The sequence below is a fragment of the Actinokineospora xionganensis genome (assembly GCF_014323725.1).
Classification (GTDB): domain Bacteria; phylum Actinomycetota; class Actinomycetes; order Mycobacteriales; family Pseudonocardiaceae; genus Actinokineospora; species Actinokineospora xionganensis.
Map to the genome: position 1 here is coordinate 56,894 of NZ_JABVED010000007.1, position 56,701 is coordinate 113,594.

Below are 56,701 nucleotides of genomic sequence, written 5' to 3' on the forward strand. Positions count from 1 at the left end.
ACCGCCTTGGGCGTGAACCCGCGGGAGACGATGCCGCGCAGCTTGGTGTGGTGCGGCGGGTCGATGTTGATCAGGATGTTGCGCTGCAGGTCGATCTTCTCGCGCTCCATGTCCGGCCCGAACCGGATGATCGCGGTGTTCTCCCACGTCGAGTAGAGCTCGCTGTTGCGCGAGACCTCCTTGACGTCGGCGTGCCTGCTGACCACCCAGTAGCCGTCATCGCCGAACCCCGCGGCGTTGTGCGGCTGGGCGTTCCACCACACCCCCGAAGTGCGCCTCAGCTCTGCGAACTCCTCGACCGGCACGCGCTGGGCGTACAGGTCCGGGTCGGTGAAGTCGAAGCCCTCGGGGATCTCAGCCACGGCTACCTCCATGCTGGAACAGGTTCTATATTCGATTTGAGCATACGGTGTTAACTTTTGGAACCCCGGCAGCAAGATCGATCTCCGGTCAATCTTGCACCGTTCGAGAACCTGTTCTAGTTTTATGGACGGAAGCCGAGTGGATGGAGCGCGGTCGTGGGCAATCCCGTCATCGTCGAGGCTGTGCGAACCCCCATCGGCAAGCGCAACGGAGCCTTGGCCCACCTCCACGCCGCGGAGATACTGGGCGCGGCCCAGCGCGGCCTGCTCGACCGCGCGGGCCTCGACCCGGCGCTCGTGGAGCAGGTGATCGGCGGCTGCGTGACCCAGGCGGGCGAGCAGTCGAACAACGTCACCCGAACGGCCTGGCTGCACGCCGGACTGCCGCACACCACCGGATGCATGACGGTCGACTGCCAGTGCGGCTCGGCCCAGCAGTCCACCCACCTCGTGGCGGGTCTCATCGCCATCGGCGCGATCGACACGGGCATCGCCTGCGGCATCGAGGCCATGAGCCGAGTTCCCCTGCGCGCCAACGTCGGCGACGCCTCCCCCCGGCCCGACTCGTGGTCGATCGATCTGCCGAACCAGTACGTCGCCGCCGACCGGATCGCCGCCAACCGGGGAATCAGCCGGTCCGATGTGGACGGTTTCGGCGTCCGCTCACAGATCCTGGCGAAACGCGCCTGGGAAGAGGGCCGCTACGACCGCGAAGTCGTCCCCATCGGCGACGTCAATCGCGATGGAGGACTGCGCGACACCACAATCGAGGGCCTGACAGCGCTGAAGCCGGTACTGGAGGGCGGACTGCACACCGCCGGAACGTCATCACAGATCTCGGACGGCGCCTCAGCGATCCTGGTCATGGATCTCGAACGCACCCGGGCGCTGGGTTTGCGACCACGAGCCCGAATCGTCGCCCAGTGCCTCGTGGGAGCGGACCCGTACTACCACCTCGACGGCCCGGTCCAGGCCACTGAGCGAGTGCTGGAGCGCAGCGGGATGAAGATGGGCGACCTGGACCTGTTCGAGGTCAACGAAGCCTTCGCGTCGGTGGTGCTCTCATGGGCGCGGGTACACAACCCGGACATGGACAAGGTCAACGTCAACGGCGGCGCCATAGCTCTGGGCCACCCAGTGGGCAGCACCGGAACCCGCCTGATCACCACAGCCCTACACGAACTGGAACGCCGGGATGGTTCTACGGCCCTGATCTCAATGTGCGCGGGCGGCGCCCTGGCGACCGGCACCATCATCGAACGCCTCTAGCGCTGACACCCAGGCACAGAAACCGGGCACAGCAACCATCACCCACCGGCCACGGACCGAGCCCGACGGCCCGTTCAGAGTGCTTCGCCACCACCTCCGGCCCAGGCCAGGCAGGCAGGCAGGCAACCTAGGCCCCATAAACAGGAGCAGCAGGCACAGCCTTGTCAAGCAGGTCCGCAACCACCGGCCCTAGTTCGGCCGGAGCCCAGCGAGCCCCTTTGTCCACCGAAGGCCCATGCCGCCACCCATCGGCGACAGAGACCTTGCCCCCCTCAACCTCAAACACCCGCCCGGTCACCCCAGTGGATTCCACACTCCCCAACCACACCACCAACGGCGAGACGTTCTCCGGCGCCATGGCGTCAAACCCGGCGGAAGGCGCGGCCATGGCGTCAGCGAAGGCGGTCTCGGTCATCCGAGTGCGAGCAGCAGGAGCGATCGCGTTCACCGTCACCCCGTAGCGGCCGAACTCCGCCGCCGCCACCAAAGTCAACCCGGCGATCCCAGCCTTGGCCGCCGAGTAGTTCCCCTGCCCGACACTGCCCGACAAACCGGCGCCAGAGCTCGTGTTGATGATCCGCGCGTCCACCGCCACACCGGCTTTGCTCTGCCCACGCCAGTGCTCAGCCGCGTGCCGCATCGGAGCGAAGTGCCCCTTGAGGTGCACCCGAATCACCGCGTCCCATTCGGCTTCGCTCAGGTTCACCAGCATGCGGTCCCGCAGGAACCCGGCGTTGTTCACCAACACGTCCAGCCTGCCGAAAGCGTTCACCGCAGTGTTGATCAACGCACCAGCACCTGCCCAATCGGCAACATCGGACGTGTCGGCAACCGCCTCCCCACCCAGCGCCTCGATCTCGGCGACCACCTCAGCCGCCGGACCCGCCGAAGCGGATGAGCCGTCAAGCGCCGCCCCGAGGTCGTTGACGACCACCTTCGCACCCTCGGCGGCGAAGGCCAGGGCGTGGGCACGGCCGATGCCCCGCCCGGCGCCGGTGACGACGACGACCCGGTCTTGGCACAGCCCCATCAGTTCTCCCTGATATCGCTCGCGGACAGGAACGCGGGGACCTCGCCCCCGCCGTGCACCAGCAGCGTCGCCCCGGTGACGTAGGACGCCATCGGCGAGGCCAGGAACACCGCGCACGCGCCGATCTCGTCCGGCTCGGCGAGCCGTCCTATCGGGACGGTCGCCGCGACCGCGGCGACCCCTGCGTCGTCGCCGTAGTGCAGTTCGGCCAGCTCGGTGCGGACCATGCCGACCGCCAGCGCGTTGACCCGCACGTCCGGCGCCCACTCGATCGCCAGGCTCGCGGTGAGGTTGTTCAGACCCGCCTTGGCCGCGCCGTAGGCGGCGGTGCCGGGCGAGGGGCGGGTGCCGCTGACGCTGCTCACCATGACGACCGACCCCGACCGCTCGGCCAGCAGCGGATACGCGCGCTGGGCGACGATCAGCGGGGCCAGCAGGTTCAGCTCGACGACTTTCGAATGGAACCGCGGGGACGCCTCGGCGGCTTTGGCGAACGGCGCGCCGCCCGCGTTGTTGACCACCGTGTCGAGCCTGCCGTAGCGCGCGCGGACGGTCTCGATCAGGGCGTCGACCTGTTCGGCGTCGCGCACATCGCACTGGACGAACTCGCCGAGCGGGACGTCCGGGCGGTTCCTTCCGCAGGTCACGACGGTCGCGCCGGCTTTGCGGAACGACCGGGTGATACCCGCGCCGACCCCCCGCTCGCCCCCGGTCACCAGTGCCACCGAGTCCGGCAGGGACAAGCTCACGGTCGCCTCCTAGCCGTGGTCGGGATCCACTGCTAACGTACCAAGCAATCGCTAGGTTTGGAAGGAGGCGGGGCCACCATGGGCATCACGACCAGCCGCGGCGAAACAGGTGTCACAGGCATCACAGTCGTCACCGTCGACTTCCCGCCGGTCAACGCGATCCCCGTGCGGGGGTGGTTCGACCTGGCCGACGCGGTGACCGACGCGGGCCGGGACGAGTCGACGCACGTCGTGGTGCTGCGGGCAGAGGGGCGCGGGTTCAACGCGGGCGTGGACATCAAGGAGATCCAGCGCTCCGACGGACACGACGCTCTTGTCGGCGCGAATCGGGGCTGTTATGCCGCGTTCGCCGCGGTGTACGACTGCGCGGTGCCGGTGATCGCCGCGGTGCAGGGGTTCTGCCTCGGGGGCGGAATCGGTCTCGTCGGCAACGCCGATGTCGTCATCGCCAGCGCGGACGCGACCTTCGGGCTGCCCGAAGTGGACCGCGGGGCGTTGGGTGCGGCCACCCACCTGGCGCGGCTCGTCCCACAGCACTTGATGCGCACGCTGTACTTCACCGGCCGATCGGTCGACGCGGCGACGCTGCTCCACTATGGATCGGTGTACGAGGTGGTTCCGCGCGCGTCGCTGGATTCCGCCGCTTTGGCTCTGGCAAAGGAGATCGCGGCCAAGGACACCCGGGTCATCCGGCGGGCCAAGGAAGCGATCAACGGCATCGACCCGCAGCCGGTGCACCGCAGCTACCGCTTCGAGCAGGGCTTCACCTATGAGCTCAACCTGATCGGCGCGTCCGACCACGCCCGCCAGTCCTTTCTGGACGGCACGAGCTAGAGGGGAACATGGTGCGCGACAAGCGGATGACGGCCGACGAGGTGGTGGCCTGCCTGTCCGACGGGATGACGGTCGGAATCGGCGGCTGGGGCTCGCGGCGCAAGCCGATGGCGCTGGTGCGGGCCATCCTGCGGTCGAAGTTGAAGGACCTGACGGTCGTGTCCTACGGCGGGCCCGATGTCGGCCTGCTCTGCGCTTCCGGGCAGGTGCGCAAGGTCGTGTTCGGGTTCGTCTCGCTCGACACGATCGCCTACGACCCGTGGTTCAGGCACGCCAGGGAGAACGCGCGGGTCGAGGTGCGCGAACTGGACGAGGGGATGCTCCAGTGTGGACTTCGGGCCGCCGCGCACCGGTTGCCGTTTCTGCCGATCCGCGCGGGCCTCGGCTCGGACGTCCTGCGGCTCGATCCGACGCTGCGCACGGTCCGGTCGCCCTATGACGATGGCGAGGAACTGGTCGCGATGCCCGCGCTGCGGCTCGACGCGGCACTGGTGCACCTCAACCGCGCCGATCGCCACGGGAATGCGCAGTACCTCGGCCCCGACCCGTATTTCGACGATCTGTTCTGCCTGGCCGCGGAACGCCGCTACGTCTCGTGCGAGCAGATCGTGGAGACCGCGGAACTGTCGGCCACGGCCCCAGTGCAGACGTTGCTGCTGAACCGAATGATGGTCGACGGCGTCGTGGAAACCCCACGCGGCGCGCATTTCACCAGCTGCGCGCCCGACTACGGCCGGGACGAGGCCTTCCAGCGCACGTACGCCCGAGCGGCGGCCGATCCGGCGCTGTGGGCCGAGTTCACCGACCGCTACCTGTCCGGCGATGAGGCCACCTACCAGGCCGAGGTTGGGGTGCCCGCATGAGAGCCGACAGCTGCGCCGTCGCCTGCGCCGACCTGTTCCGCGGGGACGGCGAGATCCTGGCCAGCCCCATGGGCACCATGCCCACCCTGGGCGCTCGCCTTGCCCGGTTGACCTTCGCCCCCGACCTGCTCATCTCCGACGGTGAGGCGATGCTGTTCGCCGACACACCGGCGCTGGGCACGGCAGGCCAGGTCGAGGGCTGGCTGCCGTACCGGGCGGTGTTCGACGTGCTGGCCTGGGGCCGCAGACACGTCGTCATGGGCGCCAACCAGCTCGACCGGTTCGGCAACCAGAACATCTCCTGCGTCGGCGACCACGCCCAACCCCAGCGCCAACTACTCGGAGTCCGCGGCGCTCCCGGCAACACGGTCAACCACCGAACGAGCTACTGGGTACCGAAACACAGCCCCCGCGTGTTCGTCGACCACGTCGACATGGTCTCCGGAGTCGGATACGACAAGGCAACCGGACCTTTCCACGACATCCACCGGGTCGTGACCGACCTGGCCGTCCTCGACTTCAACACCCCAACTCACACCATGCGACTCGTGTCGGTGCATCCGGGCGTGACGGTCGCCGAGGTGCAAGCGGCGACGGGGTTCGCTTTGTCCATTGAGGACGTGGTGGAAACCCGGCGGCCGACACCCGAGGAACTGACCCTGCTGCGCACCCTGGACCCCGACAACTTGCGCGAACGCGAAGCCCCCACTCGCGAGCCCGCGGTTCAGCAGGCGACACTGCGATGAACTCGACGGCGCCGAGGCCAACCCAACAACCGAAGAGTTCTTGTTTTGCGACCGAAACCCGAAAATCGCAGCCCCCACCCGTCCCGGGGGGGACGTCCCTTGTCCAGCGCATCGGGGGTAGGGGTGCGGTGGGGGGTTGTGGATCTTCCTGTGGATAGCCGGAGGTAGGTGTGGATAAGTCGATGGAGACGGCGTTCACGCGGTTGGTTGGGGTTCGGTATCCGGTGGTGCAGACCGGGATGGGGTGGGTGGCCGGGCCTCGGCTGGTCGGTGCGGTGGCGCGGGCAGGCGGCTTGGGGATTCTCGCGTCGGCGACGATGACGTTCGACGAGCTGGCCAAGGCGATCGCGGAAACCAAAGCGCGCACGGACGAGCCGTTCGGGGTCAATCTGCGGGCCGACGCGGTGGACGCCCCAGCGCGGGTGGAGCTGTTGATCCGTGAACGGGTCAAGGTCGCGTCGTTCGCGTTGGCGCCCACGAGAGAGCTCATCGCGAAGCTCAAGGACCACGAGGTCGTCGTCATCCCCTCCGTCGGGGCCGCACGGCACGCTGAGAAGGTGGCGGCCTGGGGCGCGGACGCGGTCATCGTGCAGGGCGGCGAAGGTGGCGGGCACACCGGGTCGGTGGCCACCACCCTGCTACTTCCGTCCGTTGTGGACAGTGTGGACATTCCGGTGGTCGCCGCCGGTGGGTTCTTCGACGGCCGTGGACTCGTGGCCGCCCTGTCCTACGGCGCGGCCGGGATCGCCATGGGGACGAGGTTTCTCCTCACCCAGGAGAGCACCGTGCCCGACGAGGTGAAGCGCGCCTATCTCGAGCGGGGGCTCGACGGCACGGTCGTCAGCACCCGCGTCGACGGCATGCCTCATCGGGTGCTGCGCACCGAACTGGTGGACAGGCTTGAGAAGTCCGGCCGAATCCGGGGCCTGGCCGCCGCCGCCCGCAACGCCATCCGGTTCCGCGCGCTGACGAAGCTGAGCTGGTCGGCGATGGCCCGCGAAGGCCTGGCCATGCGCCACGGCAGGGAACTGAGCTGGTCGCAGGTGATCATGGCCGCGAACACGCCGATGCTGCTCCGCGCGGGTCTGGTCGAGGGCAACACCGACGCGGGGGTGCTGGCGGGCGGGCAGGTCGTCGGCCTGCTCGACGATCTCCCGACCTGCGCGGACCTGATCGACACGATCATGACCCGGGCCCACGAGACCCTCGAGCGGCTGGCGAAACTCAACGCCTAGGCAGCCCGTCAGACGAGTTCCTTCTCCATCGCCGCCAAGCCCGTCTCCAGGTGCGTCAGCAGCCGCTGCAGGTGCGGGACCGTTCGACGGCAGCCGGTCAGGCCGAACTCCAGGCTGCCGTCGTAGCTGGTCACCGTGATGTTGAGCGCCTGCCCCTCGTACGGGATCGACACCGGGTACACGCCCTCCATCCGCGCGCCATTCCAGTACAGCGGCCGCTTCGGGCCAGGCACGTTCGAGATCAGCAGGTTGAACGCCGGTGGGGTGAGCTTCTGCGCGCCGGGCACCAGGGCCACCGCGAGCGGGGCGAACGGGATGGCGCTGAGCGCGGTGATCTGCAGCTGGCTCATGCCGCTGTAGAACTGCTTGCCGCGGCGCATCGACTCCGAGATGGCGGCGAGGCGGTCGACCGGGTCCTCGACGTCGGTGGCCAGGGTGCACAGGATCAGGCCGACAGCGTTGCCGCCCGCTTCCCCGTCGCTGTCCGAGCGCAGGGAGATCGGGACGGCGGCGACCAGCGGCTTGTCCGGCAGCGCGCCGAGTTCGATCATGTACTCGCGCAGCGCGCCCGCGCACATGGCCAGCATGACGTCGTTGACGGTGGCGCCCGCGGCGACCCCGACGGCCCGGATGCGGTCCATCGGCCAGCCCTGGGCGGCGAAGCGGCGCGCGCCGGTGATCGGGACGTTGAACATCGACTTCGGGGCCTCGAAAGGCAGCGTCGCGGACTGCTCCTGAAACACCTGATTGGCGTAGCGGACGACCGCCGGGGCCAGGCTGATCACGTCGCGGAACGCGCCGAAGGCGTTGGCGATCCCACTGAGCGGCGGCCCTTCGCGGCCGCGTGGCGCCGAAGCCGCGTCCGTGCGCATCCGCGGGGACCACGGGGGACGCATGTTGCGCTCGTCCGGATCCTCCGACAGCGACTTCTGCAGCAGGCGCAGCGCGGACACGCCGTCTACCAGCGCGTGGTGGACCTTCGTGTAGACGGCGAAGCGGTTCTCCGACAGCCCGTCGATCAGGTGCGCCTCCCACAGGGGGCGGTGCCGGTCGAGCAGCGAGCCGTGCAGCCGCGACACCAGCTCCAGCAGCTGACGGACCTGGCCTGGCGCGGGCAGCGCGGACAACCGGACGTGGTATTCAAGATCGATGTCGTCGTCGTTGGCCCAGGCGAGTGGCCCGACGGTGCCGATCCCGCGCGGCCTGCGCCGAAACAGCGACCGGATGTCGACTTCGGACAGCAGCTCGCGGTGCAGGTTGCCCACGAAGTCCGGCCCGGCGCCTTCCGGACGCTGGAACAGCTGCAGCCCGCCGACGTGCAGGGGATGCTCCCGCGACTCGCCGAGCAGGAACATCGAATCCGTCACGGGCATCATCGCCATCGCGTTCCTCCTGGTTCGGGTGGTCCCGAAGGGTCAACGCTGCCACTGCGAAGTGGTTACCGCAATCAACCGAGACGTTCGACAATGGTGACGTTGGCCTGGCCGCCACCTTCGCACATCGTCTGCAGGCCGAACCGGCCGCCGGTGCGTTCGAGTTCGTGCAGCAGAGTGGTGAAGAGCTTGGTTCCGGTTGCGCCGATCGGGTGTCCCAACGCGATCCCGCCGCCGTTGACGTTGACCTTCGCCGGGTCCGCGCCGGTCTCCCTGATCCACGCGAGCGGCACGCTGGCGAACGCCTCGTTCACCTCGAACAGGTCGATATCCGAAATGGACATTCCGGCCCGGTCCAGGGCGAACCGGGTCGCGCGGATCGGCGCGGTGAGCATGTAGACCGGGTCGTCGCCGCGCGCGGACAAATGGTGGATACGCGCGCGCGGGGTGAGGCCGTGCTCTTTGACCGCGCGTTCGGATGCGACCAGGACCGCGCTTGCGGCGTCGGAGATCTGGCTGGCCATGGCGGCGGTGGAGATCCCGCCCTCGCGCAGCGGCTTGAGGCCTGCCATCTTCTCCAGGGACGTGTCCCGACGCGGACCCTCATCGACCCGGGCATCGCCCAACGGGACGATCTCGCGGTCGAACCGGCCCGCGTCGATCGCGGCCACCGCGCGCTGGTGGCTGGTGAGCGCGAACCCTTCCAACTCCTCGCGCCCGATCTCCCAGCGCTCGGCGATCAGGTCGGCCGAGCGGAACTGGTCGACCTCCTCGGCTCCGTATCGGGCGGCCCAGCCGGTCGAGCCCGACATCGGGGTCGGGAAGCCGAACTGGTGCCCTACGGTCATCGCCGAGCCGATCGGGATCTGGCTCATGCTCTGCACCCCACCTGCGACGACCATGTCGGCGGTGCCGCTGAGCACGGCCTGCGCGGCGAAGTGCAGCGCCTGCTGGCTCGACCCGCACTGCCGGTCGACGGTCACCCCCGGCACCTCGTCGCTGAACCCGGCGGCCAGCCAGGACAGCCGGGCCACGTCGCCTGCCTGCGGGCCGATGGTGTCGACACAGCCGAAGACCACGTCGTCGACCGCCGCCGGGTCCACCTCCGTCCGACCCATGAGCGCGCGCAACACGTGTGCGCCGAGGTCGAGCGGGTGCACGCCGCTGAGGGCTCCCCCGCGCCTGCCGGTGGGCGTGCGCAGGGCGTCGACGATGTAGGCCTCGGCCACGATCACTCCTTCGTCTTGGTGGCGATCCCGTCCAGGAGGATGCCCAGGTACTGCCTGGCGACGTCGTCGTGGCCGAGTGGGCCGCCGGGGCTGTACCAGCGGACGGCGACCCAGACGGTGTCGCGCAGAAAGCGGTAGGCGACCTCGATGTCGAGGTCGGGGCGGAACGCGCCGCGGGCGATGCCGTCGCTGAGGATGGTCGACCACATCTTGCGGAACTGGACGTTGCGTTCCTCGATGTAGCCGAACCGCTCGAACTCGGCGAGGTACCCGGCTTCGTTCTGGTAGATCGCGACCTCGGCGTGCCGCTCGTCGATCGCGGCGAAGGAGGCGACGACGATCGCCTCAAGGGTCTCGCGGGGGCCGAGGCCGCGGGCGAGGATCTCGTCGTAGCGGCCGAAGAGGGCGTCGAGGAAGCCGGTCAGGATCTCGTCCACCATCGACTCTTTGGAGTCGAAGTGGTGGTAGAGACTGCCGGAGAGGATGCCCGCCCGGTCGGCGATGTCGCGGACCGTGGTGGCCCGGAACCCGCGCTCGGCGAACATGTCGGCGGCGAGCGCGAGCAGCTCGGCGCGTCTGCCGGTGCCCTCGGACGGCTTCCGTTCTCGCATGTCAGGGGTGTTCCTTCGCTCAGGGGTGCTGGCTGCTGACCGAGATGACCTCGCCGGTGAGGTAGGACGCGTAGTCCCCGGCCAGGAACACCATGACATTGGCGACTTCCCACGGCTCGGCGGCCCTGCCGAACGCCTCCCGGCCCGCCAGTTCGGTGAGCAGCTCATCGCTGGTCACCTTGGCCAGGAAGGGATGCATGGCCAGGCTGGGCGCGACTGCGTTCACCCGGATGCCGTGTTCGGCGACGTCGACCGCGGTGCACCTGGTCAGCGCCATCACCCCCGCCTTGGCCGCCGCATAGTGGGCTTGGCCCTGCTGGGCGCGCCAGCCGATGACGGAGGCGTTGTTGACGATCGACCCGCCGCCGCCCTGGGCGATGAACCGCCGGACCGCGGCCCGGGTGCAGCGGAAGGTGCCGTTGAGGGTGACGTCGAGGACCCGGGACCACTCGTCGTCCGCCATGTCCACAATGGACTTGGTGCCGCCGAGGCCCGCGTTGTTGACCAGGACGTCGATGCGGCCGAAGTGCCCGGCTGCCCCGTCGATCAAGGCCTGCACGTGGGTCTCGTCGGTGACGTCGCAGACCAGCGAGTGCACCTTGCCGGGGTGGTCGGCGGCGAGCTTCGCGGCGGTCTCGGCCAGCCGGCGCTCGTGCCAGTCGCTGACGACGACCTTCGCGCCCTCCTCCAGCGCGCGGCGGGCGACCGCGGAGCCGATGCCGGTGCCCGCGGCGGCGGTGACGACGACGACCTTGCTGTCGAGCAGGGCGTGCCCGGCCGGGTAGGACGGAACGTTCATGCGCGGGCCTCTCGCGGCAGGCCGAGCACGCGCTCGGCGATGATGTTGCGCTGGATCTCGTCGGAGCCGCCGTAGATCGTGTCGGCCCGGCTGAACAGGAACAGCCGCTGCCACTCGTCGAGACCGTCCGGAGTGAGCATCGACGCCGCGCCGACCACATCCATGGCGAGTTCGCCAAGGCCGCGGTGCCACCGGGACCAGACGAGCTTCGCGACGGAGGCATCGGTGCCGCGCACGGCGTAGGCGCACATGACCTCCAGGCCGACGCGCGCGCGTGCGAGTCGTTCGGAGATGGCCGGGTCCTCCGCCGCGCCATTGCGAAGAGCCAGATCGGCGAGGGCGTCGAGTTCACGGCGGAAGCCGACCTGCTGGCCGAGGGTGGCCACGCCACGCTCGAAGGACAGCGTGCCCATGGCGACCTTCCAGCCGCCTCCGGGCTCGCCGACCACAAGGTCGGCGGCGGTGCGGGCACCGTCGAAGAAGACCTCGTTGAACTCCGACGTGCCGGTGAGCTGGACGATCGGGCGGACCTCGATGCCGGGCTGGTCCATGGGGACGAGCAGGTAGGACAGGCCGTGGTGGCGCTGCGAACCCGGTTCGGTGCGGGCGATCACGAAACACCAGTCGGCCAGGTGCGCGAGTGAGGTCCACACCTTCTGCCCGGTGATCACCCAGTCGTCGCCGTCGCGGCGGGCTGAGGTGTGCACCGCCGCGAGGTCGGAGCCGGCGTTCGGCTCGGAGTAGCCCTGGCACCACAGCTCGCGGACCTGCCGAATGCCCGGAAGAAAACGTTTGCGCTGCTCGTCGGTGCCGAACGCGAGCAGGGTCGGGCCGAGTAGTTCCTCGCCGATGTGGCTGACCCGGGCGGGCGCGTCGGCGCGGGCGTACTCCTCGTGGAAGGCGATCTGGTCGGCCAGGCTCGCGGCCCGGCCACCGTGTTCGACCGGCCAGCCCAGGCAGGTCCAGCCCGCGGCGGCGAGGTGGCGGTCCCAGGCGATGCGCTCGTCGAAGGCCTCGTGCTCGCGGCCCGGTCCGCCGAGTCCGCGCAGGTGGCGGTACTCGCCTGCGAGGTTGTCGGCCAGCCACTCCCGCGCCGATGCCCGAAAATCGTCCACGCGCACCTCCGCTCTTGCTCCCGTCGGTACAGTAGCCTACCAAGCACTTGCTTTGGAGGAGGTTGGGTGACGACCACCACCCCGGCGGCGTTACGCGCGGCGGCCGAGCGGTTCGGCGACGGCGAGGCGGTCGCGGACGGCTCGGTCCGACTGAGCTGGCGCGAGCTGCTCACGGCCGCCGAGACGGTGGCCCGGGCCTTGATCGCCGAGGGCCTCGAACCCGGCGACCGAGTCGCCCTCTGCGCGCCGAACACGCACCACTGGGTGGCCGCGGTGCTGGGCGCGCAGTACGCCGGATGCGTGGCGGTGCCGATCAACACGCGGTTCACCGGGCCGGAGATGACCGAGATCCTGACCCGCAGCCGGGCACGGGCACTGTTCGTCGTGGGGACGTTCCTTGGGGTGAACCGGCTCTCGCGGGTGCGGGCCGCCCTTGACGGGATGACCGTCATCCGGATTCCCGGCGAGGGCGACCGGCCTTCACCCGATGTGATCGAGTGGGATGCGCTGGACGCGGTCGCCGAGCGGGTCCCGGTCGAGGTGGCGCGGGCGCGGGCAGGCACGGTGACGCCCGACCAGATCTCCGACATCCTGTTCACCTCCGGCACGACCGGGCACAGCAAAGGCGCGATCACCGCGCACCGGCAGGCGCTGGGCGTGGCCGCGGCGTGGGTCGAGTGCGGCGAGGTGACGTCGGCCGACCGGTACCTGATCGTCAACCCGTTCTTCCACAGCTTCGGCTACAAGGCGGGCATCCTGGCCGCGCTGCTCAGCGGGGCCACGATCGTGCCGCAGGCAGTGTTCGACCTCGACCGGACGCTGGAACTGGTGGAGCGCGAGCGGATCACCGTGCTCCCCGGGCCGCCGACGATCTATCAGACGATGCTCGACCGTCCGGGCACGCGCCCGTCGACGCTGCGCCTGGCGGTGACCGGGGCCGCGCCGGTGCCGGTCGTGTTGGTGCAGCGGATGCGCTCGGAGCTGAGCTTCCAGACGGTGTTGACCGCGTACGGACTGACCGAGGCGGTCGTGGTGACGATGTGCCGACCCGGTGACGCGCCGGAGATCGTCTCCCGCACGTCCGGCCGGGCGGTCGCCGGGTTCGAGGTGCGCGTCGCCGAGGACACCAGGGAGATCCTGGTGCGCGGGCCCAACGTCATGCTCGGCTACCTCGACGATCCCGAGGCGACCGCACAGGCCGTCGACGCCGAAGGATGGCTGCACACCGGCGATATCGGCGTGCTCGACGCCGACGGATACCTCACGATCACCGACCGGCTCAAGGACATGTACGTGTGCGGCGGGTTCAACGTGTACCCGGTGGAGGTCGAGCAGGTGCTCGCCCGACTGCCGGGAGTGTCGGAGTGCGCGGTGGTCGGGGTGCCGCACGAGCGGCTCGGCGAGGTCGGCCGGGCGCACATCATCCTGAGCCCGGGGGCCGCATTGTCCACTGAGGACGTCCTGGCGCACTGCGCCGAACGGCTGGCCAACTACAAGATCCCGCGCTCGGTCGAGTTCCGGACCGACTTGCCGCGCAACGCCACCGGAAAGATTCTGAAGAGAATGCTGAGGGACACATGAGCGAGGTCCTCTACGAGCGGCGTGGCGCCACGGCCGTGGTCACGATGAACCGGCCTGAGTTCCGCAACGCGCAGAACTCGGCGATGACCTACGCGCTCGACGCGGCGTTCGCCCGGGCGGTGGACGACCCCGAGGTCAAGGTGATCGTGCTGGCCGGTGCGGGCAAGCACTTCTCGGCCGGGCACGACATCGGCACGCCGGGTCGGGACGTGGACGTCTCGTTCGACCGCAAGGCCGTGCTGTGGTGGGACCACGTCGACCGCGCGGGCGGTGACCAGCGGTTCGCCCGGGAGAGCGAGGTCTACCTCGGGATGTGCAGGCGGTGGCGGGAAATCCCGAAGCCGGTGATCGCGATGGTGCAGGGCGCGTGCATCGCCGGTGGGCTGATGCTGGCCTGGGTGTGCGACCTGATCGTCTGCTCCGACGACGCGTTCTTCTCCGACCCGGTGGTGCGTATGGGGATTCCCGGCGTCGAGTACTTCGCGCACCCGTGGGTGCTGGGTCCGCGCGCGGCGAAGGAGTTCCTGTTCACCGGCGACCGGTTCGACGCGGCCTGGGCGCTGCGGAACGGGATGGTGAACCGGGTGGTGCCTCGGGATTCGCTTGAGGCCGAGGTGGAGGCGCTGGCGGGGCGGATCGCGGAGATGCCGCAGTTCGGGCTGGCGCTGACGAAGAAGGCGGTCAACCAGGCCGAGGACCAGATGGGAATGCGGGCGGGCATGGACTCCGTGTTCGGCCTGCACCACTTCGCCCACGCGCACAACGCGGAGGTGTCGAAGGATTCCCTCGGCGGCCTCGATGCCCGCTCGATGAAGCGGGCCGCTGATGGATCTTGACCTGTCCCCCGCCGTGACGGCCTTCCGCGACGAGGTGCGCGCGTGGCTGGCGGTTCACGTGCCCGGCGGGTTGCCATCGATGGACACCGCCGAGGGCTTCGCCGCGCACCGGGAGTGGGAGCGGACCCTGGCCGACGCGCGGTTGGCGGTGGTGTCGTGGCCCGTCGAGTACACCGGGCGGGACGCGTCGCTGCTGGAGTGGGTGCTGTTCGAGGAGGAGTACTACGCCGCGGGGGCGCCCGGGCGGGTCAGCCAGAACGGGATCTTCCTGCTGGCCCCCACCCTGTTCGCCCACGGCACCCAGGAGCAGCGCGACCGGCTGCTCCCCCGGATGGCGCGGGCTCTCGACGTCTGGGCACAGGCGTGGTCCGAGCCGGAGGCGGGCAGCGATCTCGCGGCCCTGCGCAGCCGGGCGGTCCGCACCGACGGCGGCTGGCTGCTGTCGGGTCAGAAGACCTGGAGCTCGCGGGCCGCGTTCGCCGACCGGGGTTTCGGGCTGTTCCGCACGAACCCGGACGCCCACCGGCACAAGGGTTTGACGTACTTCCTGTTCGACCTGCGGGCCGAGGGCGTGACCGTCCGCCCGATCGACCAACTCGACGGCGAGCCCGGCTTCGCCGAGATCTTCCTCGATGAGGTCTTCGTCCCCGACCGCGACGTTCTGGGTGCGGTCGACGACGGCTGGCGGGTCGCGATGAGCACGGCCAGCAACGAACGCGGCTTGTCGCTGCGCAGTCCCGGCCGATTCCTCGCCGCCGCCGACCGGCTCGTCGACCTGTGGGCTTCGCACGGTGACCTCTCGTCGCGTGACCGGGTCGTCGACGCGTGGATCGGCGCGCAGGCCTACCGGCTGCACACCTTCGGCACCGTCACCCGGCTGGCCGAGGGCGGCGAACTGGGGGCGGAATCGAGTGTCACCAAGCTGTTCTGGTCGGAACTGGACGTGGCCATGCACGAGACGGCACTCGACCTGCTCGGCCCGGACGGCGAGCTGGACGGGCCGTGGCAGGACGGCTACCTGTTCTCGCTGGCGGGCCCGATCTACGCGGGCACCAACGAGATCCAGCGCAACGTCGTGGCCGAACGCCTGCTGGGACTGCCGAGGGAGCCGCGATGAGGTTCGCCCTGACCGCCGAACAACGCCAGTTCGCCGCATCTCTCGACGACCTCCTGTCCGCCGCCTCAGTCCCGTCCGCGGCCAGGGCGTGGGCGGCAGGCGACCCCGCTCCCGGCCTCGCGATTTGGCGGGAACTCGCCGACTTGGGCGTCATGGCTCTGGCCGTTCCCGAACGCTTCGGCGGCCTCGACGCGACCTCGGTCGACCTGGTGGTCGCCTTCGAGCAACTCGGCAGGCATGCCGTCCCCGGCCCCTTGGTGGAATCCGTCGCGGTCGCACCAACCCTGGCCGACGAGTCACTGCTCCCCGACTTGGCCCGCGGCAAGGTGATCGCCACCGTGGCCCTCCCACCGCACGTCCCCCACGCCTTGGACGCCGACATCGCCGACCTCATCCTCACCCCACCTTTGTCCACACCCACCCGGCCTTGTCCACAGCCCAGCGCGCCCCCCTCCCCCACACCCCCCACCCCCGATAGACTGGCCAAGGGCCGTCCCCCCGGGGAAGGGCGGGGGCTGCTCGGAGGTCGGCTGCGCGATGTCGGGGCACCCATGTCCTCTGTGGATGGTGTGCGGCGGTTGTTTCGGGTCGACGCGCCTGTGGTGGAGCATCCCGGGTTCGAGGTGGGGGTGCTGGCTGTGTCCGCGCAGCTGGTGGGGTTGGGGCAGGCCATGGTGGAGCGGGCCGTCGAGTACGCCAAGACCCGCACCCAGTTCGGCGGTCCCATCGGCCGGTTCCAAGCCGTCAAGCACCTGCTCGCCGACGCGCTCGTCGGAGTCGAACTGGCGCGGCCCTTGGTATACGGCGCCGCGGTGACGATGAGCCGACGGGACATCTCGGCGGCCAAGGTGGCCGCCGGGGGAGCCGCCGACCGGGCCGCCCGGGCCGCGCTTCAAGTGCATGGGGCGGTCGGCTACACCCAGGAGTACGACCTCGGCCTCTGGCTCACCAAGGCCCGCGCGCTGCGGTCGGCGTGGGGCACGCCATCCACCCACCGCGAGCGCGTGCTTGACTCGCTTACCGCGAGTCGGAGTCGATGAGGTACTTGCCGCCGTACAAGATGACCTTGACCGTCCGCTTTTCCATTTTCTCGCCCGCCTCGGTTTTCGTGGTCACGTCGACCGGCACGTTCACCGAGCCGTCCTGGTTCGCCGTGACGCCGCGCGCGTTGCGTGAGCTGACGTAGCGAAACTGCGACCAGTACGCGTCGAAAGCCGCCCGGTCGCCGAAGGTCGCCTGACCGTTGGGGCCGAGCATGTCCCAGCGCGCGTCCAGGGAGGCATCGCCGTAATAGGCGATGACGAGCTCGCCCGCCGCCTGGTAACTGGTGACCTTCTCCATACCCGGCACCGGGGTCGACGGTGCCGTGCTCGGCTGCTGCGACTCCGAGGACGGGGGCGGGGACGCGCTGGCCTGATCGCCGCCCGCGGAGTTCATCGCGATCACCGCGATGGTGCCGCCGATCAGCAGCAGCACACCCACGACGGCCGCGATCAGCTTGGTACGCATCGGGTCCGACTGCCTGCGGACGGCCGCGGGCCGCTTGGGCTCCGGGACATAGGCCGCCGTCGGCGGCTGGTGCCGGACCGGACGGGTCTCGTGCTCGGTCGACTGGGCCGGACGCCGGTCGTACTGGGTGGGCGGCGGGGCCTGCGGCCGGGTGACGGGGCGCACCGGCCTCGTGCGGGGCTCCGAGGACATCGCCTGCTGGGCCATCTGCGCGGTGGGCGTCGACAGCGTGGTGGCGGCCTCGGCCATGGTCGGCCGGTCCTCGGGTTCGGTGCGCAGCAACGACATCAGCGTGTGTGTGAGCGGCCCGGCGTTCTGCGGCCGGTCGATCCGGCCGGACGCCACCGCGTGCAGCAACGCCAGCGGGTTCGGGTTCAGGCCGAACGGCGGCGTGCCCTCGGTCGCGTGGTAGAGCGTGGCGCCCAAGGAGAACACGTCGGAGGCGTGGCCTGGGTCCTTGCCGCGCGCGATCTCCGGAGCCAGGTAGGCGGGGGTGCCCGCGAGCATGCCGGTCTCGGTGATCGTGCCGTCGCCGAGCGCGCGGGAGATGCCGAAGTCGGTGATCTTCACCGTGCCCTCGTCGGCGAGCAAGATGTTGCCTGGCTTGACATCGCGGTGGACGATCCCGGCGGCGTGTGCGGCGGCGAGGGCCGCGGCGACCTGGTGGCCGATGGAGGCGACCTGCCCCGGCGGCAGCGTGCCGCGCTCGGCGAGGACCGCCGAGAGGCTCTGCGACTCCAGGTACTCCATGACCAGGCACGGGTCGCCGTCGTGCTCGGCGACGTCCAGCATGGCGATCGCGTTGCGGTGCTGCAGCCGCGCGGCGATCCGCGCCTCGCGCATCGCACGCCTGCGCGCCTCGTCGGTCTGGGCGGCGCTCAGGCCCGGCCGGACGTGCAGGTGCTTGATCGCGATGACCCGCCCCAGCCGTTCATCCTTGGCACGCCACACGACTCCCATGGCACCGCTGCCGATGGTCTCCAGCAGCCGGTAGCGATTGGCGACAAGCTGACCCTCTTCGATGACCGGGCACTCCCTCGGATTCGACGTTGACATGTGACAGTAGCGAACCCGGTCGGACCAACCGCATTGGTCCGGGTGGTCAACCAAGCGATTGTTTGGTTGAATCGAGCCGTGACTCAAGAGCGGATCGCGCTGCGTGACACCGTGCGGTTGCTGCTGTCGCGCGCCTCGGACGTCCGCACGGCGATGGAGTCTGAACTCGGGTATGACCCAGCTCTCTGGAAACGCCTCTGCTCGGACATCGGCGTCGCCGCTCTGGCGATCCCCGAGCGGTTCGGCGGGCTCGGCGCGGGCATCGCGGAAACCGCCGTCGTCCTGGGTGAACTCGGCCGGACCCTGACACCCGCGCCGCTGCTGGGATCCATCCTCGCCGCCCAGGCACTGCTGGCCTGCGGCGACGACGACGCGTGCGCCCGACTGCTGCCGGAAATCGCCGGCGGCCGGATCGCGACACTCGTGTGGTCCGACGCACAGGGCACCTGGGGTCACCCACCCTGCGTAGCGAACGGACAGCGGGTAACCGGGCAGGCGCATTATGTGCTGGATGGTGACATTGCCGACACGGTGCTGGTTTTCGCCTTGGCAGGCCCCGAAATCGGCCTGTTCGAGGTGCGGGAGGGCGCTCCCGGGTTGGTCCGGACGAGCACTCGGACACTCGATCCGACCCGCAGGCTGACGACCGTCGCCGTCGACTCACCCGCCCTTCGGCTGGGCGGCGATCTCACCTCCGCGCTCCCCCGCATCCGCGACCTCGCCTGCGTCGCGCTGAGCGCCGAACAGTCGGGCGCGGCGGCGCACTGTCTCAATGAGACGGTCGCGTACAGCAAGGAGCGGGTCCAGTTCGGCAGGCCGATCGGCTCGTTCCAGGCGCTGAAGCACCGGATGGCCGACCTGCACGTGCTCGTGGAGACCGCACAGGCCACCGCCGAAGCCGCCGCGGAGGCGGACGAGAGCGCCCTGCCGGTGCTGGCGGCGGCCGCGAAAGTCCATTGCGCGGAGGCGTTCCAGACGGTGGCGGCGGAGATGGTCCAGCTCCACGGCGGCATCGCCATCACCTGGGAACACGACGCCCACCTGTACTTCAAACGCGCTCACGGCAGCGCCCTGCTGTTCGGTTCAGTCAGCAATCATCTGGCCCTACTTACATCCAGTCGTCGTGGCGGGACCAGGTGATCAGGTTGTCGAGGATGCCCGGCGTTGCCTCTGAGGTTTCCGTTGCCGCGTAACGGCCGCGGTAGAACAACAACGGCCGCTCCTCGCTCGGCTCGCTCAGGGTGGTGACGCGGCCGACCACCACGTGGTGGTCGCCCGCGTCGTGCACGGCTTCGATCGCGCAGTCGATCCACACCAGCACACCGTCAAGCGCGGGCGCGCCCGATGGCGCAGGCCGCCAGGGCACGCCCGCGAACTTGTCGGCGCCCTTGGTGCCGAACACGGTGCTCACGTCGCGCTGGTCGTGGGTGAGGACGTTGACGCAGAAATGGCCCGCCCGTTCGATGGCGGGCCAGGCACGGGACTGCTTCCCCGGGCAGAACAACACCAGCGGTGGGTCCAGGGACAGCGCGGCGAACGACTGGCAGGCGAAGCCGACCGGCTCCTCGCCGTCCATCGCGGCCACCACCGTGACCCCGGTGCAGAAGTGCCCGAGAGCCGCGCGGAATGCCCGGGAGTCCACAGTGGTCGCCACCGTCATCGCATGCCCACACCGAAGTCGTGTCCCCACAAGGACACCGCGGTGCTTTCGCGGGCGATCCAGTCCTCGTCGTCGACCTGCCTGCCCTCACAGCCGAACTCGACGTCGAATCCGCCGGGTGTCTTCATGTAGAACGACAGCATCAGGTCGTTGACGTGCCTGCCGAGTGTCGCCGACATCGGCACCTTGCGGCGCAGCGCGCGGTCCAGGCACAGCCCGACGTCGTCGGAGTCCTCCACCTCGACCATCAGGTGCACGATCCCGCTGGGCGTCGGCATCGGGAGGAAGGCGAGGCTGTGGTGGCGCGGGTTGCAGCCGAAGAACCGCAGCCACGCGGGCGGTCCGTCCGCGGGACGCCCGACGAGCTGCGGGGGCAGCCGCATCGAGTCGCGCAGCCGGAACCCGAGCACATCGCGGTAGAACCGCAGTGCCGCTTCGTCATCCTTTGTGGACAGGACCACGTGCCCGAGCCCTTGTTCGCCGGTGACGAACCGGTGCCCATACGGGCTGACCACGCGGCGGTGCTCCAAAGCCGCGCCGTGGAACACCTCCAGGGTGTTGCCCGATGGGTCGTCGAACCGGATCAGCTCCGCGACCCGGCGGTCGGCGAGTTCCTCCGCGGTGCCTTCCTTGAACGCCACCTCGGCGGCGGACAGGTTCGCCCGCACCTCGTCCAGTTCGGCCGCGTTCGCCGCCTCCCAGCCGGACACGGCGAGCCGGTCGGCCGAACCGGGGACGATCACCAGCCGGGCCGGGAAGTCGTCCATCCGCAGGTAGAGCGCCTCCGGGTCACTTCCCTTGCCTTCAACCATCCCGAGCACTTTGAGCCCGTACTCACGCCACGCGGGCATGTCGGTGGCCTCGATGCGCAGGTACGCCAGCGAGTGGATACCCATCATTTGCCCCCATCGGTGAGAAAGTCCAGCACCAGCCGGTTGAACTCGGCGAACTTCTCCAGCTGCGCCCAGTGTCCACACCGGCCGAACACGTGCAACTGCGCGCGCGAGATGAGCTTCAGCGCGACCAGCGCGCCGTCGAGCGGGTTGACCCGGTCCTCGCGCCCCCACACCAGGAGCACCCGCTGCCGCAGCCGGTGCGCCTCGCGCCAGAGCATGCCCTCCTCGAAGGTGTCCGGCCGCATGAAGGACGCGCCCATGGATGCCATGGCACGCAGGGACTCCGCGTCCGCGGCGGCTTCGAACCGTTCGTCCACCAGTTCATCGGTGACGAGCGAGCGGTCGAACACCAGGGTCCGCAGGAACTCGGCGAGCTTCTCCTTGGACGGCCCGGGCGGCGCGCCGAACCGGGCGAGCTTCTGCACACCCTCGGTCGGGTCCGGCGAGAAGACGTTGAGGCTCAGCCCGCCGGGCGCCATCAGCACGAGCCTGCCCGCACGATCCGGGTGCCGCAGGGCGAACCGGACGGCGGTCCCGCCGCCGAGGGAGTTGCCCACCATGTCGGCCTTCTCGACACCGAGCGCGTCCAGGGTCGCCAGCAGCGCGTCGGCGCTGAAGGTGAAGTACTGGCCTTTCACCTCGGGCCGGTCGGACTTCCCGTAGCCGGGCTGGTCGATGAGGATCGTGCGGAACCGCTCGGCGAACACCGGGAAGTTCGGCCCGAAGTTGCTCCACCCGCAGGCTCCGGGGCCGCCGCCGTGCAGCAGCACCACCGGGGTGCCGGAGCCCGATTCCTGGTAGTGCACCTGATATCCGCCCGCGTCTACGAAGCCGGACACGATGTCCACAGTGGAGGTCATCAGACCCACGCGTCCCGCACCGGCAGGCCCAGTTCGGACTGCCCGTACATCGCCAGCGCCTTCTCCGGGTCGTTGATGGCGTGCACCCGGCCCGCGTGCGCGTCGCGCCAGAAGCGCTGGATCGGGGTGCCCGCCTTCAGCGCCCGGCCACCCGCGCTCTCGAAAAGCCGGTCCACCGCGCCGATCGCGGCGCCAGTGGCGTTGACCTGGTCGCGACGCACCCGCATCCGCAGGGTCATCGGGATTTTCTCCCCCGCCTCGGCGAACGCGAGTTCCTCGTCGATGTCACGCTCGATCGCGGTGATGGCGCCGTCGATGCGGCTCGCGGCGTCGGCGATGCGCAGTTGGGTGAAGGAGTCGTCGGCGGCCTTGCCGCCCGTGGAGGCGCGGACCCGTTCCCGGGTGTAGCCGAGGTACGCGTCGTAGGCGCCCATGGCCATGCCGATGACCGGGACCGAGATGGAGCAGGAGAAGACCGAGGCGAACGGCAGCTTGTAGATCGGCGAGGTGTTGACCGCGTGGCCGGGGCACACGCACTTGCCGGTCGCCATGAAGCTCAGGGTGCGGTGCTCGGGGACGAACACGTCCTCGACGATGATGTCGTTGCTTCCGGTGCCGCGCAGGCCGATGGTGTCCCACACGTCGTCGATGGCGTAGTCCGCGCGCGGCAGCAGGAACGTGCGGAAGTCGACCGGTGTGCCGTCCTCGCCGAGCACCAGCCCGCCGAGGAACACCCAGCCAGCGTGGTCGCAGCCGGAGGAGAAGCTCCACCGCCCGGTGAACCGGAATCCGCCGTCGACGGGCTTGGCCCGGCCCATCGGCGCGTACGACGAGGAGACCAGGGTGTCGGTGTCCTCGCCCCACACCTCCTGCTGCGCCCGGTCCTCGAACAGCGCCAACTGCCAGGGGTGCACGCCGAGCACGGAGGACACCCAGCCGGTCGAGCCGCAGGCGCCCGAGATCATCCGCACTGCCCGGTAGAACGTGTTCGGCGAGGCTTCGTGACCGTCGAAGCGGGCGGGCTGCAGCAGCTTGAAGAAGCCGGCCTCGCGCAGCGCCTTGATGGACTCCACGGGGACCCGCCTGGCGTCTTCGGTCTCCTGCGCCCGCTCACGCAGGCCGGGAAGCAGGTCGCCCACCGCGGCTAGGACGTCGTCACTCATCGACCGCACCCCAAACTGAAACGTGTTCTGCTGACACCAGTCAGACTAGAACACGTTCTTGTTTGTGTCGACAGGTCGCCGGTCAGACCGGCGATCCACCGCCCCGGGTCCGGTCCCAGTGACCGCCCCGAACCCAGGACAGCAGCCGCGACCAGGTATCAGCACGCAACGCCAGCGCCCGACATCCGCGATCGCGCAACGACGATCCGGTCCGGGCGACCGCGACCTCGACGCACGATCCGGATGAACAGAAACTGCTTCTGCGGTAGACGAAAGCCATGACAGGACTCCTCGCTCGGGAACATGCCGAACGGGGTCGCGCCAGACAAACCTGTGACTGAGGGTGACACGACCCTCGAATATCCAGGTTAGCGGTCGATAACTAGCGTGGACTATCGACCAATTGGGGCATCGCCTAGCGGCTGTTCGCCACTGCGGGATAGTCGAATTCGCCGTGTTTCACGCCTTCGGTGAAGGCGATCCACTCCTGCGGTGTGAACACGTGCGGCGGCAGCGACGAGTCCTTGGAGTCGCGCAGGGCGACGTCACCGTCCGCGAGCACGGCGATCTCGACACAGTTGCCCGTAGAGCAGAAGCTGCTCTTTCGATAGGTGATCATTGAGCTGGTTGATCCTTGCTGGTGTAGGTGCCGATCAGGGACCGGATTTTGTCCCTGCTGTCTTCAACGCTGAGACACTTGCGGCTCAGGTCGTCGAAGAGGCGCGCATAGCGCAGCACATCGGCTTCCTGTTCGAGCCACCGGTCTCCCGCGCCAAGTTCGATGTGGACCGAGTTCCGGTCGTATTCGCTCTCGAAGGTGAACACCACGAAAGTGCACTGGATGCCGAGGTCCGGCCCCGCGGAGAAGGGGTAGATCCGCAGGGTGACATCCGAGCGCTCACTGATTTCGAGCAGCTCGCGCAGCTGCCCGTCCATGACCTCCGGGCCGCCGACGAACCGGTGGAGCGTGGCTTCGTCGAGAACCGCGCTGATCCGCGGCTTGTCCTCACGCTCGGCCAGCAAAGCCTGCCTGCCCATGCGCAGGTCGACCCGCTTCCGCAGCGCCACTTCACTGTCACGGGGATAGAGCGCCCGGAACACCCCGCGCGCGTAGTCCGCGGTCTGGAACATGCCGGGGACCACCGACTGGACGTAGTAGCGCAGGTTCGACGCCTCGGATTCGAGCGCGATGAACGTGTCCAGGTTGGTGCTGACGATGTCGGAGAGGTCCTGCCACCAGGCCTGGCGGCGGCCGTCGCCCGCCAGCCGCACCAGCCGGTCGATCACCTTCTGGTCGTCCACCTGATAGAGGGCGAGCAGGTCGCGGACGTCACGCTGCTTGGGGATACCGCGGCCGGTCTCGAGTCGGCTGACCTTCGAGACGCTGCACTCGAGCCGCTCCGCCGCGTCCTCAAGGTGCATCCCGGCGGCCTCCCGGAGCTCGCGCAGGCTCTGCCCGAGCCGCCGCCTGGGAATCAGTGGACCCTGGGACGGCATCGCCCCTCCTTGACATCAACGGTCACCGTGCAATTGCGGCACGCCATTGCCGCGTGACCGTACACCACCGTCCCCGGAGATCCCCACGTCAGGCTGCACCGATCGGGTGGAATTGCCCGAGCTGTGTCATGCAATTGCATGGAGGCATTGCTTCGTTCCCTCTCATAACGCAACCTGAGAGTGGACACGCGTCACGTCCAGCCGGGAATCGGGTCCCGGCCGGTGGAGGGAGGACGTGCGATGACCATCAAGAGGATCACCACCCTGGCGATCGCCTGCGCGCTCATGGCCGGATGCGCGGGCACCGAGGCGGACCGACCGGGCACGACGCTGCTGATCGCGATGACCGCCGTGGCCAACGAACCGCGGCCCACGCTCACCACCCTGGCCCGGCGGGAGCTTTCCGCCGCCATCCACAGCGACCGCGCCGCACTGCGGATCGTGCTCAGCAGGACCGAACGGCCGGTGGTCGTGGACGAACGTGACCTGCGGTTGCGGCGCGGCGCCCAGATCGAGCACGATCCGGGCCGACGGGCCGACCTCGCGGACCGCGAAGTGGAGCGGGTCGCGGGTGTGCTTTCCAACGGTGCCAGCAACTCCGCGCACCTGGACCTGTTGACCCTGCTCGACCACATCGCCCGCACGCCCGGCCGGGTCACCGCCGTGGTGATCTCATCGGGCCTGCAGACCACCGGGCCGCTCGCGGTGGACCGCCTCGACTGGGACCACGTCGGCGCCGACTCGGTGACCGAGCAGGCCCGCGCCTTGGGCCTGGTCCCGGATCTGCGCGGCAAGCGCGTGGTGTTCGCCGGCCTCGGGGAGGTCGCCCGCCCGCAGGACCCGCTGTCCCCGCCGCTGCGGACCCGGCTTGTCGACATGTGGTTGAAACTCTGCCGCGCGGGCGGCGGGGAGTGCGTCAGCGACAGCGACCCGGCCGTGGGCGGGCCGCCGCTGTCGACGACCCCGGTGCCGACGGTCCCGGTGCCGCAGCCGCCGCCGATCCCGGCCGAGCCGAAGGCGGTCAACCTGCCCAGCGACATCCTGTTCGGCCCGGACTCGGCGGTGCTGCTGCCCACCGCGGAGCCGCTGCTCGCCCGGCTCGCCGCGGCGACGCCGCCAGGGGCGCGGGTAAGCCTGGTGGGCCACACCGCGTCGGTCGGACCGGCGGAGTCGGCTCGGGAACTGAGCAGGCAGCGGGCCGCCGCGGTGCGCGACGGGCTGACCCGCCACGGCGTGCCCGCGACGGCCATCACGGTCGACGGGGTCGGCTACGACCGTCCGCTGGTCGCCGACCGGGACGCGGCGGGAGCGCTGATTCCCGCGGCGGCGCAACAGAACCGGACTGTCACGGTCAGTCTGGGGTAAAGGAGTCTGGGGCAGAGGGGAGCACACCATGACACGACGAATCCGCCATTTGCCACTATCGAGGTGGCTGCGGCACCCGGTGCACTCGGGTACGGTCGCGTTCCTGGCCCGTCGGGGGCCGCAGGACCACGCCGAGATCGAACACGAGGCAGCGGGACAGGCCGCCGCGAGCCGGGTGGTCGGCAGGCGCGGCAGGCGAATCGGCCGGTTGTGCGAGCGTTCGATGACGGCCGCCATCCGCGCGACCCGGCACCTGGAGGACGCCTTGGTCGCCGACGACCGGCCGCGGGTCCTTGGTGGCAGGCGATCGGCCAAGCACGCCAACGCGGAGAAGGGCTGGTCGGCGACCGGCCGGACCGCGCGGCGCGACCTGGTGTCGACACTGCGGGCGATCCAGCGGGACCAGGACGCAGGGGTGACCGTGCACCAGCATTCGCGTAGTTCGGTGGTGACGGTGTTCGCCTACGTGCTCTTGGCTGTGGACGCGGTGGCGTTGTTCGCGGTGTTCAGCCTGCTGCTCAACATCGATTGGGCAGCGCCCGCCACCGCTCCACTGGTCACCGCGGCGGCGTTCTCGGTGTTCGGAGCTGGGGTGCAGGCGAAGCTGGCGGTGGAGTTGGGGAAGCGGATCTGGTGCTGGCGGGTGGCGAGCGCGCATCGGGTGCCTGACGGGCTTGAACCGCATGACCCGACGGAGGAGTTTCCGCCTCGTGGGTTCGTGGTCGCCGTGTCCGCGGCGGTGTTGGGGCTGGTCAGTGTGTTCGCTGCGCTGTCGATTCTGTTGCGGGTGCGGTATGAGGGCTCGCTTGTCGGGCAGGTCGGGGTGGCCACGGTGGTGGGGCTCGTTCTGGCCGGGTGTGCGATCGCGGCGCCGTGGATTCTGGTGCAGCAGGAGGCTTTTGACGGTTCACCGCTGACCCGGCGGGCCGGCGCGCTGACTCGCGTTGTCCAGGCGGCTGATGGGTCTCGGTTCCGGGCGCTTCGACTGGGGGATCGGGATATCGCCAAGGCGCGGCGATTGGATGCTCGGGCCCGGCGGCAGTATGGGCGGGTGGAACTGCGGGTCGGGCAGTGTTATGCGCGTCGGCACCGGGCGATCCTGTTGGCCCGGGAGTTGGGGGCGGTGGACATTCCGAGTCCTCGGCCGGACAGCACGCCACCTCGGGCCGCCCTTCCCATTCGGGTTCCGGTGGACTTGGGGTATCTGACTACCGCGCTGGATCAGTCGGACAGTGCGATTGAGGAGGCTCGGACTGCTCGGGCGGCTCTGACTTCGCGGTTGTCGCCGCCTGTTGAGCGGTTCGATCCTGAGCTGTACATGTCCTGAGCCGTCGCAGCCGGCCGAACCGCCGTGTGGGTGCCTGTTTGGGGTGGGTAAGGTCCGCCCGTTGCTTTACGGGCTATCCAGCTTCCCTTCGCAGTTCCAGCGCGATGTCGATGAGTTGATCCTCTTGTCCACCAACCAACTTGCGTTCTCCGGCGCGCACCAGGATCTGCGCGCCGGAGACGCCGTAGCGCTCTGCCTGGCGGTAGGCGTGGCGCAGGAAGCTGGAGTACACCCCCGCATACCCCATCATCAGCGCCATCCGGTCGAGTAAACACTCCTGTGGCATCGCGGGCCGCACGACGTCCTCGGCCGCATCCACGATCGCGAAGAAGTCGATGTCCGTGCGAATCCCGAGCTTGTCGCACACGCCGACGAACGCCTCCACCGGCGTGTTCCCAGCCCCAGCGCCAAATCGGCGAGTGCTGCCGTCGATCTGGACCGCGCCCGCACGCGCGGCGGCGATCGAGTTGGCGACGCCGAGCCCAAGGTTCTCGTGCCCATGGAATCCGACCTGCGCGTCAGAACCGAGTTCGGCCACCAACGCAGCCACCCGGTCACCCACCTGTTCAAGCACCAAGGCACCCGCCGAATCAACGACGTAAACGCACTGGCAGCCCGCGTCGGCCATGATTCTCGCCTGCTTCGCCAATGCTTCCGGTGGCTGGGAGTGGGCCATCATCAGGAAGCCCACCGTCTCCAGGCCCCGGTCGCGCGCCAAGCCGAAGTGTTGGACCGAGATGTCCGCTTCCGTGCAGTGGGTGGCGATGCGACAGATGGAGGCGCCGTTGTCCTGGGCTGTCAGGATGTCGTCCTTCACGCCGACGCCGGGGAGCATCAGGAAGGCGATCTTGGCCTGCTTGGCCGTTTCCACCGCGACCTTGATGAGGTCTTGTTCGGGGGTGGTCGAGAAGCCGTAGTTGAACGAGGAACCGCCCAGGCCGTCACCGTGGGCGACCTCGATCACCGCGACGCCGGCGCCGTCGATGGCCGCGACCATGGCGCGGGCTTCGTCGAGGGTGAACTTGTGGCGCTTGTGGTGCGAGCCGTCGCGGAGGGAGGTGTCGGTGACGCGGATGTCGAGGGTGTCGGAAAAGGTGATGGGCAGCACGGTTCTAGTCCCCTCGCGTGGCCAGCAGTTCGCCGACCCGGGTGGCGGCGGCGGTCATGATGTCGAGGTTTCCGGCGTAGGGCGGCAGGAAGTCGCCCGCGCCCTCGACTTCGACGAAGACGGTCACTCGGGCGGGTCCGCCGTCGTCGGACGGGTCGAACTGGGGGTCCGACAGCAGTCGGTAGCCGGGAACATAGGTGGCTACTTCGGCGACCATGTCGTGCACCGACTGGGCGATCTTGTCGGTGTCCGCGTCCTCCGGGATGGCGCAGAAGATCGTGTCCCGCATGACCATCGGCGGGTCCGAGGGGTTGAGCACGATGATCGCCTTGCCGCGTTCGGCGCCGCCGACGACCTCGATGCCGCGACTGGTGGTGCGGGTGAACTCGTCGATGTTGGCTCGGGTGCCCGGACCTGCCGACGCGGAGGAGACGGTGGCGACGATCTCCGCGTACGACACCGGGACCACGCGGGACACGGCGGCCACGATCGGGATCGTCGCCTGGCCGCCGCAGGTGATCAGGTTGACGTTGCCTGCGTCGCGGTGCGCACCCAGATTGACCGGCGGCACGACATACGGTCCGATCGCGGCGGGCGTCAGGTCGACTACCGGGATGCCCGCCTCCGCGAAGCGCGGCGCGTTAGCCCGGTGCACGTAGGCCGACGTCGCCTCGAAGACGAGGTCCGGCATGGTGTCCTGAGCGAGCAGCCAGTCGACACCCTCAGCACTGGCCTCGACGCCTAGATCGCGGGCGCGGGCCAAGCCCTCGCTCGCCGGGTCGACGCCGATCATCCAGCGCGGCTCGATCACCGGCGAGCGCAGGAGCTTGTGGAGCAGGTCGGTGCCGATGTTGCCGGAACCGACGATCGCGGCGTTCGTCTTGCTCACTGGGGGCTCCGTCCGAAGTGGAGGGACACGTCGCCGAGCTCGGCGAAGGTGGCGACGAACGTGTCGCCGGGGCGCGCGTCGATGGCGCGGGTGCAGGAGCCGGGCAGGACCACGTGTCCCGCCTTGAGCCGGACACCGAAGGACGCGACCTTGCGGGCCAGCCACGCGACGGCGACGACCGGGTCGCCGAGGACCGCGTCGGACCGGCCCGCCGCGACTTCCTCGCCATTGCGGGTCAACACCGCGTGGATGCCTTTGGTGTCCACCTCTCCAGGCCGGACTCGGGCGTCGCCGAGGACGAAGCCGGCGGAGGACGCGTTGTCGGCGATGGTGTCCGCGATGCTGATCTTCCAGTCGAGGATGCGGCTGTCGATCAGCTCGATGCCGGGGACCAGCGCCTCGGTGCGCTCCAGCACGTCAGCCTCGGTGCAGTCCTCACCGGGAAGGTCGTCGCCGAGGATGAAGCCGACTTCGACCTCGACCCTCGGGTAGCAGTAGCCAGTGGCGTCGACCGGGGTGTTCTGGTCGAGACGCATGTCGGCGAGCAGGTGCCCGTAGTCGGGCTCGTCGACACCCATCATCTGCTGCATCGCCAGGGAGGACAGGCCGACCTTGTGGCCGACCACCTTCGCCGTCCGCCGCCGGATGTTGATCAGCTGGATCTCGTAGGCGTCGGCCGGGTCGAGGTCGGGGTAGGCCAGGACCAGCGGGTCGATCGGCGACCGCCCGGTCTCGGCGGCCCGCAGCAGGTCCGCCAGCTGGGTGCGTTCGTCAGCCGTGAGCAAGGGAATCTCCCATCGGGACAGCGAGGGACTGGCCGGCGCGGCGGCCGGAGAACACGCAGTCGGCGAGCGAGAGCCCGCTGACGTAGGACTCGGAGCAGAGGCCGACGGCCGACCGGCCCGCCGCATACAGCCCGGCGATGACCCCGCCGTCCTCGCGCAGCACTTCACCGGTGATCTCGTCGACGCGCAGACCGCCGAGGGTGAGCATCGGGCAGGGGTAGCCGGTGGAGGGGCGGATCGAGACGTCGATCAGCGAGAACGGTCCGGTGGTGAGCGGCCGGACCAGGTCCGCGGGTTTGCCGAGCGCATCGGTCTCCGCCGCGTTGTAGGCGGCGAGGGTGCGGGCGAGCCCTTGGGCGTCGACACCAGCTTTGCGAGCGGCCTCGGCGAGGGACTTTCCGCTCACCCGCGAGACTTTCAGCAGGTAGCGGACCTGCAGATACTGGAACCACAGCGACTGCGACCGGGCCTGCGCGCGGGCGGCGCGCACACCCTGCTCGTCGATCAGCAGCCAGCCTTTGCCGCCGTGGCGGGTGATCAGCTCGTGGCCGATGGCGGCGCCGTACCGGGATTCATCGCAGATCCGCTCGCCGCGCTCGTTCACCAGGATGCCTTCGAGGAGCGCCGAGGGCGGGGTGATGAACCGCCACGCCGACACCCTGTCCATGGCCCCGACCGCTCCGCCGACGGATTGGCCGAGCCGGATGCCCGACCCGTCGTCGCCCGAGGTGCCGAGCGGGAGGCAGCCGCGGTAGGCGGGTGCGTGTTCGCGCAGCATCTCCCGGTTGGCGACGAAGCCGCCCGCCGCGATGACCACGCCCCGGCGAGCGGTGATGGTGACGGTTTTGCCGTGCCGCCGCTCGATTCGCTCGGCCCGCTTGGTCAGCGCCCGGCGCAGCGCGGGGAGGTAGAGGCCGGGTTTGGCCGCGTACTTGCCGAGCAGCCGGTATTTCAATCGTGCCCACGGGGACGCCTCGGCGAGCGTGCGGCATTCGACGCCGGTGACCCGGCCGTCCGCACTGGTCAGCGCGGTCACCCGGGTCTGCGGCAGGACCCGCGCCCCGGCACGCACGGCCGACTCGGCGAGGCGGGCGTAAAGGATCTTCCCCGAGGTCCCAGAGCCTTTCGCACGGTGGCCGCGAGGTGCGGGGTCGGCGCTGCGGGAGCGCTCGCTGCCGGAGTAGTAGAGGTAGTGGTCGTTCGTCGGGTACGACGTCTTGGTCGGACACAGGCTGCCCTCGAACGGCACGCCCTGCTCCTTGAGCCACTCGACGGACTCGGCCGAGCCGTCGACGAACGCGCGGAGGGTGGCCGGCGTGACCGCGTCGCCGACTTCGAGCCGCAGGTACGCCGCCATGGCCGCACGAGTGTCGGTGACGCCCGCTTCCCGCTGGACCGACGTCCCGCCTCCCGCGTAGACCACGCCCCCGCTCGCCGCGGTCGCGCCGCCGCCCGCGAAGCGGTCGAGCACGAGCACGTCAGCGCCCCCGGAGGCGGCTTCGATGGCCGCGCAGGCCCCGGCGGCACCGAATCCGATGACCACCACATCAGCCGACTCTTGCAACTCGTTCCTCCTGCGAATCCGCAGATCCCGTAGCGCTCGACGGAACAGAACTATAACCTGTTCTAGTATTGTGCGGAACCGTGAGACGACCGGAGGTGGACATGCCCGACGCGGCGAACGACCTGGATGCCGACTACGACGTGGTGGTGGTCGGCAGCGGGGCCGCGGGCATGACCGCGGCACTCGCCGCGGCCCGCCGCGGGCTGCGGACGGTGCTGGTGGAGAAGGCCCCGACCTACGGCGGGTCGACGGCCCGGTCCGGTGGCGGGGTCTGGGTGCCGAACAACCCGGCCCTGCTCGCCGCGGGGGTGCCCGACAGCGCGGAGAAGGCGCGTGACTACCTCGCGCACATCGTCGGCGACGTGGTCTCCGAAGACCGGCGGCAGGCGTTCCTGGACAACGGCCCGGCCGCGGTGTCCTTCGTGCTGGCGAACACGCCGCTGGAACTGGCCTGGGTGCCGGGCTACTCCGACTACTACCCCGAGGCCCCCGGCGGGCTGCCCGGCGGGCGGTCGGTGGAGCCGAAGCCGCTGAGCGCCAAGCTGCTCGGCGCCGAGCGCGCGCGGCTCAACCCGCCGTACCTCAAGGCGCCCACCGGGATGGCGATCACCCAGGCCGACTACAAGTGGATGAACCTGATGGCCCGGCACCCGCGCGGGCTCCTGCGGACGACGCGGGTCGCGGGCAGGCGGATGCTGTCGCTGCTGCGCCGCCGCGAGATGCTGACCATGGGGCAGGCGCTTTCGGCAGGTCTGCGGGTCGGGCTGACCCGGGCCGGGGTGCCGCTGCTGCTGGAGACGCCACTGGTCGACCTGTGCCTCGAGGACGGCCGGGTCACGGGTGCCGAGGTCGCGCGCGACGGGGTGAAAACCGTGCTGCGGGCCCGGTTCGGCGTGGTGCTGACCTCGGGCGGGTTCGAGCGAAACGAGCGGATGCGCAAGGAGTACCAGCGCGAGCCGATCACAGCCGACTGGACCGTGGGCGCCGTGGAGAACACCGGCGACGGCATCGAAGCGGGCCTGCGCGCGGGCGCGGCGGTCGACCTGATGGACGACGCCTGGTGGGGGCCGTCGATCGAGCTGCCGCGCGGGCCGTACTTCTGCCTCGCCGAGCGGACGCTGCCGGGCTGCGTCCTGGTGAACCAGGCCGGGGAGCGGTTCGTCAACGAGGCCTCGCCCTACGTAGACGCCGTGCACGCGATGTATGACGGCCACACCGACGACAAGCCGCACATCCCGGCGTGGCTGATCCTGGACCAGCGCTACCGCAACCGGTACGTCTTCGCCGGACTCGGCCCCCGCCAGCCGCTGCCGGGCAAGTGGTTCAAGTCCGGCTCCCTGCACAAGGCTTCCACGCTGGCCGAGCTGGCCAAGCGAATCGACGTTCCCGCCGACGCTCTCATGTCCACGGTGGAGCGCTTCAACGGCTTCGCCAAAACCGGGCGAGACGAGGATTTCCGGCGCGGCGAGAGCGCTTACGACCGCTACTACGGCGATCCGCGCAACAAACCGAACCCCTGCCTGGGCCCGGTCGACAAGGCGCCGTTCTACGCCGTGCGCATCGTTCCCGGCGACCTCGGCACGAAGGGCGGGCTGCGCACCGACCCCCACGCCCGAGTCCTGCGTGGCGACGGCACGGCGATCCCCGGGTTGTACGCGGCGGGCAACGCGAGCGCGGCCGTCATGGGGCACACGTACGCCGGGCCGGGCGCGACGCTCGGGCCCGCCATGGTTTTCGGCTACCTGGCGGCGCGGGATATCGCCGACCGGGCAGGTACCACTGGAGGAAAGCGATGACCCAGGCCGAACAGCCCGTCCGGACCATCGACGTGGGCGCCCCGCCCACGCGCTTCGCCCGCGGCTGGCACTGCCTCGGCCTGGCCGAGTCGTTTCGCGACGGCAAGCCGCACGCGATCGAGGCCTTCGGCACCAAGCTCGTGGTGTTCGCCGCCGAGGACGGCACGCTCAACGTGCTCGACGGCTACTGCAGGCACATGGGCGGCGACCTCACCCAGGGCACGGTCAAGGGCGACAACATCGCCTGCCCGTTCCACGACTGGCGCTGGGCGGGCAACGGCAAGTGCGCGGCGATCCCCTACGCCAAGCGGATTCCGCTGCGCGCCCGGACCCGGTCGTGGCTGACCCAGGAGCAGAACGGGCAGCTGTTCATCTGGAACGACCCGGAGGGCAACCCGCCGCCGGAGCACGTCGTCATCCCCAGGATCGACGGCGCGTTCTCCGACGAGTGGAGCAACTGGACCTGGGACAGCGTGCGGATCGACGGCGCGAACTGCCGGGAGATCATCGACAACATGGTCGACATGGCGCACTTCTTCTACATCCACTTCGCCTTCCCGACCTTCTTCAAGAACATCTTCGAAGGCCACATCGCCACCCAGTACCTGAACTCGCGCGGCAGGCCGGACGTGCACTCGAAGTCCAACTACGCCTCCGAGGACCTCGCGCTGCGCTCCGAGGCCTCGTACTACGGACCGTCGTACATGATCAATTACCTGTGGAACGACTACAAGGGCACGGTGATCGAGACCGCGCTGATCAACTGCCACTACCCGGTCAGCGAGAATTCGTTCGTGCTGCAGTGGGGTGTGATCGTCAAGCGGCTGCCCGGAGTCTCGCCGGAGGACGCGGACAAGATCGCGGGCAAGTTCGCGAAGAGCTTCAGCGTCGGGTTCCTGCAGGACGTGGAGATCTGGCGCAACAAGACCCGCATCGACAACCCGCTGCTGTGCGAGGAGGACGGCCCGGTCTACCAGCTTCGCCGCTGGTACGAGCAGTTCTACGTCGACGTCGCGGAGGTCAGCGAGGACATGACCCGGCGCTTCGAGTTCGAGGTGGACACCACACGGGCGAACGAGGTGTGGGCCAAGGAGGTCGCCGAGAACCTAGCCTCCCGTTCAACCGAGACCGTGACCGAAAAGGCACAGTAGCGGTGTCGGAGCGGCGGGAGTTCCTGGAGGGCGGCCTGGCGCCGCTGGACTGCGACCGGTGCGGGACACGGGTGCTGGTCAAGAAGAACAGCGCCCGGCACACCAGCGTCCAGTGGACGAGCGACCCCGCCGCGACGTGCCCGGAGTTCGCCGAGGCCGTGGCGGGTGGCACGGTCAGCGCGTTGGTCGACACCTGCTGGACCCTGCACGCGACGATCGAGCGCGCGGCCCGCGAGGGCGCGCTGGAGGTGCCCGGTGACTGAGCTGACCTCGCAGCTGCTCACGGTGGCGGCGGTGGTCGAGGAGACCGCCGACGCCCGGTCGATCGTCTTCGACGCCGACTTCCCCTACGCCCCAGGCCAGTTCCTCACCCTGCGGGTGCCCAGCGTCCAGTGCGGATCGGTCGCCCGGTGCTACTCGCTGTCGAGTTCCCCTCACGAGGGCGGCAAACCGCAGGTCACCGTGAAGCGCACAGCGGACGGGTACGCGTCGAACTGGTTGTGCGACAACGTCTCGGCGGGCTCGACGATCGAAGTCCTCCCGCCATCGGGCATCTTCACCCCGAAGTCCCTGGAAGCCGACCTGCTGCTGTTCGCGGGCGGCAGCGGGATCACGCCGGTGATGTCGATCCTGAAGTCCGCGCTGGCCGCGGGCTCCGGTCGAATCGTCCTGGTCTACGCCAACCGTGACGAGTCTTCGGTGATCTTCGCCGGTGAACTTCGGACGCTGGCGCTCAAGCACCCGGAGCGGCTGACGGTCATCCACTGGCTGGAAAGCGTGCAAGGGCTGCCGACCGTGGGCCAACTCCGCACCCTGGCCCGCCCGTTCGCCGACTACGACGCCTTCACCTGCGGTCCCGCGCCGTTCATGAAGGCCGTCACCGAAGCGCTGAAGACACTGGGCTTTCCCCGCGAACGCCGCCACCTGGAGCGGTTCGCGTCCCTGGGCGCGAACCCGTTCGACCAGGCCGTGACCGCCGCCCCCGACCCGGACGGCGAGAAGGCCGTCGTCGAGTTGGAGTTAGACGGCAGACGCCACACCGTCGACTGGCCGGTCACCAGCAAGCTGTTGGATGTGCTGCTCGACAAGGGCCTGCCCGCGCCGTACTCCTGCCGGGAGGGCGCGTGCAGCGCTTGCGCGTACCGGCTGGTGTCGGGTGAGGTGAAGCTGCTGAACAACGAGGTGCTGGACCAGGAAGACCTCGACGAGGGAATCCGGCTGGCCTGCCAGTCGGTGCCGGTGACCTCGAAGGTCGAGATCAGCTACGAATGAGGGTGTCGCATGCCTATTGACCCCAAGGTCGCGATCGGGGCAGAACTGCCCGGGACGTCCTTCACCTGGACGGCCTCGGATGTCCTGCTGTACCACCTGGCCCTGGGCGCGGGCGGCGACCCGACCTCACCTCGCGAACTCCGGTACGCGCTGGAGGACGACCTCCGGGTCCTGCCCACGTTCGGTGTCGTGGCGCCGAGTCTGCGGGTGTTCGAGCCGCCGTCGGTGACGTTCCCGGGTATCTCGGTCGACCTGGCGAAGGTGCTGCACGGCAGCCAGGGGATCACCGTGCACAGCCCGATCCCGGTCGAGGGCAAGGCCCGCATCGACTCCCGGATCACCGAAGTGTGGGACAAGGGGAAGGCAGCGGTGATCGTCCAGGAGGCGACCGCGACCAGCCCGGACGGCGTGCTGCTGTGGACCACCCGGTCGAGCATCTTCGCCCGGGGTGAGGGCGGATTCGGCGGCGAGCGCGGCCCCGCTTCCGCCCCCTTCGAGCCTTCCCGGGAACCCGACTTGGTGATCGACACACCCACTCTTCCGCAGCAGGCACTGTTGTATCGGCTGTGCGGGGACCGCAATCCCCTGCACGCGAGTCCCGAGTTCGCCGCCGCGGCGGGCTTTCCCGCGCCGATCCTGCATGGACTGTGTACCTACGGGATCGTCGCCAAGGCGCTGGCCGACGCCTGCCTGGACGGCGACCCGTGGCTGGTGAAGTCGTTCGACGCCCGGTTCGCAGGCGTGGTCTACCCCGGCGAGTCGCTGCGAACTTCCGCGTGGACGGACGCCGACAAGATCCACGCTGTCACAACTGTTCCGGCCCGCGACACGGAGGTCTTGAGCGGGATCACGCTCACCCGCACCAGCGGGTGAACTCACCAGTCCGAACGGGTGAGTCCCAGATGGACGCCTCACGTGCTCGACCACCTCGGCGACAGTGTCAGAGGGCCCGTGGACTCGCGGGCCAAAGGCGCTGGAGGTGGGACCAGGATGGCGAAGGAGATCAGGGTCGAGATCGAACCGGCAGGCTTCGGCCAGGAGGTGACCGACCGGCTGCGGGACGAGGTGACGCGGCATCCCAGGATGCGCGAACTGCTCGACGGGGCCGAGTACAGGGTGCTGAACCTGCAGCCGCTCGACGACGAGCGCGGCAAGGACGGCGAAGAGGGAGAGGAGCGGCGGTTCCGGGCCACGGTCTACGACTACACCAACGACCGCGCGATCGAGGCTGTCGGCCACCTGGACCGGCCCGACGAACTCGACGTCGCCGACTACGCCCGCCAGCCGCTGCCCAGCTCCGAGGAGTTCGACCTGGCGGTGCGGCTGCTGAGCGAGGACCGGCGGTGGCGCGACGGCATGGGCGAAACGGTCGTCGCGATGCCGCACGTGCCGCCGGTGATCGAGGTCGAGCAGCCGGACGGCCGGATGCGGCGCACAATCGGCGTCGTGCTGGCCCCGCGCGAGCGTGGCGGGCCGTTCCGGGTCGCGTCGGTGGACATCCACCGCGGGGAGATCCACGAACGCGAGCCCAGGGGCGGGACCGACGGGCAGTGCGGGTTCACCCCGGGCGGACAGCAGACGGTCACCAACACGCCGGGCCAGGCCTGGGTGACGGTGTGGCAGGGCGGGACCCGGCTGTGGCGGATGCTCGTCAAGCGTCCCGCGGGTTCGTCGGGCACGAACGGCTCGGGTATCGAACTGAAGTACGTGGACTATCGGGACAAGCGCGTCCTGTGGCAGGCGCACGTGCCGATCCTCAACGTCCGCTACGACGCGGACGCGTGCGGTCCCTATCTGGACTGGCAGAACGAGGAGTCGCCGTTCGAGGCCAACGGGTCCGACCCGGTGCCCGGGTTCCGGCTCTGCACCAGCCCGGCCAAGTCGATCCTCGAGTCCGAAAGCGACACGGGCAACTTCACCGGGGTCGCGGTGTACGTCGACGGCCCTGAGGTCGTCCTGCTCAGCGAGATGCAGGCGGGCTGGTACCGCTACATCAGCTCGTGGCGCTTCCACGTCGACGGCACCATCAAACCACGCTTCGGCTTCTCCGCCGTCACCTTCCCGTGTGTGTGCAACCGCCACCACCACCATGCCTACTGGCGACTGGACTTCGACATCCGGACCCCGGGCGACAACGTGGTGGCCGAGTACAACGACCCTCCGTTGGCGCCCGGGTGGGACAACTGGCACGACAAGGCCTACGAGATCCAGCGGGCACGCGACTACGGGCGCTCCCGCAAGTGGCGGGTGACCGACGCCCGGTCCGGCGCGGCCTACGAGATCGTGCCGGGACCCGACGACGGGGTCGCGACCGCCATGCCCGACTGGCCGTTCCCGCAGGGCGACCTGTGGATCGCGCGGTACAAGCCGTCCGCCGAGATCGACAACGGTGTGCCCGCCACCGGACCACCGTACGAGGCGAACATCGGCAACTTCGTCAACGGGGAGAACATCCACGGCAAGGACGTCGTGGTCTGGTACGGCGCGCACTTCACCCATGACGTCGCCGCGCACGCCGGGCATGTCGTCGGGCCGGACCTGGTTCCGGTGACGTGGTAGCGCCTACGCGGAGAGCACCAGCGCGCTGGTCGGGACCCCGGTTCCGGCCGTGACCAACACGTTCCGCACGGCGGCGACCTGATTCGCCGCCGTGCCGCGCAGCTGCCGAACCGCTTCGGCGATCCCGTTCATACCGTGGATGTAAGCCTCGCCCAGCTGCCCGCCGTGCGGGTTGAGCGGCAGCCTGCCGTCGAGTTCCAGGGTGCCGTCCGCGATGAAGTCCTTTGCCTCGCCCGGCTTGCAGAAGCCGAGCTCTTCGAGCTGGACCAGGACGAACGGGGTGAAGTGGTCATAGAGCACCGCCGCCGACATGTCCTCCGGCGACAGGCCCGACTGGCCCCACAGCTGTCTGCCGACCAGCCCCATCTCGGGCAGACCCGTGATGTCGGGCCGGTAGTAGCTGTTCATCACGTACTGGTCGGCCCCGCTGCCCTGCGCTGCGGCCCGCACGACCGCGGGCCGGTGCGGCAGGTCACGGGCCCGCTCGGTGGTGGTGACGACCAACGCCACCCCGCCATCGCTTTCCTGGCAGCAGTCCAGCAGGCGCAGCGGCTCGGCGATCCAGCGGGACGACTGGTGGTCTTCGATGGTGATCGGCCTGCCATGGAACCAGGCGTGCGGGTTCGTGGCCGCGTGTTTGCGGTCGACCACCGCGACGCGGCCGAAGTCCTCGCTGGTGGCGCCGTACTCGTGCATGTACCGGCGGGCGAACATCGCGACCGTGGCGGCCGGGGTGCCCAGGCCCATCGGGTAGTGCCAGCCGTTGTCCACGCCGGTGGACGTCGGCTGCTGGGCGGCGGCGGCCTGGACCCGGCCGTAGCGCTGGCCTGACCGCTCGTTGAAAGCCCGGTAGCACACGACAACCGAAGCGACCCCGGTCGCGACAGCCATCGCGGCCTGCTGGACGGTCGCGCACGCCGCGCCGCCGCCGTAGCTGATCCGGCTGAAGAACGACAGCTCCGGGATTCCGACCTCGCGGGCGACCGCGATCTCGGAGTTGGTGTCCATGGTGAAGGTGACCAATCCGTCCACATCGGACGGCGACAGTCCCGCGTCGGCGATGGCTGAGCGCACGCACTGCGCGGCGAGGCGAAGCTCGGTGCGGCCGGAGGCCTTGGAGAATGCGGTGGCGCCGATGCCGACGATCGCGGCAGCGCCGGACAGCGTGCTCACTAGGCCACCTCACAGGTGCGGTGGCTCCACTCGCGAAGGCACTGTGACATTGATTCGCTCGCAAGCTCGCTCATGGCAGCTCCACCCGGACCGTCCCGGTGACGTGGTCGCCGATGCTGTTGCGCCCCACCACGTCCACCACCACCAGCTTCCCGTCGCGTTCGCTGACGTGACCGGTGAACGTGAGCGTCTCGTAGGCATAGCAGGGCACGCCCAGCCGGATCGCGATGTCGCGGACCAGGGCGTTCGGCCCCGCCCAGTCGGTCACGAACCGCTGCACAAGGCCGGTGTCGGTGAGGATGTTGAGGAAGATGTCCTTCGAACCCCGCTCGACGGCGGCGTCGCGGTCGTGGTGGACGTCCTGGTAGTCGCGGGTGGCGAAGGCGGTGCTGACCACGAACGTCGGGGTCACCTCGATGACCAGTTCGGGCAGGGTGTCCCCGACTGCGACCATCATGACCGCACCCGCCAGACCGGCAGGGTCAACTCGTCGTCGATCCGCTGGAAGTCCACCCGCACCGGCAGCCCGACCCGCACCTCCGCCGGGTCCGCATCGATCAACTCGGCCAACAACCGCACTCCTTCAGCCAGTTCCACCAGCGCCACCACGAACGGCAGGCGCTTGCCGGGCATCGGCGGGTGGTGGTGCACGACGTAGCTGTAGATCTCGCCGACGCCGTCCGCCACCACATGGGTCAGCTCGGTCGACCCGCAGCCAGGGCACATCGGGCCGGGCGGGTGCCGGACCTCGCCGCACGCCAAGCACTTCTGAATCCGCAGTTCGCCTACGCGAGTGCCCGCCCAGAAGAACTCCGTGTCCAGGCTGACCACCGGCCGCAGCACGTCGCCGACTGGCTCCTCGGCGGGCGGGCGGAACTTGAGCACCCGGAACAGCATCTCCGCCACCGGCTCGTCGCCGACGTACCAGGTGCTGACCGTGGTGACGAACCAACCGTCACCCAGCGCGGTCCGCTTGGGGCCCACGACATCGGTCAGCCGCGCGCCGACCGTGACCTCTTCGCCCGGACGCAGGTAGCGGTGGTACGTCTGCTCGCAGTTCGTCGCGACGACCGAGGTGAAGCCCGCCTCGTCGAGGACGGACATCATGGCGCCCAACGGATCGTCGGCCGGGCGGGTGCAGCGCAGGCCGAACATCGTCCACACCTGGACCATCGCCGGTGGCGCGACAAGTCCACCGTGGACGGACGCGGCGGCCGCCACCGGGTCGGTATAGATGGGGTTGCGGTCGCCGAGCGCCTCGACCCAGTGTCGGACCATGGGCACGTTCACCGGGTCCGGGGCGGCGCGCCGCGACGACTCGCCGCGCGCGATGACCTGGTCGGCCACGTCCCGGATCATCGCGGCACCCGGGGCAGCTTCAGGCCGACGGTGGCGATCAGCTCGCGCTGGATCTCGTTCACGCCGCCGCCGAAAGTCAGCACCAGGTTGCGCTTGGCCTGCGCGTCGAGCCAGCGCACCAGGTCCGCGGTGTCCGGGTCGGCCGGATCGCCGTGCCTGCCCACGATCTCCTCCAGCATCCGACACGCGCGCTGGGTGCGTTCGGAGGCGAACACCTTGGTCGCCGAGGCGTCGGCCACGTCGACCGGACCGTCGAGGGCGGCGACCTGCCAGTTGAGCAGTTCGTTGACCCGGACCCAGGCCGACACCTGGGCCAGTGTCGTGCGGACGTCGCGGAACGAGAGGATCGGGGCGCCATCCGGGCCTTTGGTCGAGCCCGCCCACTCCCGCACGCGGTCGCAGAGCCCGGCGAGCCTGCCCGCCGGGCCGAGCATGACCCGCTCGTGGTTGAGCTGGGTCGTGATCAGCCGCCAGCCCTCGTTCTCCTGGCCGACCACCATGTCGGCGGGCACCCGGACGTCGCTGTAGTAGGTGGCGTTGACGTGGTGTGCGCCGTCGCAGGTGATGATGGGCGTCCAGCTGAATCCGGGGTCGGTGGTGTCGAGGATGAGGATCGAGATCCCCTTGTGCCGCGGCGCTTCCGGGTCCGTGCGCACGGCGAGCCAGATGAAGTCGGCGTCATGCGCGCCGGTGGTGAAGATCTTCTGTCCGTTGACCACATAGGACTCACCATCGCGGACCGCGGTGGTGCGCAGCGACGCCAGGTCGGTGCCCGCCTCCGGCTCGGTGTAGCCGATCGCGAAGTGCACCTCACCAGCGAGAATGGCGGGGAGGAAGCGCTCTTTCTGCTCCGGCGTGCCGAACCGCTGCAATGTCGGCCCCACGGTCTGCAGCGTGACGTAGGGCAGCGGGATGTCCGCCCGCGCCGCCTCGTTGACGAAGATCTGCTGCTCGACACCGCCGAACCCGCGGCCGCCGAACTCCTCCGGCCAGCCGACACCGAGCCACCCGTCCCGACCCATTCGCCGGACGACGTCGCGGTAGACACCACCGTGCCGCTCGGTCAGCATCAGGTCGCGTTCGGCCTGGGTGAGCAGCCCGGCGAAATATGCCCGCAACTCGTCGCGCAGCGCACGCCGGCTGTCGGTGAGGTCGAGGAGCATGGTCACCCTCCCACCGCGGCCAGCCGGTCAAGCCGCTGCCCGGCGCCGCCGACGAACCGGGCAAGGTCCTTGCCGGTCGAGTAGTACCGGTGCATGGGGTAGGCGGCGTCGACCCCGAGCCCACCGTGCAGGTGATGACAAACCTGCAGCCCGATCGGAAGTTCCTCGGCCAGCCAGTACCCGGCGACGTCGAGGTCATACCCGGCATCCCGCCCGGAGTCGAGCCGCCAACAGGCGGACCGCGCGGCCAGATGCAGAGTCCGGGCACAGGTATAGACGTCGGCGATCTGCTGGGCCACGGCCTGGAAGGTGGCCAGTGGTTTGCCGAACTGCTCGCGCTGCCGAATATGCGTGGTGGTCAACTCCAGCGCCCCGGCGGCCAACCCGTCACCAACCGCACAGGCCCCAGCCAACGCGAACCGGTTCAACTCGCGAACGGCCTGACCGCTGGGGTCACGGCCCAGCAGATCACCCGCCGAGACGACGACGTCTGTGAAGTCCACTGTGTACTCGGGCATCCCGGACGAGGAAGAGGTCGCTGTGACCCGCACTCCGGCGGCGTCCGGAGCGATGAGCAACACACCCGCCGACCCCCCGCCACGGATCGTGGCTGGAACAAGAATCCGAGAAGACTCCGCCGCATAGGGGACACCGACCTTGGTGCCGGACACCAGAAACCGATCACCATCGCGTCGGGCAACGGTTGCGGGCACGCCAGGAAGCGAAACCGACGGCTCCCGGGTAGCCGCCGTGAGCAGCGCGTCGCCCGTCGCGACCCCACAAAGATGCGCGTCCTGCTGCGCGAGAGTGCCGAGGCGGGCCAACGGCAACACCCCGAGCGCCAACGTCGCCAGCGCGGGCAACGCCACCGCGCGCCTGCCCACTTCGGTCAGGACAAGAGAGGTCTCCAGCACCCCGAGCCCATCACCGCCAAGCCGCACGGGCATGGCCAAGGCGACAAGACCCGTCCGAACCAGATCAGACCAGCCCGCCCCATCGCGCCCCAGCACATCCGCCGCGAGCGCGGCCACCGCCGCCCGCGTCTCATCGAGTCCGAAGTCCACACCGCCTCCGAAATTGGAACCTGTTCTAGTTTTAGCCCACAGGCTCCTCCACCGCAAGACCTTGGGCCCGAGAAGGCCACGAGAAGGCCACGAGAAGACTCTTCGCAGCTCAACGCAAGGGGCCGAACCCAACAAGCGCCCACCGACAAAGAGGCCTAACGCGGCAACCCCAACACCCGCTCCCCAGCCACACTAAGCAGAATCTGCTCAGTCCCCCCAGCGATCGTCAGGCACCTCGACAGCAAAAACTCATGCAGCGCCTGCCCGGTCCGCTCATCCGCCACGGCGCCATCAGCCCACAACAGTTCCACAGCGGCCTCGGCGACCGCCTGACGATGCCGAACGCCGATCAGCTTGCGAACCCCGGACTCCGAACCGGGGCCCTGTCCATCGAGAGTCCGCAAGGTAGCCCGAAGGTCCACAAGCGACACCGCAGTCCCATCGGCGACAAGACCGCCAAGCCGATCCAGCACCACAGGATCCGTCACAGAGCCAAGCGCGGACACCAACTTCTCCACCGACTCACCCACCGCCGACGAGCCCCCCATAGCCACCCGTTCATCGGCAAGGGTCGACCGAGCAAGTGCCCACCCACCGTCCACCGACCCGACAACACAGTCGTCAGGCACGAGGACACCATCGAGAAACACCTCGTTGAACATCGACTCCCCCGTGATCTCCCGCAACGGCCGCAGCGTGATCCCCGGCGCCGTCATGTCCACGAGGAAGTACGTGATCCCCTTGTGCTTGGCCACATCCGGGTTCGTCCGCGCCAGGCAGATCCCCCAGTCCGCCTCCAGCGCCCGCGATGTCCACACCTTCTGCCCGCTCAGCGACCACCCGCCGTCGACCTTCGTCGCCCGCGTCCGCAGTGCCGCCAAGTCCGAGCCCGCTTCAGGCTCGCTGAACAGCTGACACCAGGCGAGTTCGCCGCGCAGGGTCGGCCACGCGAAGCGTTCCCGCTGTTCGTCGGTGCCGTGCCGCAGGATGGTCGGCACCGCCCAGGCCCCGATCACGAGGTCCGGCCTGCGCACCCCGGCGGCGGCGAGTTCGGCGTCGATCACCAGCTGCGTGCGAGCCGACGCGCCGAGGCCGAACGGCTCGGGCCAGTGCGGGACGAGGTAGCCGGTGTCGACGAGGGCGGCCCGCTGCTCCTCGACCGGCAGCGCCGCGATCCGGCGGACCTCGTCGCGAACGTCCGCGTCGACGCCCACGTCGATTCCGAGCCGCCGTCGTGCGCCGCCGACAACCAGGGTGGCCGCGCGCTGCCGCCACCGCGCGGAGCCGCCGAGCAGGCTCCGCAGCGCCGACGCGCGCCGCAGGTAGAGGTGGGCGTCATGCTCCCAGGTGAACCCGATGCCGCCGAGGACCTGGACGCAGTCCTTCGCGTTGTCCACCGCGGCGTCCAACGTGATCGCGCCCGCGACGGCGGCGGCGACCGGGTCGTCCGACCGGGCGGCGTCCCACGCGACGGCGGCGGCCCGCTCGGACCGGCACAGCATCTGCGCGCACAGGTGTTTCACCGCCTGGAACGCACCGATCGGCTTGCCGAACTGCTCGCGCACCTTGGCGTAGGCGACCGCGGTGTCCAGGCACCACCGCGCGATCCCCGCTGCCTCGGCGGCGCCGAGGGTGACCGCCACGTCCGCGACCCGGGCGGCCGTGAGACCCGACAGGGCCACGTCCGGACGAATCCCGTCGAGCCGGACGCGGACCAACGGCCGGGAGAAGTCGAACGCCTCGACCGGTTCGGCGCGACCCGCCGTCGGCACCACCCACCAACGGTCGTCCACACCGACTATCAGTTGCTCCGCCGCGGCGACGGCGATCTCGCCTGCCAAGGTCCCGTCCGGCCGCACGACCACACCGTCCGGACACAGCGCGACGGCGACCGACACCGTCCCGTCGACCACCCCGGGCAGCAGTTCCTTCGCCTCGGGCGTGCCCGATTCGGCGAGGAGCAATCCGGCGAGCGCCGAGGTCAGCAGCGGCCCGCCGAACAGCTCGTAGGCACTCTGCTCGAGCGCGGCGGCCAGGTCCGACACGGACCCGCCCGCGCCACCGAACTCGGCGGACACGGCCATCCCAAGTACCCCGAGGTCGATCAACTCGCGGGTACAGTGTGGAACGTGTTCACGGACCGACCGATGGGGATCGACCCGGGCGGCGACCGCCCGAACCGCGTCCTGGATCGCGCGCTGCTCTTCGGTGACCGCGATCGGCACGGGCTGACCTCCTCGTGTCGGAACCACGAGCTACTATAGAACGTGTTTCAGTTTTCGACGGACAGGAATGTTGGATGACCGCCACGAACCGACCGCGCGCGGCGAACGGTCTGCTCACCGAGGACGAACCCGGCTCGGCCGCGCAGCGCGACCGCCGCAAGCGGATCCTCGACGCGACCATCGCGCTGGCCTCCAAGGGCGGCTTCGAGGCGGTCCAGATGCGCGCGGTGGCCGAGAAGGCCGACGTCGCGCTCGGCACGCTGTACCGCTACTTCCCGTCGAAGATCCATCTCCTGGTCACCGGCCTGGCGCGGGAACTGGAGCGCGGACTGGAGCGGCTCGACCGGGCGACCATCCCCGGTGAGACGCCGTATGACCGGGTCCTGCAGGTGCTCGGCCGGGTCACTCGCGCCATGCAGCGCGACCCGCACCTGACCGAGGCGATGACTCGCGCGTTCATGTTCGCCGACGCCTCCGCCGCCGCCGAGGTCGACGCCGTCGGCAGGCTGATGGACCGCATGTTCGCCTACGCCATGCACGACGAGCCGACCGAAGAGGACATGGCGATCGCCAGGGTCATCGCCGACGTGTGGCTGTCCAACCTGGTCGCCTGGGTGACCAGGCGGGCCACCGCGAACGACGTCGCCGAGCGCCTCGAACTCACGGTCCGCCTGTTGCTGCGCAAGGACTCCCGCACTTGACCCATTCGGTAGTTGGCCCACGGACGCGGGTACCGGCATGCTGTGCGGCGTGCCTACCGAGAACACCACTCCCGCGTTCGACCTGATCGGCAAGCGCTACGACGAGTCGTTCGTCGAGCGCGACGCGCAGATCGCCGAGACGAACTGGCTGATCGAGCGTCTGCCGCCCGGCGCCCGCGTGCTCGATCTGGGCTGCGGCAGCGGCCTGCCCACGGCCAAGCAGCTGATCGACGCGGGCTTCGAGGTCGTCGGTGTGGACGAGTCGCAGACGATGCTCGATCTGGCCGCCGAACAGGCGCCCGGCGGCACGTACCTGCGCGGCGACTTGCGGGAGACCGCGGAGCTGGGCGAGTTCGACGCCGTCGTCGCGTTCTTCGCGCTGCTCATGCTGCCCAAGGCCGACATCGCCACCACCCTGGCCAACATCCGCGGGCAGCTGCGCGGCCCGAAGCTGCTGCTGGTCAGCATGGTGCAGGGCGACTTCGACGCGTTCCCGGTGAACTTCCTCGGCGCCCCGACGTCGGTCTCGGCCTACCCGCCGGACCAGCTGCGCAAGGTGGTCACGGAGGCAGGCTTCGAGGTCTCCGAACTGCGCGAGGTCGAGGCCATGGCCGAACCCGGCCGCATCGAAGTCCAGCTCTACCTACGCGCTCGTTCCGCCTAGTCCTAGCCACGCGGCCAACCGCCACCCCAAGGGACCGTGACGCGACTTGACCACGGTGACCGCCAAAACCGGCGCATGTCGTCGATCGCAACCAACACTCAAAATTCCGGGGAGGCGGACTAGAGCCAGTCCGTCGCGGTGAGGGCGCCGCGCAGCCGGGTGAGCGCGCGGTGCTGGGCGACTCGCACGGCCGTCGCGGTCAGTCCGATCGCGGCGGCCGTCTCCTGCGCGGAGAGGCCGACGACCAGCCGCAGCACCAGGATCTCGCGCTGGCGCGGGGCCAGCGTGTCGAGCAGGGACACCAGCCGGGTGCGCATCTCGCCGCGCAGGGTGATCTGCTCCGGGCCGAGGCCCACGTCCATGGTCTCCGGCAGGTCGGCCACCGGCTCGGAGCGGTCGCGCCCGGAGCGGCGGTAGAAGTCGGCGACCTTGTGCGAGGCGATGCCGTAGACGAACGGCAGGAACGACTCGCAGTTGTCCTTGTAGCGCGGGAGCGCGCCGAGGACAGCGAGCAGAATCTCCTGGGCCACGTCGTCGGCGGAGGAGTACGCGGATCCGGTGCGGCCGATGCGGGCCCGGCAGTAGCGGATGATCGCCGGGTTGATCCACGCGAACAGCGTGCCCATCGCTTCGCGGTCGCCCTGCAGCGAGGCGCCTACCAGTTCGTGGAACGCCGAGCTCTTGAGTCGGGTGAAGATCGCGTCGGTCCCCTGGGACCGAGCGGCGGGAGCAGGCACCGACGTGTCGATTTCCGACCCGATCGGCCTGATGGCAGAACTCACATGAGCCCCCAGAGTGTGCGGTGCACCTTGCGACGGTGCGCCGGTGAGATCCGGTGTGGCGCGGGCTCCCCGACTCGCGTCCCCTGTTCCGTGAAGGATCGTCGGATTCGATGGTGACCCTTGACGGAGAGTGATGCTAGCTGGGGAAGTCCTTCCGCACCAGGGTTTCCCCTAGTACTTCTTCGGAGATGTTTTCTCATTCAACCTTCTTCCGGTAAGGGTCCAAGGTCCCGAGACGCAACATTGCGTGGGTGAACCCGGAGAATCAGTCACGAACGGTGGACGTTCGTCGACGCTCCGAAGTTGCCTGTCAACCGACAGTGGATTCGGCGAGAAAAACACCGAAGCGCATCGACATTGGTCACTATGTCGGCACGGAGGGTAACGTCGAATTCGGTGACGGGTTGTTGTCACCGCGTTGACAGTGCCGCCTCCAGGTTTCTAGCGTTGCCTGGGTTGTCCAGTTGGGCAGCGAACCACCCGAAATGGGGATGCACCCGCTATGGACGCCACCCGGCGGGCGACCGTCGTCGTCCTGCACGGCGCCGAACGACCGCCCCGGATGACCGCGATCGAACAAGGCGCGACGGTCCGCTACACCACGTCGCACCATCTCGCCGAGGCCCTGCCCGGCGCCGACGTGCTGCTGGTCTGGGACCTCCGCAGCACCGCGCTGGGCCAGGTCTGGCCCGCGGCGAACGCGCTGCGCTGGGTCCACGCGGCCGCGGCGGGCGTCGGCCACCTCGCGACACCCGAGCTGATCGAGTCCGAAGTCGTGCTGACCAACGCGCGCGGGATCTTCGACGAGCCGGTCGCGGAGTACGTGCTCACGGTCATGCTGGCCTTCGCCAAGGACCTGCCCACCACCATGCGGCTGCAACAGCGCCGGACCTGGCAGAAGCGTGAGACCGAACGCCTCGCCGGGTCGAGCGCGCTGATCATCGGGACCGGCCCGATCGGGCGGGCGATCGGGCGCAAACTGCGGGCCGTCGGGGTTGCGGTGTCCGGCGCGGGCCAGGCCGCCCGCGATTGCGACCCGGACTTCGACTCGGTCGTCGCGCTCACGGACCTGCGCTCAGCGCTGCCCAAGCACGACCATGTGATCGTCGCCCTGCCGCTGTCACCCGCCACGACCGGGTTGATCGACGCGCACGCCCTGCGGGCCATGCGGCCGACCGCCAGACTGGTCACCATCGGCCGCCGCGGCCTGATCGTCACCGCGGACCTGCTCGACGCCCTGGACTCCGGGACCATCTCGGGCGCGGCGATCGAGGTGTTCGCCGACGAGCCGCTCTCGCCGTCCTCGCCGCTGTGGGACATGCCCAACGTCCTGATCTCGCCGCACATGTCCGGCGACGTGAAGGGCTGGCGGGACGAGTTGGTCCGGCTCTTCGCCGACAACCTCGCCCGCTACACCAGGGGAGAACCGCTGCTCAACGTGGTCGACAAGCGCCTCTACCGTCGGTGACCCGGGCCACAGGGGTCGACTGGAACCACTTGCTACTCTAGAGTAGGTAAGAGGTCCGAACCGATAAGGGAGCAGCATGGCCGGGAAAGAGGGAGTCGGCGCGAAGCCGCCGCGGCGCGACGCCATGGGGACGGCGCTGGCGGTGCTGAACCGTTTGGCGAGTACCGAGGTGCTTGACCGGTTCGGGCTGCGCAAGCCGATGCAGAACACCGTCTACCAGGCCACGAAGACCGGGTTCACCGCCGTCGGCGCGGCCAGCCGCACGTTCGTGGCCGCACAGAAGTCGGGCAAGCCCCAGCGGCTGCCGTCCGCGTCGAGCAAGGGTCTGTTCGACCTGACGCCGACCGAAGAGCAGCAGATGATCCGCGAGACCGTCGCCGAGTTCGCCGCCGAGCGGCTGCGCCCGGTCGCCGCGGACGCCGACGCAAAGTGCGAGACCCCGCAGGAGCTGCTGTCCCAGACCGCCGAGCTCGGCGTGACCCTGGTCGGCGTGCCCGAGGACCTCGGCGGCGTGGGAAGCGAGCGCTCCGCGGTCACCAACGTGCTGATCGCCGAAGCCATGGCGCACGGCGACATGGGTCTGGCCGTGGCCTGCCTCGCGCCGTCCGCGGTGAGCAACGCCCTGGTGCTGTGGGGCGACGCCGACCAGCAGGCGACCTACCTGCCCGCGTTCGTCGGCGACAACGTCCCCGCCGCCGCGCTGGCCATCCAGGAGCCGCGCGCGCTGTTCGACCCGTTCTCCTTGAGCACCAAGGCCCACCGCACGCCCGGCGGCTTCACCATCACCGGCGTGAAGTCCCTGGTCCCGCGGGCCGCGCAGGCCGAGCTGTTCATCGTCGCCGCCGACCTCGACGGCCGCGGCCCGGCGCTGTTCCTGGTGGAGTCCGGGAACAAGGGCGTCAGCGTCGAGTCCGAGCCCGCCATGGGTCTGCGGGCCGCGGCGCTCGGCAAGCTGCACTTGGACCAGGTGTCGCTGCCCGCGACCGCGCTGCTCGCCGAGGGCAAGAGCGACGTCTACGCCGACTGTGTCCGCCTGGCCCGCATCGGCTGGTGCGCGCTCGCCGTCGGCACCTCGCAGGCCGTGCTCGACTACGTGATCCCCTACGTCAACGACCGCGTCGCGTTCGGTGAGCCGATCAGCCACCGGCAGGGCGTGGCGTTCAAGGTCGCCGACATCGGCATCGAGCTGGAGAGCATGCGCCTGCTCACCTACCGCGCCGCCAGCCGCGCGGAGCAGGGCAAGACCTACGCCCGTGAGGCGGCGCTGGCCCGGAAACTGTGTTCGGACAAGGGAATGATGATCGGCAACGACGGCGTGCAGCTGCTCGGCGGACACGGATTCGTCAAGGAGCACCCGGTGGAGCGGTGGTACCGGGATCTGCGGGTTATCGGTCTGGCCGAGGGCGTCGTCCTCGTCTGAGGGCTCAGGACAACGGGAGAAATTCAGATGATCAACCTTGAGGTTCCCAAGAAGTTCGAGCAGCTCGTGGACCAGGCACACCAGGCCGCCGCTGAGTTCTTCCGCCCCAACTCGCGCAAGTACGACCACGCCGAGCACACCTATCCCAAGGAACTCGACATGCTCGCCGCGCTCCTCGACGGCCTGTCGGCCTCGGGCGGCGGCGCGGGCGCGAGCGGCGTCCGGGCGGACACGAGCAAGGAGAAGGGCAACCGCAACGGGTCCAACCTGTCGCTGCTGCTCGGCACCATCGAGATGTGCTGGGGTGACGTGGGTCTGCTGCTGACCATGCCGCGGCAGGGTCTCGGCAACGCCGCCATCGCCTCGGTCGCCAACGACGAGCAGTTGGAGCGGTACAAGGGCAAGTGGGCCGCCATGGCCATCACCGAGCCCGACACCGGCTCCGACTCCGGCGCGATCCGCACCACCGCGGTCAAGGACGGCGACTACTACGTCCTCAACGGCGAGAAGATCTTCGTGACCTCCGGCGAGCGCGCGGACTGCGTCGTCGTGTGGGCCACTTTGGACCGCTCGCTCGGCAAGGCCGCCATCAAGTCCTTTGTGGTCGACCGCGGCACCCCCGGCTTCGAGCTGGTCCGGTTGGAACACAAGCTCGGCATCCGCGCCTCGGACACCGCGCACTTCCGCCTGGAGAACGTGCGGGTCCACAAGGACAACCTGCTGGGCAGCCCGGAAGTCAGCGCGGAGCAGGGTTTCGCCGGGGTCATGCAGACCTTCGACAACACCCGCCCGCTGGTCGCCGCCATGGCCGTGGGCGTCGCCCGCGCCGCCCTGGAGGAGACCCGCCGCATCCTGTCCGAAGCGGGGGTGGAGATCGACTACGACCGCCCCGCCAACACCCAGTCCGCCGCCGCGGCGACGTTCCTGCAGCTGGAAGCCGACTGGGAGGCCGCCTACCTGCTGTCGCTGGAAGCGGCCTGGATGGCCGACAACCGCAAGCCCAACTCGCTGCAGGCCAGCATGGCCAAGGCGAAGGCGGGCCGCTCCGGTTCGGACGTCACGCTGCGGTGTGTCGAACTGGCCGGTTCGATCGGCTACAGCGAGAACTCGCTGCTGGAGAAGTGGGCCCGCGACTCGAAGATTCTCGACATCTTCGAGGGCACCCAGCAGATCCAGCAGCTCATCGTCGCCCGCCGTCTGCTGAACAAGTCGTCGGCCGACCTGAAGTGACCTGAGCGCACGGCGCCCCCACTGTCCACTATGGACCGTGGGGGCGTCGTTCGCGTTCACCGGACACCCCAACAGGTGAACAACGCCCGGTAGCGCCTCACCGCGACCGCGATTGACCTAGCCTCGGATGCAGCGCCGTCGCCCGGGGAGGTCGTCATCACCGAGTTCAAGGTGGAACCACCGGCGCTGCGCCAACTCGCCCAGCTGGTCGACCGAGCGCGCGAAGACGTCAACGCGGGCAAGAAGCACCTCTCCCAGATCCAGGACTTCGCGGGCGGCGAAGGCGTGATCAACCAGCTCACCCAGGGCCACCAGGACGCCTACCGGGCGCTCGACGACTGGCTGGGCAAGCTCGCCGACGTGACCCTGACCTGCGTCTCCCAGGCGGTCACGGACGCGGCCGGGTACTACGAGCGCACCGACCGTGGTTCCGCCGAGAAACTGGACGGCACGTACCCCGAGACCTATGTGACGGAGATCCGCGAGCACACCGGTCACGTCGCGATCGAGCCCCCGGAGAACACCGGGCGGTTCCAGGACGTCAGTGAGCCGCAGCGGCATCTGTCCGCGGTCAAGGACTACCGGAGCGAGTTGGACGGCAGCCCGGACTGGTGGGACACGTTCAGTCCGATGGTGCAGATCGGCAACGCGATCGAGGTCGTCACCGGCGTCGCGGTCATGATGGGCCTGCTCGACCACCGGATCGACCCGCAGGCCGAGATCGTGAAACCGTGGGTCGGCGACTGGGCGGGGATCCGCGCGGCGGCCGACGTGCTGCGCAATGTGGGACACGAGATCAACGGCGTCAGCACCGACATCAAGTGGGCCTCACAGGGGACCGAGGCGGTGTGGCAGGGCAACGCCGGGGACGGTGCGGCCGTCTACCTGATGAACCTGGCGAAGCCGCTCGAGGAGGCCTGGCGGCCGATCGACGAGCTGGCGGGCAAGTACGTCGAGGCCTCCGAGGAGATGGTCAAGCTCCGGGAAGCTGTCGTCGGTGTGCTCAACGCCATCGGCGACGCGGCGATCGAGGCGGCCATCGCCGCTGGGGTCGCGGGCGGCTCGGCGTCCACCGGCGTCGGCGTCCCGCTCGCGGTCGTCGCAGGCCTGTTCGGCGCGTACAAGATCTACCGGGTCGTCGACGGGATCAAGGAGATCTTCGGCATCATCGGGAAGATCGACACGATGATCAAGGTCGTCCAGTCGGCGCAGACGAAGTACGGCACGATCCAGAACGGCGTCAAGCTGCCCGCGCTTCCGCAGTCCACGCTGTCGGCCCCGAAATAGGTGAGGCGAGTGACCCAGTCGGCCAAGCCGTTCCCGAGCGACATGCGCGAGTTCCTCAAACTCGTCGAGGGCACCGAGTTCGAGGAACTCGCCAAGGACGAGTCGAAGCTCGAGCGGATCGTGGTCGAGGCCATGCGAACCGCCGAGGACCCGATCACCCGGGAGATCGGCGATGGCCTCGCGTCGGGCACGATGACCTGGCGGACCATCGCGACCACGTCGGCCTACGCCGACTTCCTCGACGAGAATCTCGCCGCGCTGCAACGGTTCGACATGAACGGCCTGGTCGAAAGCCTGCGGCTGGCTCAACTGGAGGCCGCACACAAGCGCGCGGACGAACGGGAGCTGCGCGAGCGAGACGACGACGAGGACGTGTGGCAGGGATTGGGCGGCAACGACAGGTGATGGGCGAGACCAGGCGCAAACCGTTGCGCCGCACCGCATGGAGCATGCTGATCGGCGGTCTGGTGGTCACCGGTGTGATGCTGGGTGTCGGCGTGCTCATGGTCGGCCAAGGGGAACCCGCCGGTCCTGGACAGGCCGCCCGCTGGTCGTCGGACACGGAGATCGCCGTGTTCCGGCCGGTCGGCAGGCAGCCGGACGGCGGGAACGCAGGCACCGTCGCGTGCACAATCGGGCTGCCCGACGGTCGAACCGAGCGGCTGCTCCCCCGGTGGGCCGATCGCCTCAGCGCCGACTTCTCCGGCCAGGCGACGATCACCTGCGAGCGTCCGGCGATGGTGCTCAGCGGGAGCCGACTCACCGTCGCGGGGATCGCGCGGGGACCGTTGATCGCACTGCCGCTGTTCGTCGCCATCCTCGGCGTGCTGCTGTTCATCCCCCGGTTCACCCAGGTCTGGGCCGGGCTCACCCAGCCGATCGGGCGCTGGATCACCCGCCGCTTCGACCGCGGTTAAAGGTGCGCGGCTCGCATGGCCTGGTCCATCTCGTCATGGGTGGCCGCGGCGCACGGCAATGGGGTCGCGTGGTCGCCGCGAATGCCGTCGAGCAGGACGGCGAGGTACCGCCGCCACAAGTCGGGATTGATCGCCCGGGTCAACTCCGCCGAGGCGGCGATCATGACCAGGAATGCGCCGATGTCGGAGGCCTCGAAGTCCGGTCGGACCGCGCCCTGCGCCTTCGCGCGGGCGACCAGGGCGTCGACCGCGGGGATGAAGTGTTCGGAGATGCGCTCCACCTGACCGAAGTCGGCCCGGGTGCAGATCTCGAACAGGCCGCGGTCGGCCGACTGGCGCTCGGCGATCTCGGTGATCAGACCGGATAGGCCTTCCCACGCGTCCGGGGTGGACGCGGCGGCGTCGATCACCACGGCCAACTCCTCGACGACGTGGTCGAAAACCGCCGTGACCAGCGCTTCCTTGTTGGGGAACCGCCGGTAGACCGTGCCGACGCCGACACCGGCGTGCCGGGCGACATCGTCGAGGGTGACGTCCAGGCCGTGCTCGGCGAAGACCTCGCGCGCGGCTCTGACGACGCGGACGCGGTTGCGTTCGGCGTCGGCGCGCAGGGGCTTGGTGGCGATCGTCACGCTCTCAGCATAACAAATACGGAGGACGCACCTCCACTTCCTTGGTACCGTCGAAAGCATAACCGGAGACCGGGTCTCAACTTTCTCCCCAGGGGCATTCATGACTCTCTCGGACACGCGCGCGCCCGAGCCACCGCTGCAGGTCGCGTCCAACAAACGATGGCTCATCCTCGCCGTCATCGCGATCGCCCAGGTCATGGTGGTGCTCGACGCGACCATCGTGAACATCGCGCTGCCGTCGGCGCAGGTGGACCTCCAGTTCACCAACGACCAGCGCCAGTGGCTGATCACCGGCTACGCGCTCAGCTTCGGCAGTCTGCTGCTGATCGGCGGCCGGGTGGCCGACCTGTTCGGCCGCAGGCTGACCTTCCTGGTGGGCGTAGCGGGCTTCGCGCTTGCCTCCGCGGTCGGCGGCGCCGCCGGCAGCTTCGAGATCCTCGTGGCCGCGCGAGTCGGCCAGGGTGTGTTCGCCGCCCTGCTCGCGCCCGCCGCGCTGTCCCTGCTGACCACGACCTTCACCGACCCGAAGGAACGCGCCAAGGCGTTCGGCATCTTCGGCGCCATCGCCGGTGGCGGCGGCGCGATCGGCCTGCTCCTGGGCGGCGTGCTCACCGAGTACCTCGACTGGCGCTGGTGCATGTTCGTCAACCTGATCTTCGCCGGAGCCGCGTTCCTCGGCGGCGTGGCGCTGCTCGACCGCAGCACCGCCGACCACCGGCCCAAGCTCGACCTCTTCGGCGTCGCCACGGCGACCGCGGGCATGTTCGCCCTGGTCTACGGCCTGGCCAACGCCGAGGCCGAGTCGTGGAGCCACAGCCTGACGTGGGGTGGCATCACCGTCGGCGTCGTGCTTCTCGCGGTGTTCGCCTGGTGGCAGACCAAGGCGCCGAGCCCGCTGCTGCCGCTGCGCATCCTGCTGCACCGCAACCGCGGCGGCGCGTTCCTGGCGATCTTCATCCTGTGCGCCGGAATGTTCGTGATCTTCCTGTTCCTGACCTACTTCCTGCAGGTCAACCTCCAGTTCGGCCCGGTGAAGTCCGGGGTGTCGTTCCTGCCGATGATCGGCACGCTGATGGTCTCGGCGACCCTGGCGACCACGGTGTTCCTGCCGCGCGTCGGACCGCGGCCGCTGATCGCCGGCGGCATGCTGGTGGCGGGTGCGGGCATCGCACTGCTGGCCCTGCTCGACGAGACCAGCACCTACGCCAGCGGTGTGCTGCCCGGTCTGCTGATCGCCGGTGCGGGCATCGGCCTGACGATGGCGGCGGGCATGAACGTCGGCATCCTGGGCGTCGACGCCGACGACTCCGGCGCGGCGTCCGCGGCGATCAACGCCGTGCAGCAGGTGGGTGGCTCGATCGGCACCGCGCTGTTCAGCTCGGTCGCCGCCGGCGCGGTGACCACGGCCATGATGGAGGGCAAGGCCCCCGCGTCGGCCGCCATCGCGGGCTACAGCGCGGCGTTCCTGGGCAGCGCGATCCTGTTCGCGGTCGGCGCCGTCGTGGCGGGCTTGGTCCTGCGGCCCGGCGTGCCCGAGGAACTCGGCACCGCGGGGCCCGCCGTCCACATGTGACATTCCCCGGTGGCGTGGGCGAGCCTGCTCACGCCATCGGGTTGTGGACCGCCAGGAAGTCGTCGAGGTGCTTCCACGTCGTGTCCCGCGCGCCTCGACCGGCCAGCACGCCGAGGTGTCCGCCGGGGCAGGCGTGGAACTCGACCTCGGCCGCGTTGTCGAGCACGTCGACCAGGTGCCTGACCGCCCGCTCGGGCGCGATGCTGTCGCCCTTGCCCGCGATGATCAGCACCGGGACCTTCACCTCGGCCAGGGTGATCCGCCTGCCGCCCAGGTCGAAGGTGCCCTCCGCGAGGTCGTTAGCGCGGAAGAACCGGTGGTAGAGCTGCCCGAAGGTCCGACCGGGGTAGGCGATCATGTTGTCGGTGAAGCGGTCGACCGCCTCGATCTGCGCCAGGAAGTCGGCGTCGTCGAGGTGCGACAGGATCGCGTAGGGCTTGGTGACGACCTTGTCGATCGCCGAGAGCTGGAACGCGCGCTTCACCAGGGCCCGCGGCGCGCCGCCGAGCAGGCGGTAGGCCGGGGTGAGGATCCATCCCTGGGTGAAGTCGACCAGGGGCTTCATCGGCGCGATCAGCGGGATGGCCGTCACGTCGAAGGGCGCCGCCACGGTCGAGATCGACGCGATCGGCAGGCCGGGCTGGTCGGCGGCGGTGAGCAGCGACATGATGCCGCCGAGGCACCATGCCACCACGTGCACCGGCCGGTCGCCCGCGTCCCGGCTGACCGCCCGGATCGTGTGCGGCAGCACGTCGTCGATCCAGTGCTCCAGGCCGAGCGTGCGGTCGGCGAAGCTCACGGTGCCGAAGTCGACCAGGTAGGTCGAGCGCCCCTGCT

Annotated in this window: 55 protein-coding genes (2 of these 55 cut by a window edge); 27 read left to right on the forward strand and 28 right to left on the reverse strand. The window is 69.5% G+C overall.

The annotated features are described in order from the left end of the window. Positions 1-374 carry the beginning of a cytochrome P450 gene (locus GPZ80_RS13835; protein ID WP_187220752.1) on the reverse strand. It extends 859 nt beyond the left edge of the window, so 374 of the gene's 1,233 nt are visible here — the first part of the coding sequence; the start codon lies at positions 372-374; its stop codon lies off the left edge, out of view. 144 nt (positions 375-518) lie between these two features. On the opposite strand from GPZ80_RS13835, the gene GPZ80_RS13840 reads away from it, so the two are divergent. Next, entirely contained in the window at positions 519-1,631 is a 1,113-nt protein-coding gene (locus tag GPZ80_RS13840; RefSeq protein ID WP_187220753.1) for a steroid 3-ketoacyl-CoA thiolase, read from the forward strand. Positions 1,632-1,758: 127 nt separating this feature from the next. On the opposite strand, the gene GPZ80_RS13845 is transcribed toward GPZ80_RS13840, so the two are convergent. Then, positions 1,759-2,661, reverse strand: coding sequence for an SDR family oxidoreductase (locus tag GPZ80_RS13845; RefSeq protein ID WP_187220754.1), 903 nt, complete (start codon positions 2,659-2,661; stop codon positions 1,759-1,761). Next, positions 2,661-3,410 (reverse strand): SDR family oxidoreductase, encoded by a 750-nt coding sequence (locus GPZ80_RS13850; protein ID WP_187220755.1) that lies wholly within the window; start codon positions 3,408-3,410, stop codon positions 2,661-2,663. Before GPZ80_RS13850 ends, GPZ80_RS13845 begins: the two co-directional genes overlap by 1 nt. Before the next feature lie 78 nt (positions 3,411-3,488). Here GPZ80_RS13850 and GPZ80_RS13855 point away from each other — a divergent pair, with 78 nt between their 5' ends. From GPZ80_RS13855 to GPZ80_RS13870, 4 genes are all read left to right on the forward strand, one after another. Then, positions 3,489-4,244: an enoyl-CoA hydratase family protein gene (locus GPZ80_RS13855; RefSeq protein ID WP_187220756.1), complete on the forward strand. Its 756-nt coding sequence runs from the start codon at positions 3,489-3,491 to the stop codon at positions 4,242-4,244. Between the two features lie 11 nt (positions 4,245-4,255). Then, entirely contained in the window at positions 4,256-5,107 is an 852-nt protein-coding gene (locus GPZ80_RS13860) for a CoA transferase subunit A (RefSeq protein ID WP_187220757.1), read from the forward strand. After that, positions 5,104-5,853, forward strand: coding sequence for a CoA-transferase subunit beta (locus GPZ80_RS13865; protein ID WP_187220758.1), 750 nt, complete (start codon positions 5,104-5,106; stop codon positions 5,851-5,853). Before GPZ80_RS13860 ends, GPZ80_RS13865 begins: the two co-directional genes overlap by 4 nt. Positions 5,854-6,035: 182 nt before the next feature. Then, positions 6,036-7,088, forward strand: coding sequence for an NAD(P)H-dependent flavin oxidoreductase (locus GPZ80_RS13870; protein ID WP_187220759.1), 1,053 nt, complete (start codon positions 6,036-6,038; stop codon positions 7,086-7,088). 8 nt (positions 7,089-7,096) lie between these two features. On the opposite strand, the gene GPZ80_RS13875 is transcribed toward GPZ80_RS13870, so the two are convergent. The 5 genes from GPZ80_RS13875 to GPZ80_RS13895 form a co-directional block, all read right to left on the reverse strand. Continuing rightward, positions 7,097-8,470 carry a WS/DGAT/MGAT family O-acyltransferase gene (locus GPZ80_RS13875; RefSeq protein ID WP_187220760.1) on the reverse strand — a complete coding sequence of 458 codons (1,374 nt, stop codon included), beginning with the start codon at positions 8,468-8,470 and terminating at the stop codon, positions 7,097-7,099. A 65-nt stretch (positions 8,471-8,535) separates the two neighbouring features. After that, positions 8,536-9,690: an acetyl-CoA C-acetyltransferase gene (locus GPZ80_RS13880; protein WP_187220761.1), complete on the reverse strand. Its 1,155-nt coding sequence runs from the start codon at positions 9,688-9,690 to the stop codon at positions 8,536-8,538. Positions 9,691-9,692: 2 nt separating this feature from the next. After that, positions 9,693-10,301 carry a TetR/AcrR family transcriptional regulator gene (locus GPZ80_RS13885; RefSeq protein WP_187220762.1) on the reverse strand — a complete coding sequence of 203 codons (609 nt, stop codon included), beginning with the start codon at positions 10,299-10,301 and terminating at the stop codon, positions 9,693-9,695. 19 nt (positions 10,302-10,320) lie between these two features. Continuing rightward, positions 10,321-11,100 (reverse strand): SDR family oxidoreductase, encoded by a 780-nt coding sequence (locus GPZ80_RS13890; RefSeq protein WP_187220763.1) that lies wholly within the window; start codon positions 11,098-11,100, stop codon positions 10,321-10,323. Continuing rightward, a complete protein-coding gene (locus tag GPZ80_RS13895) occupies positions 11,097-12,221 on the reverse strand; it encodes an acyl-CoA dehydrogenase family protein (RefSeq protein ID WP_187220764.1) in 1,125 nt (374 codons plus the stop codon). The genes GPZ80_RS13890 and GPZ80_RS13895 overlap by 4 nt, the downstream gene beginning before the upstream one ends. 60 nt (positions 12,222-12,281) lie before the next feature. On the opposite strand from GPZ80_RS13895, the gene GPZ80_RS13900 reads away from it, so the two are divergent. From GPZ80_RS13900 to GPZ80_RS13915, 4 genes are read left to right on the forward strand one after another with little or no spacing between them, the layout of a single operon-like run. After that, positions 12,282-13,796 (forward strand): FadD3 family acyl-CoA ligase, encoded by a 1,515-nt coding sequence (locus GPZ80_RS13900; RefSeq protein WP_187220765.1) that lies wholly within the window; start codon positions 12,282-12,284, stop codon positions 13,794-13,796. Then, the gene (locus GPZ80_RS13905) at positions 13,793-14,632 is read left to right on the forward strand and encodes an enoyl-CoA hydratase (protein WP_187220766.1); all 840 of its coding nucleotides are present in this window, start codon (positions 13,793-13,795) and stop codon (positions 14,630-14,632) included. The genes GPZ80_RS13900 and GPZ80_RS13905 overlap by 4 nt, the downstream gene beginning before the upstream one ends. After that, positions 14,622-15,749: an acyl-CoA dehydrogenase family protein gene (locus GPZ80_RS13910; RefSeq protein WP_187220767.1), complete on the forward strand. Its 1,128-nt coding sequence runs from the start codon at positions 14,622-14,624 to the stop codon at positions 15,747-15,749. The genes GPZ80_RS13905 and GPZ80_RS13910 overlap by 11 nt, the downstream gene beginning before the upstream one ends. Further along, entirely contained in the window at positions 15,746-16,789 is a 1,044-nt protein-coding gene (locus GPZ80_RS13915; RefSeq protein ID WP_187220768.1) for an acyl-CoA dehydrogenase family protein, read from the forward strand. The genes GPZ80_RS13910 and GPZ80_RS13915 overlap by 4 nt, the downstream gene beginning before the upstream one ends. Here GPZ80_RS13915 and GPZ80_RS13920 read toward each other — a convergent pair. After that, positions 16,767-18,314, reverse strand: a complete 1,548-nt coding sequence (locus GPZ80_RS13920; protein ID WP_187220769.1) for a serine/threonine-protein kinase — start codon at positions 18,312-18,314, stop codon at positions 16,767-16,769. The two genes, GPZ80_RS13915 and GPZ80_RS13920, sit on opposite strands and share 23 nt — an antisense overlap. Before the next feature lie 78 nt (positions 18,315-18,392). Here GPZ80_RS13920 and GPZ80_RS13925 point away from each other — a divergent pair, with 78 nt between their 5' ends. Beyond that, on the forward strand, positions 18,393-19,454 hold the full coding sequence (locus GPZ80_RS13925) for an acyl-CoA dehydrogenase family protein (protein WP_187220770.1): 1,062 nt from the start codon (positions 18,393-18,395) through the stop codon (positions 19,452-19,454). Here the strand turns inward: GPZ80_RS13925 and hsaB are convergent. The 6 genes from hsaB to GPZ80_RS13960 all read right to left on the reverse strand — a co-directional run bounded on the left by hsaB (position 19,423) and on the right by GPZ80_RS13960 (position 24,390). Further along, complete coding sequence (hsaB, locus tag GPZ80_RS13930) at positions 19,423-19,974, reverse strand: 3-hydroxy-9,10-secoandrosta-1,3,5(10)-triene-9,17-dione monooxygenase reductase subunit (RefSeq protein ID WP_222719279.1); 552 nt, start codon at positions 19,972-19,974, stop codon at positions 19,423-19,425. The two genes, GPZ80_RS13925 and hsaB, sit on opposite strands and share 32 nt — an antisense overlap. After that, complete coding sequence (hsaC, locus tag GPZ80_RS13935; protein WP_187220771.1) at positions 19,971-20,870, reverse strand: iron-dependent extradiol dioxygenase HsaC; 900 nt, start codon at positions 20,868-20,870, stop codon at positions 19,971-19,973. The genes hsaB and hsaC overlap by 4 nt, the downstream gene beginning before the upstream one ends. Continuing rightward, positions 20,870-21,730 (reverse strand): 4,5:9,10-diseco-3-hydroxy-5,9,17-trioxoandrosta-1(10),2-diene-4-oate hydrolase, encoded by an 861-nt coding sequence (hsaD, locus tag GPZ80_RS13940; RefSeq protein WP_187220772.1) that lies wholly within the window; start codon positions 21,728-21,730, stop codon positions 20,870-20,872. Before hsaD ends, hsaC begins: the two co-directional genes overlap by 1 nt. Then, positions 21,730-22,893 carry a 3-hydroxy-9,10-secoandrosta-1,3,5(10)-triene-9,17-dione monooxygenase oxygenase subunit gene (hsaA, locus tag GPZ80_RS13945; RefSeq protein ID WP_187220773.1) on the reverse strand — a complete coding sequence of 388 codons (1,164 nt, stop codon included), beginning with the start codon at positions 22,891-22,893 and terminating at the stop codon, positions 21,730-21,732. Before hsaA ends, hsaD begins: the two co-directional genes overlap by 1 nt. Before the next feature lie 415 nt (positions 22,894-23,308). After that, entirely contained in the window at positions 23,309-23,512 is a 204-nt protein-coding gene (locus GPZ80_RS13955; RefSeq protein WP_187220775.1) for a DUF397 domain-containing protein, read from the reverse strand. Beyond that, complete coding sequence (locus GPZ80_RS13960; RefSeq protein ID WP_187220776.1) at positions 23,509-24,390, reverse strand: helix-turn-helix domain-containing protein; 882 nt, start codon at positions 24,388-24,390, stop codon at positions 23,509-23,511. The genes GPZ80_RS13955 and GPZ80_RS13960 overlap by 4 nt, the downstream gene beginning before the upstream one ends. Positions 24,391-24,630: 240 nt before the next feature. Between GPZ80_RS13960 and GPZ80_RS13965 the strand changes: the two genes are divergently transcribed. Continuing rightward, entirely contained in the window at positions 24,631-25,755 is a 1,125-nt protein-coding gene (locus GPZ80_RS13965; protein WP_187220777.1) for an OmpA family protein, read from the forward strand. A gap of 28 nt (positions 25,756-25,783) precedes the next feature. Continuing rightward, a complete protein-coding gene (locus GPZ80_RS13970; protein WP_187220778.1) occupies positions 25,784-27,082 on the forward strand; it encodes a hypothetical protein in 1,299 nt (432 codons plus the stop codon). A gap of 73 nt (positions 27,083-27,155) precedes the next feature. On the opposite strand, the gene dmpG is transcribed toward GPZ80_RS13970, so the two are convergent. From dmpG to GPZ80_RS13990, 4 genes are read right to left on the reverse strand one after another with little or no spacing between them, the layout of a single operon-like run. Beyond that, positions 27,156-28,190, reverse strand: a complete 1,035-nt coding sequence (gene dmpG / locus GPZ80_RS13975; RefSeq protein ID WP_376771676.1) for a 4-hydroxy-2-oxovalerate aldolase — start codon at positions 28,188-28,190, stop codon at positions 27,156-27,158. Positions 28,191-28,194: 4 nt separating this feature from the next. Then, positions 28,195-29,079, reverse strand: coding sequence for an acetaldehyde dehydrogenase (acetylating) (locus tag GPZ80_RS13980; protein WP_187220779.1), 885 nt, complete (start codon positions 29,077-29,079; stop codon positions 28,195-28,197). Next, positions 29,076-29,864: a 2-keto-4-pentenoate hydratase gene (locus tag GPZ80_RS13985; protein ID WP_187220780.1), complete on the reverse strand. Its 789-nt coding sequence runs from the start codon at positions 29,862-29,864 to the stop codon at positions 29,076-29,078. Before GPZ80_RS13985 ends, GPZ80_RS13980 begins: the two co-directional genes overlap by 4 nt. After that, on the reverse strand, positions 29,851-31,428 hold the full coding sequence (locus tag GPZ80_RS13990; RefSeq protein WP_187220781.1) for an FAD-binding protein: 1,578 nt from the start codon (positions 31,426-31,428) through the stop codon (positions 29,851-29,853). Before GPZ80_RS13990 ends, GPZ80_RS13985 begins: the two co-directional genes overlap by 14 nt. 101 nt (positions 31,429-31,529) lie before the next feature. On the opposite strand from GPZ80_RS13990, the gene kstD reads away from it, so the two are divergent. From kstD to GPZ80_RS14020, 6 genes are all read left to right on the forward strand, one after another. Beyond that, the gene (kstD, locus tag GPZ80_RS13995; protein WP_187220995.1) at positions 31,530-33,224 is read left to right on the forward strand and encodes a 3-oxosteroid 1-dehydrogenase; all 1,695 of its coding nucleotides are present in this window, start codon (positions 31,530-31,532) and stop codon (positions 33,222-33,224) included. Beyond that, a complete protein-coding gene (locus GPZ80_RS14000; RefSeq protein ID WP_187220782.1) occupies positions 33,221-34,375 on the forward strand; it encodes a 3-ketosteroid-9-alpha-monooxygenase, oxygenase component in 1,155 nt (384 codons plus the stop codon). The genes kstD and GPZ80_RS14000 overlap by 4 nt, the downstream gene beginning before the upstream one ends. A 2-nt stretch (positions 34,376-34,377) precedes the next feature. Continuing rightward, a complete protein-coding gene (locus GPZ80_RS14005; RefSeq protein ID WP_187220783.1) occupies positions 34,378-34,638 on the forward strand; it encodes a hypothetical protein in 261 nt (86 codons plus the stop codon). Further along, positions 34,631-35,647, forward strand: a complete 1,017-nt coding sequence (locus tag GPZ80_RS14010; RefSeq protein WP_187220784.1) for a ferredoxin--NADP reductase — start codon at positions 34,631-34,633, stop codon at positions 35,645-35,647. The genes GPZ80_RS14005 and GPZ80_RS14010 overlap by 8 nt, the downstream gene beginning before the upstream one ends. Before the next feature lie 9 nt (positions 35,648-35,656). Then, positions 35,657-36,520 carry an enoyl-CoA hydratase ChsH3 gene (chsH3, locus tag GPZ80_RS14015; protein ID WP_187220785.1) on the forward strand — a complete coding sequence of 288 codons (864 nt, stop codon included), beginning with the start codon at positions 35,657-35,659 and terminating at the stop codon, positions 36,518-36,520. A 117-nt stretch (positions 36,521-36,637) separates the two neighbouring features. Then, positions 36,638-38,206, forward strand: a complete 1,569-nt coding sequence (locus GPZ80_RS14020) for a hypothetical protein (RefSeq protein ID WP_187220786.1) — start codon at positions 36,638-36,640, stop codon at positions 38,204-38,206. Between the two features lie 3 nt (positions 38,207-38,209). Here the strand turns inward: GPZ80_RS14020 and GPZ80_RS14025 are convergent, their stop codons facing one another. The 6 genes from GPZ80_RS14025 to GPZ80_RS14050 all read right to left on the reverse strand — a co-directional run bounded on the left by GPZ80_RS14025 (position 38,210) and on the right by GPZ80_RS14050 (position 45,190). Continuing rightward, positions 38,210-39,379: a lipid-transfer protein gene (locus tag GPZ80_RS14025; RefSeq protein WP_187220787.1), complete on the reverse strand. Its 1,170-nt coding sequence runs from the start codon at positions 39,377-39,379 to the stop codon at positions 38,210-38,212. A 70-nt stretch (positions 39,380-39,449) separates the two neighbouring features. Further along, entirely contained in the window at positions 39,450-39,836 is a 387-nt protein-coding gene (locus GPZ80_RS14030) for a MaoC family dehydratase (protein WP_281401258.1), read from the reverse strand. Continuing rightward, positions 39,833-40,738 carry a bifunctional MaoC family dehydratase N-terminal/OB-fold nucleic acid binding domain-containing protein gene (locus tag GPZ80_RS14035; RefSeq protein ID WP_187220788.1) on the reverse strand — a complete coding sequence of 302 codons (906 nt, stop codon included), beginning with the start codon at positions 40,736-40,738 and terminating at the stop codon, positions 39,833-39,835. Before GPZ80_RS14035 ends, GPZ80_RS14030 begins: the two co-directional genes overlap by 4 nt. Then, positions 40,735-41,901 carry an acyl-CoA dehydrogenase family protein gene (locus tag GPZ80_RS14040; protein ID WP_187220997.1) on the reverse strand — a complete coding sequence of 389 codons (1,167 nt, stop codon included), beginning with the start codon at positions 41,899-41,901 and terminating at the stop codon, positions 40,735-40,737. Before GPZ80_RS14040 ends, GPZ80_RS14035 begins: the two co-directional genes overlap by 4 nt. 2 nt (positions 41,902-41,903) lie before the next feature. Continuing rightward, entirely contained in the window at positions 41,904-42,965 is a 1,062-nt protein-coding gene (locus GPZ80_RS14045; RefSeq protein WP_187220789.1) for an acyl-CoA dehydrogenase family protein, read from the reverse strand. A 155-nt stretch (positions 42,966-43,120) separates the two neighbouring features. Next, a complete protein-coding gene (locus GPZ80_RS14050; RefSeq protein ID WP_187220790.1) occupies positions 43,121-45,190 on the reverse strand; it encodes an acyl-CoA dehydrogenase family protein in 2,070 nt (689 codons plus the stop codon). Between the two features lie 74 nt (positions 45,191-45,264). Here GPZ80_RS14050 and kstR point away from each other — a divergent pair, with 74 nt between their 5' ends. Both kstR and GPZ80_RS14060 read left to right on the forward strand, forming a co-directional pair. Next, positions 45,265-45,891 carry a cholesterol catabolism transcriptional regulator KstR gene (gene kstR / locus GPZ80_RS14055; RefSeq protein WP_187220791.1) on the forward strand — a complete coding sequence of 209 codons (627 nt, stop codon included), beginning with the start codon at positions 45,265-45,267 and terminating at the stop codon, positions 45,889-45,891. A 49-nt stretch (positions 45,892-45,940) separates the two neighbouring features. Continuing rightward, the gene (locus tag GPZ80_RS14060; protein ID WP_312880318.1) at positions 45,941-46,555 is read left to right on the forward strand and encodes a class I SAM-dependent DNA methyltransferase; all 615 of its coding nucleotides are present in this window, start codon (positions 45,941-45,943) and stop codon (positions 46,553-46,555) included. A gap of 119 nt (positions 46,556-46,674) precedes the next feature. Here the strand turns inward: GPZ80_RS14060 and shbA are convergent, their stop codons facing one another. Beyond that, positions 46,675-47,337, reverse strand: a complete 663-nt coding sequence (gene shbA, locus GPZ80_RS14065) for an RNA polymerase sigma factor ShbA (RefSeq protein ID WP_312880319.1) — start codon at positions 47,335-47,337, stop codon at positions 46,675-46,677. A gap of 502 nt (positions 47,338-47,839) precedes the next feature. On the opposite strand from shbA, the gene GPZ80_RS14070 reads away from it, so the two are divergent. The 6 genes from GPZ80_RS14070 (at position 47,840) to GPZ80_RS14095 (ending at position 53,659) form a co-directional block, all read left to right on the forward strand. Beyond that, positions 47,840-48,805 (forward strand): D-2-hydroxyacid dehydrogenase, encoded by a 966-nt coding sequence (locus GPZ80_RS14070; protein WP_187220793.1) that lies wholly within the window; start codon positions 47,840-47,842, stop codon positions 48,803-48,805. A gap of 124 nt (positions 48,806-48,929) precedes the next feature. Next, positions 48,930-50,225, forward strand: a complete 1,296-nt coding sequence (locus tag GPZ80_RS14075) for an acyl-CoA dehydrogenase family protein (RefSeq protein WP_187220999.1) — start codon at positions 48,930-48,932, stop codon at positions 50,223-50,225. 27 nt (positions 50,226-50,252) lie between these two features. Beyond that, positions 50,253-51,455: an acyl-CoA dehydrogenase family protein gene (locus GPZ80_RS14080; RefSeq protein WP_091381749.1), complete on the forward strand. Its 1,203-nt coding sequence runs from the start codon at positions 50,253-50,255 to the stop codon at positions 51,453-51,455. 171 nt (positions 51,456-51,626) lie between these two features. Next, positions 51,627-52,742, forward strand: coding sequence for a hypothetical protein (locus GPZ80_RS14085; RefSeq protein WP_187220794.1), 1,116 nt, complete (start codon positions 51,627-51,629; stop codon positions 52,740-52,742). 9 nt (positions 52,743-52,751) lie between these two features. Continuing rightward, positions 52,752-53,147 (forward strand): hypothetical protein, encoded by a 396-nt coding sequence (locus GPZ80_RS14090; protein WP_187220795.1) that lies wholly within the window; start codon positions 52,752-52,754, stop codon positions 53,145-53,147. Then, entirely contained in the window at positions 53,147-53,659 is a 513-nt protein-coding gene (locus tag GPZ80_RS14095; RefSeq protein ID WP_187220796.1) for a hypothetical protein, read from the forward strand. Before GPZ80_RS14090 ends, GPZ80_RS14095 begins: the two co-directional genes overlap by 1 nt. Here the strand turns inward: GPZ80_RS14095 and GPZ80_RS14100 are convergent. Next, positions 53,656-54,291, reverse strand: coding sequence for a TetR/AcrR family transcriptional regulator (locus GPZ80_RS14100; protein WP_187220797.1), 636 nt, complete (start codon positions 54,289-54,291; stop codon positions 53,656-53,658). The genes GPZ80_RS14095 and GPZ80_RS14100 overlap by 4 nt on opposite strands. Before the next feature lie 100 nt (positions 54,292-54,391). Between GPZ80_RS14100 and GPZ80_RS14105 the strand changes: the two genes are divergently transcribed. Continuing rightward, the gene (locus tag GPZ80_RS14105; protein WP_187220798.1) at positions 54,392-55,864 is read left to right on the forward strand and encodes an MFS transporter; all 1,473 of its coding nucleotides are present in this window, start codon (positions 54,392-54,394) and stop codon (positions 55,862-55,864) included. 28 nt (positions 55,865-55,892) lie between these two features. On the opposite strand, the gene GPZ80_RS14110 is transcribed toward GPZ80_RS14105, so the two are convergent. Further along, positions 55,893-56,701 carry the 3' portion of an alpha/beta fold hydrolase gene (locus GPZ80_RS14110; protein WP_312880321.1) on the reverse strand. Its footprint extends 250 nt past the window's final position, so 809 of the gene's 1,059 nt are visible here — the last part of the coding sequence; the start codon falls outside the window, past its right edge; its stop codon occupies positions 55,893-55,895.

Coding starts and splice junctions, on each gene's coding strand:
- GPZ80_RS13865 (WP_187220758.1), top strand. CDS start 5,104: ATGAGAGCCGACAGCTGCGCCGTCGCCTGCGCCGACCTGTTCCGCGGG.
- GPZ80_RS14040 (WP_187220997.1), bottom strand. CDS start 41,901: ATGCTCCTCGACCTCACCGACAGCCGGCGTGCGCTGCGCGACGAGTTG.
- GPZ80_RS13905 (WP_187220766.1), top strand. CDS start 13,793: ATGAGCGAGGTCCTCTACGAGCGGCGTGGCGCCACGGCCGTGGTCACG.
- GPZ80_RS13890 (WP_187220763.1), bottom strand. CDS start 11,100: ATGAACGTTCCGTCCTACCCGGCCGGGCACGCCCTGCTCGACAGCAAG.
- hsaD (WP_187220772.1), bottom strand. CDS start 21,730: ATGACCTCCACTGTGGACATCGTGTCCGGCTTCGTAGACGCGGGCGGA.
- GPZ80_RS14105 (WP_187220798.1), top strand. CDS start 54,392: ATGACTCTCTCGGACACGCGCGCGCCCGAGCCACCGCTGCAGGTCGCG.
- GPZ80_RS14095 (WP_187220796.1), top strand. CDS start 53,147: ATGGGCGAGACCAGGCGCAAACCGTTGCGCCGCACCGCATGGAGCATG.
- GPZ80_RS13875 (WP_187220760.1), bottom strand. CDS start 8,470: ATGGCGATGATGCCCGTGACGGATTCGATGTTCCTGCTCGGCGAGTCG.
- hsaB (WP_222719279.1), bottom strand. CDS start 19,974: ATGACGGTGGCGACCACTGTGGACTCCCGGGCATTCCGCGCGGCTCTC.
- GPZ80_RS14020 (WP_187220786.1), top strand. CDS start 36,638: ATGGCGAAGGAGATCAGGGTCGAGATCGAACCGGCAGGCTTCGGCCAG.
- GPZ80_RS14075 (WP_187220999.1), top strand. CDS start 48,930: ATGGGGACGGCGCTGGCGGTGCTGAACCGTTTGGCGAGTACCGAGGTG.
- GPZ80_RS13955 (WP_187220775.1), bottom strand. CDS start 23,512: ATGATCACCTATCGAAAGAGCAGCTTCTGCTCTACGGGCAACTGTGTC.
- GPZ80_RS13965 (WP_187220777.1), top strand. CDS start 24,631: ATGACCATCAAGAGGATCACCACCCTGGCGATCGCCTGCGCGCTCATG.
- GPZ80_RS13855 (WP_187220756.1), top strand. CDS start 3,489: ATGGGCATCACGACCAGCCGCGGCGAAACAGGTGTCACAGGCATCACA.
- hsaC (WP_187220771.1), bottom strand. CDS start 20,870: ATGGGTATCCACTCGCTGGCGTACCTGCGCATCGAGGCCACCGACATG.
- GPZ80_RS14030 (WP_281401258.1), bottom strand. CDS start 39,836: ATGATGGTCGCAGTCGGGGACACCCTGCCCGAACTGGTCATCGAGGTG.
- GPZ80_RS14035 (WP_187220788.1), bottom strand. CDS start 40,738: ATGATCCGGGACGTGGCCGACCAGGTCATCGCGCGCGGCGAGTCGTCG.
- chsH3 (WP_187220785.1), top strand. CDS start 35,657: ATGCCTATTGACCCCAAGGTCGCGATCGGGGCAGAACTGCCCGGGACG.
- GPZ80_RS14080 (WP_091381749.1), top strand. CDS start 50,253: ATGATCAACCTTGAGGTTCCCAAGAAGTTCGAGCAGCTCGTGGACCAG.
- GPZ80_RS13845 (WP_187220754.1), bottom strand. CDS start 2,661: ATGGGGCTGTGCCAAGACCGGGTCGTCGTCGTCACCGGCGCCGGGCGG.
- GPZ80_RS14000 (WP_187220782.1), top strand. CDS start 33,221: ATGACCCAGGCCGAACAGCCCGTCCGGACCATCGACGTGGGCGCCCCG.
- GPZ80_RS13920 (WP_187220769.1), bottom strand. CDS start 18,314: ATGTCAACGTCGAATCCGAGGGAGTGCCCGGTCATCGAAGAGGGTCAG.
- kstR (WP_187220791.1), top strand. CDS start 45,265: ATGACCGCCACGAACCGACCGCGCGCGGCGAACGGTCTGCTCACCGAG.
- kstD (WP_187220995.1), top strand. CDS start 31,530: ATGCCCGACGCGGCGAACGACCTGGATGCCGACTACGACGTGGTGGTG.
- GPZ80_RS13885 (WP_187220762.1), bottom strand. CDS start 10,301: ATGCGAGAACGGAAGCCGTCCGAGGGCACCGGCAGACGCGCCGAGCTG.
- hsaA (WP_187220773.1), bottom strand. CDS start 22,893: ATGAGTGACGACGTCCTAGCCGCGGTGGGCGACCTGCTTCCCGGCCTG.
- GPZ80_RS13970 (WP_187220778.1), top strand. CDS start 25,784: ATGACACGACGAATCCGCCATTTGCCACTATCGAGGTGGCTGCGGCAC.
- GPZ80_RS13910 (WP_187220767.1), top strand. CDS start 14,622: ATGGATCTTGACCTGTCCCCCGCCGTGACGGCCTTCCGCGACGAGGTG.
- GPZ80_RS14070 (WP_187220793.1), top strand. CDS start 47,840: ATGGACGCCACCCGGCGGGCGACCGTCGTCGTCCTGCACGGCGCCGAA.
- GPZ80_RS13960 (WP_187220776.1), bottom strand. CDS start 24,390: ATGCCGTCCCAGGGTCCACTGATTCCCAGGCGGCGGCTCGGGCAGAGC.
- GPZ80_RS13915 (WP_187220768.1), top strand. CDS start 15,746: ATGAGGTTCGCCCTGACCGCCGAACAACGCCAGTTCGCCGCATCTCTC.
- GPZ80_RS13870 (WP_187220759.1), top strand. CDS start 6,036: ATGGAGACGGCGTTCACGCGGTTGGTTGGGGTTCGGTATCCGGTGGTG.